Below are 57671 nucleotides of genomic sequence, written 5' to 3'. Positions count from 1 at the left end.
TTGTGGACGTAGGCCTGGTGGCCGGTGTCGAAGAGGACCTTGTCCTTGGGCGAGTCGAAGACCCGGTGCAGGGCGATCGTCAGTTCGACCACCCCGAGGTTGGGGCCGAGGTGCCCGCCGGTCTTGGAGACGGCGTCGACGAGGAAGGACCTGATCTCGGCGGCGAGCTGGTTGAGCTCCTCCTGGCTGAGCAGGTCCAGATCGCGCGGTCCCTTGATGCGGGTCAGCAGCACCCGTGCCTCCTTGCAGTTGCTTGCTGGTCTGACGAGTCTAATGTTCCGCTCGCCGGTGCGGTCATCGGGCCGCCCCCGGTGAGTCACACCTTTGTCATACATGAACACACCTTCGCGTGGTCACACATCACAAACAGGCGTATACCCGCACATGCGTACGCACATATGTACGCACGGATGCCCGGCGCCACACGAAGTGGCACCGGGCATTGTGACGGGGCTTACCGCTTAGGCACGTCCGGCCGTCTTCTGGGTCTTGCGCGTGACCGAGTCGATCACCACGGTGGCCAGCAGTACGGCACCCGTGATCATGTACTGGATCGGAGTCGCGATTCCCTCCAGGGCCAGACCGTACTGGATCGAGATGATGACCATGACGCCGAGGAGGGCGTTCCAGGTCCGGCCCCGGCCGCCGAAGAGGCTGGTGCCGCCGATGACGGCCGCCGCGATCACGTTCATCAGCAGGTCGCCGGCGCCGGCGCTCTGGTTGGCCGCCGCGATCTTGGAGGCCCAGAACAGACCGCCGATGGCGGCGAAGGTGCTGGAGATCGCGAAGACCGTGATCCGGATCCGGGTGACGTTGATGCCCGCGCGGCGGGAGGCCTCGACGCTGCCACCCAGTGCGAAGACGTTTCGCCCGAAGGTCGTGCGGCGCAGCACGAAGTCCGTGACGATCAGGGCCAGGAGGAAGAGCACCACCGCGAGCGGCAGGCCCTTGTACTGGTTGAACACCACGGCGGGGCCGAAGGTGAACAGCGCGAGCAGGCCGGTGCGCAGCAGGATCTCGGCGAGCGGCCGGGAGGGCATCCCGGCCGCGCCACGGCGCTTCGCGTCGAAGAAGGACGCGATGAAGTAGCCGGCCACCGCGAGCGCGGCCAGGCCGTAGGCGACGGCCACGTCCGAGAAGAAGTACGTTGTCAGCTGGCCGACCACACCGTCGGAGTCGATGTTGATCGTGCCGTTGCTGCCGAGGATCTGCAGCATCGCGCCGAGCCAGAAGAGCAGGCCCGACAGGGTGACGGCGAAGGCCGGGGCGCCGATCTTGGCGAAGAAGAAGCCGTGGATGCAGCCGATCAGGGCACCGCCGGCGACGGCTGCCAGGATCGCCAGCCATTCGTTCACACCGTGGGTGACGGCGAGGACGGCGACGACCGCGCCCGAGACACCGCTGACCGAGCCGACCGAGAGGTCGATCTCACCGAGCAGCAGCACGAAGATGATGCCGATGGCGATCATGCCGGTGCCGGTCATCGTGATCGCGATGTTGGTGAGGTTCTCCGGGGAGAGGAAGTTCGAGTTCAGCCCCTGGAAGATGGACCAGATGACGATCAGGCCGATGACGACCGGGAGGGAACCCAGGTCGCCCGCCTTCATCTTGCGCTTGAACTCGCCCACGTATCCGGCGAGGCCCTCCTCGCGGACGAGCAGGCGGGGGTCCACGGCCGGGATCGCGTCGTGCGCGGCCGCGGGGTTGACCGGGTCGACGTGCTCCTGCTGGTCGACGGGGCCGTTGCCCAGTGGACCGGTGGCAGGGTTCTGGGTGCTCACTTGCCGGCCTCCGAGGTGCGGGCCGCCCGGCGGGTCACGGCGTTGTCCGTGGCACCGGTGATGGCGGAGATGATCTCTTCCTGCGAGGTGTCGGCGACGTTGAAGACACCGTTGTTGCGGCCCAGCCGCAGGACCGCCACCTTGTCGGCGACGGCCTTGACATCGGCCATGTTGTGGCTGATGAGGATGACGGCGTGGCCGCGCTCCCGCAGCCGCTCCACGAGGTCGAGAACCTGTGCGGTCTGCTCGACGCCGAGGGCGGCGGTGGGCTCGTCGAGGATGACGAGCTGGGGTTCGCCCAGCATGGAACGGGCGATCGCCACGGTCTGGCGCTGACCGCCGGAGAGCGAGGCGATGGGGATCCGGACACTGGGGATCCGGATGGACAGGGTGGTCAGGAGCTCGCGGGCGCGCCGCTCCATCTCCACCTCGTCGAGGACGCCGTAGCGCTTGAGTTCGCGGCCGAGGAAGAGGTTGCCGACGACATCGATGTTGTCGCACAGCGCCAGGTCCTGGTAGACCGTCGCGATACCCAGGTTCTGGGCGTCGTGGGGCTTGCCGATGGAGACCGGACGGCCTTCCCACTCGATGACTCCGTCATCGATGGGGTGCACGCCGGCGATCGTCTTGACCAGCGTGGACTTTCCGGCGCCGTTGTCGCCGACCAGGGCGACCACCTCACCGGAGTGGATCTCGAGTTCTACGTCGGTCAGGGCCTGAACGGCGCCGAACCGCTTCGAGACCCCTCGCAACGCCAGCACGGGCGCAGCGGACACATGAACCATCTCCTTCGCCGCCTGACCGGCGGGGATGTCGTGCAAAAGAGCAGGAGCGGGGCGAATGGGGGAACGTTTCTGCCCGGCGCCCCGCCAGTGGCGGGGAATGGGGGCGGGACGCCGGTCAGGCACGGGGGGCCGCCTCGCGAGGAGGCGACGGGGGCCGCTACTTCAGGCCGAGGGAGGCGCAGGCCGCCGCGTACTTGTCGGTGCAGATCTCGTCGACCGTGTAGACGCCGTCCTTGACGACGGTGTCCTTGATGTTGCCCTTGGTGAGCGAGACGACCGGGATCAGCACGGAGGCGACGCCCTTGGCGGTCGGGCTGTCGACCGTGGAGGTCTTGACGCTGTCGAGCTTCTCGCCCTTGGCGAGGGCGACGGCCATCTTCGCGGCGGCCTCGGCCTCGGGGGCGTACGGCTTGTAGACGCTCATGAACTGCTCGCCCGCGACGATCCGCTGCACACCGGCGAGTTCGGCGTCCTGGCCGGTGACCGGCGGCAGGGGGGAGACGCCGGCACCCTTGAGGGCCGTGATGATGCCGCCCGCCATGCCGTCGTTGGCGGAGTAGACGCCGATGACCTTGTCCTTGCCGAGCGCGGAGAGCGCGGCCGCCATGTTGGTGTTGGCGTTCTCCGGCTTCCACTCGACGGTGTCGTACTCCTTGCCGACGTTCACCTTGCCGTCGAGGACGGAGTGCGCACCGGACTTGAAGAGCTTGGCGTTCGGGTCGGTGACCGAGCCGTTCATCATGACGATCTGGCCGTCCTTGGCCTTGTCGCCCAGCGCCTCCAGCAGCGCCTTGCCCTGGACCTTGCCGACCTCTTCGTTGTCGAAGGAGGTGTAGGCGTCGATCGGGCCCTCGGCGAGACGGTCGTAGGCGACGACCGGGATGCCGGCGTCCTTCGCCTTCTTGACCGAGCCGGCAATGGCCTTGGAGTCCACCGCGTCGACGATCAGGACGTCCACCTTGTTGGTGATCATCGTGTCGACCTGCGAGTTCTGCGTGGTGGCGTCCTGCTTGGCGTTGGCGTAGACGACCTCGCCCTTGCCGCCGGTGAGCTCGGCGACCTTCTTCTCGATGAGCGGCTTGTCGAACTTCTCGTAGCGCGCAGTCTGGTTCTCCGGCAGGAGCAGGCCGACCTTGATCGCGTCGCCCTTGGCGGCGCCGGACTCCTTGGTCCCGCCGCCGGCCTCCTTGGCGCTGCCACAGGCGGCGAGGGAAACGGCCATGGCGCCGGCGGCAACGGCTACTGCGGTTCTGCGCATACGCGTGTTCATTACTTGAACCTCCCTGACGAGGCCGCAGCACTGCGGCCGAGGTGGATGTGAGTCAACCTCGGCCGCAAGTTTGCCGTCAAGGAGTGAATCCTTAACGAGATGACAACGGTGCCATCCGTTATCTAACTGAAGACATGGCGGCTGAAGCACGCACTCCACTTCCATGATCTGACAAAAGTGTCGAATCGCCCATTTCACTGAGCACGAGGGCTAGTGCGCCGAGCACCTCGGCCCGCCCGCCCAGGGACCCGGTCAGCACCGACAACTGGCGCGCCGCGCTCGGGATCGCGTACCTTCCGACCGATTCACGGATGGGCGCCAGGACGAGTTCACCCGCCTCCGCGAGCGAGCCGCCCAGGACCACCCGGCTCGGGTTCAGGAGGTTGCACAGGCTGGCCACCCCGCTGCCGACGTGGCGGCCCACGTCCGTGATGACGCGGCGGCAGCCCGGGTCTCCCTCGCGGGCCAGTTCGACCACCCGCTCCATCGTCAACTCCGGTCCGTGGCTGCCCTGGAGCAGCGGAAGCACGTACCGGGCCGCGGCGAAGGTCTCCAGGCAGCCGCGGTTCCCGCAGCGGCACACCGGACCCGATTCGTCCAGGGTGATGTGCCCGATCTCGCCCGCCGTGCCGCCGGGGCCGCGGTAGATCTGACCGTTGATCACCAGTCCCGCGCCGACGCCGCTGGCGACCTTGATGTAGGCGAGGTCTTTTACTCCCCGCCCACTCCCCCAGACGAGTTCACCGAGGGCCCCGAGGTTCGCGTCGTTGTCCACGTACACGGGTACGCCGAGGCGCTGCGAGAGTTCCTGGCGGGGGTTGATGCCGGCCCAGCCCGGGAGGATCGCGGTCGAGCCCAGGGTCCCGGACTCCACGTCGATCGGGCCGGGGACGCCGAGGCCGACGCCGATGGCCTTGTCCAGGCTCACCCCGATGCCCGCGATCAAGCGTCCGACCAGTGCTTCCGCCCGGTCGAAGCCCTCCACCCAGGAAGCGTCCACGTCGAGCGGCTCGGCCTCCTCCGCCAGCACCTGGTGGGCCAGGTTCCCGACCGCCACCCGCAGGTGGGTATGGCCGAAGTCCACACCGATCACGATGCCGGCGTCGCCGCTGAGCGACACGCTGCGGGCCCGCCGGCCGCCCGCCGAGGTGTCGGTGACCTCGACGGTCCCGCCGTCCTTGAGCTCGCGGACGATGTTGGAGACCGTGGCCGCCGACAGTCCGGTGGCGCGGGCGATCTCCGCCTGGGTCAGCGAACCCGCGAGCCGCACCGCCCGCACGACCCGTTCGAGATTCGCGCGATGCAGCGAAGACTGCGATCCGGGCGTCTGCACGACTCATCCACTCCTGCCCATAAGCGACGGCCAGCCGTCGCCCCCCGGCCGGGGAACGTCGCAGATGCTCTCGCTCCGAGACCCCGGCGTCTCTCCAACTTGTGAACCTTAAGTCGAGCCTTTGTCCCTCGACACGTCAAGAGGCTGACACGGCACGAACCGGCAACTACTGGCCATAAGGGGGAGAGAACGGTCGCCCGGATCGTGTTACGGTCGCCGAGGCGCCGGTCCTCTGCGGCCTTTCCGGCCGGACCGCGCCTGCAATGACAGCGCTATGCGAGGAGGTGTTCGGGATGAGTCCCGATCGAAGTCCTCGCCGCGCTCTCGCTCTCGCCGGCTGACCCGCTGACCGGTCGGCCTTTCCCTGAGTACGCACGGCTGCGGTCACCCGCTGCATCCGTGCCGTTCCGCGTTTCCCTTTCCTTGCGCATGTCCTGACCCTTCTGTCAGGCATACGTCATCCATGCCCCCGGCGCATCCCGTGGCCCGTCCGCGGCACCCTGCGCCGATCAGTGATCACTCCACGTGACCGCTCGGCTTCGCGCTGCCCGGACACCGTGGAGGGAGGTATTCGTCATGACCATGCTCACCCCGCGTACCCCGGCGAAGCTCGCACCGCCGGGCCGGTCCCGCCGCGAGCGCGCCGCCGCCGAGCTGGAGGCCCGTACCCGGACCGTCGGCGAGCGCCTCGCCGAGGTCAGCTCCCAGCCCGTTGTCCGGGTCCTGCAGTCCGTCGACGCCTCGCCGAACGGCCTCACCCACGCCGAGGCGGCGCTGCGCCTGGAGCGGCACGGCAGCAACGTCATCGCCCAGGAGCGCGCCCCGCGCTGGTTCGTCCAGCTGGGCAAGGCGTTCTGGAACCCCTTCATCGGCGTCCTCGTCTTCCTCGCCGCGATCATGTACTGGCAGGACCCCGAGGACCCGGGCGTCGTCATCCTCTCCGTGATGGTGGGGATCAGCGGGCTGCTGCGGTTCTGGCAGGAGCACCGCTCGGGCCGCGCCGCCGACGCGCTGAAGAAGCTCGTGACCACCACCTGCGCGGTGCAGCGCCGGGCCGGCAGCGGCGCCGCGCCCACCACCTTCGAGGTGCCCATGGACCAGGTGGTCCCCGGCGACGTGGTCAAGCTGGCCGCCGGCGACCTGATCCCGGCCGACCTGCGGCTGATCACCTCCAAGGACCTGATGATCAGCCAGGCCGCACTGTCGGGCGAGTCCCTGCCGGTCGCCAAGGCCGACCTCTCCTCTCGCACCACTGGGGGCACCCCCGGCGCCGGTCTGGGCGGTCGGGGGACGGCCGACCCGGTCGACGCCGACAACCTGTGCCTGATGGGGACCTCGGTCACCTCCGGCACCGCCACCGGAGTCGTGGTCACCACCGGCGCCGACACCTACTTCGGCTCGATGGCGGGCTCGCTCGTCGGTGAGCGCCCGCAGACCAACTTCGACAACGGCGTGCGCAAGGTCAGCTTCCTGCTGATCCGCTTCATGCTGGTCATGGTCCCGGTCGTCTTCATGATCAACGGGCTCACCAAGGGGGACTGGAACGAGGCCTTCCTCTTCGGTGTCGCCGTCGCCGTCGGCCTGACCCCCGAGATGCTGCCGATGGTGGTCTCCGCCAACCTGGCTCGCGGCGCGATGGCCATGTCCAGGCGCAAGGTGGTCGTCAAGCGGCTGGGCGCGATCCAGAACCTTGGCGCGATGGACGTGCTCTGCACCGACAAGACCGGCACCCTCACCGAGGACCGGATCGTCCTGGACCGCTACCTGGACGTGCACGGCGACGAGGACAACGAGGTCCTGGAGTACGGCTACCTCAACGCGCACTTCCAGACGGGCCTGAAGAACCTGATGGACCAGGCGGTCGTCGACCGCGTGGGCGAGGCCGAGGAGGCTGTCGTCGACGCGCGGTTCTCGATGGTCGACGAGATCCCCTTCGACTTCGCCCGGCGCCGGATGTCCGTGGTCCTGAACCGCAACTCCCTCGTGGGCGGCCTCGGCCGGTCCGAGCACATCATGATCACCAAGGGGGCGGTCGAGGAGGTCCTGGACCTCTGCACGCACATGACGGACCGCGGCGAGAAGGTCGAGCTGACCGAGCAGCTGCGGTGGCACGTCACCCGGATCGCCGAGGACAACAACCGGCAGGGCCTGCGGGTCCTGGCCGTGGCCACCCGCACGATCGGCACGCCGCGCGACACCTACACGGTCGCCGACGAGGACCGGCTGACCCTGATCGGCTTCCTCGCCTTCCTCGACCCGGCGAAGGCCGACGCCGCCCGGGCCCTGACGGGCCTGGCCGACAAGGGCATCGCGGTGAAGGTGGTCACCGGCGACAACGACCTCGTGGCCGCCCGGGTCTGCGCCGACGTCGGCATCGACGTCGGGCACGTGGTGCTCGGCGCCGACATCGACGCCCAGGGCGACACGGCGCTGCGCTCGCTGGCCGCCCGTACGACCGTCTTCGCCAAGGTCAACCCGGTCCAGAAGGCCCGGATCGTACGGGCCCTGCAGGCCGAAGGCCACACCGTCGGGTTCCTCGGGGACGGCATCAACGACGCGGCCGCGCTGCGCGACGCCGATGTCGGCATCTCGGTCGACACGGCCGTCGACATCGCCAAGGAGTCGGCGGACATCATCCTGCTGGAGAAGGACCTCACCGTCCTGGAGCAGGGCGTGGTCCAGGGCCGGACCACCTTCGGCAACACGATCAAATACATCAAGATGACGGCGTCGTCGAACTTCGGCAATGTCTTCTCGGTGCTGGTGGCGAGCGCCTTCATACCCTTCCAGCCGATGCTGGCGATCATGCTGCTCGTGCAGAACCTGGTCTACGACATCTCCCAGCTGGCCACGCCGTGGGACCGGATGGACGAGGAGTACCTGCGCAAGCCGCGCAACTGGGACGCCAAGGGCATCTTCCGCTTCATGGTGACGATCGGCCCCGTCAGCTCCGTCTTCGACATCTCGATGTTCCTGATCATGTGGCACGTCTTCGCCGCCGACAGCGAGGCGAGCCAGTCCCTCTTCCAGTCCGGCTGGTTCATCGAGGGCCTGCTCTCGCAGACCTTGATCGTCCACATGATCCGTACCCGGAAGATCCCCTTCATCCAGTCCCGCGCCTCCTGGCCGGTGATGGTGATGACGCTCCTCGCGGTGCTGACCGGGCTGTACCTGCCGTTCTCCCCACTGGCCGCCTCGCTGGGCTTCGTGGCCCTGCCGGCGAGCTACTTCCCGTGGCTGATCGGCGTGCTCCTCGCGTACTGCACGCTCACGCAGGTCGTGAAGGCCTGGTACATCCGCACGTTCAACACCTGGCTGTAGGAGCCACGCACGACGGGAGGGGACGGGCTCCGGCTGATCAGCCGGAGTGGCAGATGGCCGGGCATCCGGCCGCCGCCCTCGGCTTCGGGGCGGGCGGCCGGCCTGAACACCGAAGCCGTTCTCCGGTGCTCCGCAGCGGTGGGCTGCCCCGCCGGAACCGGGCTGTTCATCCTGGCGGCCTTCGGCAGGGCGGGCGTCGTCGGAGCCACCCCCTCCCGCCCCCCCTGGGCCGCCAGACGATCGCGCCCGCCGCACCCTCGGAGCGTCCCGATCAACTCGGTTGGGCCCCCCGTCTCTTCGGGGCGGGAGGAGCCGCGATCTTGGTGATCAGATTGACCAGATACTCGGGGGACTCCGTGATCCACGCGTCCAACTCCCTGGCCCGGTGCTCCCGGCGGTCACTCAAATAAGTGGCGAAGAAGATCGCCGGACCCTCGTACCCGGATTCGCGGAACTGGACCAGGCCGATGAATCCTGCCTCCGGATCGTTGTCCCTCGTAAGGTCCGAGATCAGGACATCCGGCTGCCGGACGACCAGTTCCCGCAGCGCGTCGGCCGTCGTCGGCACCAGGGTTACCGCCGCCCCGAACCCCCTCAGGCTTTCAGCCAGCGACGTTACCTCGCTGCCCTCAGCGATGTGATCGTCCACCCAGAGGAGGTTCAGGCCGTGGAAGTCGGGCTGCACCGGCCTAGGGACTGACCGGGAGGTGGCGGTCCCAGCCGCGCTGGGCGCCATTCGGACGGAGCAGTCCGACTGCATCCCGGCCCCCTTCTTCGGCGCGGAGGAAGGGGGCCGGGCTGACGTCGTCCGGTGCGGCGTCGGCGCGGCCCTACTTGAGGGTGGCGGAGGTCAGGCCCGCCTGGATCTGGCGCTGGAAGGAGAGGTAGACCGCCAGCATGGGGATGATCGCGATGGTGGCGCCGGCGAACAGCACCGGCAGGTCCGTCTCGTAGCCCATCTGGTACTGGAGCTGGATGAGCCCCTGCGTGAGCATGTAGCGCTCGGGCTCGCCGCTCGTCTGCGGCTGCATCAGCACGGCGGGCAGGATGTACTGGTTCCACTGGCCCAGGACGTTGAAGATCCCGACGCTGATCAGGCCGGGCTTGGCCATGGGCAGCATCACCTGGAAGAAGATCCGGGTGTCGGAGGCCCCGTCGATGACCGCCGCCTCGTGTATCGCCGTGGGCAGCGTCCGGAAGAAGGAATGCATGAAGAAGACGGTGAACGGCATCGAGTAGGCGACGTACACCAGGATCAGGCCCTGGTAGGTGTTCAGCATGTCGAAGCGCTTGACCATGAAGAACAGCGGTACGAGCGCCAGGAACACCGGGAACATCGCCCCGCTGACGAAGAAGTAGTAGATGACCCGGTTGCCCGTGAAGGGGTAGCGGGCGAGTACGTACGCGGCCATCGAGCCGAGCAGCATCGTCAGCGGGACCGAGAACACCAGCACGATGAGGGTGTTGGCGAAGTAGCCGCCGATGCCCTTCTCCCAGGCGCGGCCGAAGGCGTCGAAGTGCCAGTTCGAGGGCCAGCTCAGGGCCGAGCCGCCGATCTGCGCGTCCGTTTTGAAGGAACCGAGCGCGAGCCAGATCAGGGGCAGCACGATCATTATCGCCCAGAGGACGAGGAAGCCGTGCGAGAAGACGTTGAGGACCATGCCCTCGGAGCGTCCCTCGCCCCGCTCCCCCGTCCGGCCTGTTTTGCCCGACCGCTCCGCGGCAGCTTCGCCCGGAGCCTTGATCACTGTGGACTGTGCAGCCATCGTCGAACTCCGCTCAGAACTCGATGCGCTCGCGGCGGGTGGCGCGCAGCGTGATGATGGAGAGGATCATGGTCAGGGCGAGCATGACCACGCCCATGGCGCAGGCGTAGCCGCTCTTGCCGAAGTACAGGAAGTTGCGCATCAGCACCGTCGACATGACCTCGCTGTGGTGGTCGGGTCCGCCGCCGAACTGGCCCGAGGTCATGGTCGACACCAGGACGAACATGTCCATCGCGGCGATGCCCAGATAGACCGCGGACGTCTGCACAGAATCCCACAGCAGCGGCAGGGTGACCCTGAAGAACGTCTGGGCGCGCCCGGCGCCGTCGAGCAGCGCGGCCTCGTAGATGTCCTTGGGGACGGACTGCATGGCCGCCGAGAACAGCACGAGGTAGAAGCCGACTCCGTGCCAGACGACCACGAACAGCAGGGCCCAGAGGACGAAGTCGGGCTCGTTGAGCCATTCGACGGGGTGCTGCGCGTCGATCAGGCCGATCTGGGTGAGGAAGCCGTTGAGCAGGCCGCCCTCGTCGCTCCGGTAGATCGCGCCGAAGAGCACGGAGAGGATGGCGAGGGAGAGGACCTGCGGGAAGAAGTAGACGATCTTGTAGACGCGCGATCCGCCGACGCCCCGTACTCCGCCGGCTCCGCTGCGCCCTCCCGCGTTGACCATGAAGGCGAAGAAGAGGGCGAGCAGGATGGTGACGACCGGGACGAACACCAGGAGCAGCAGGTTGTGCCAGAGGGCGCCGCGGAAGACCTCGTCCTTCAGCAACGTCGCGTAGTTGTCCGTGCCGACGAAGTCGAACGTCGGGGACTGGCCGCTCCAGTTGGTGAAGGAGTAGCCGAACGTCTGTACGTACGGCCAGATGACGAAGGTCAGGTACAGCGCGAGGGGCGCGATGAGGAAGCCGGCGATGAAACCGGCCCGCCCCTTGCTCTGGGCTACATGGCTCATGATGTCCGTCCCCGCGGTGTCAGGCGCGCTTGTTGTTCTTGGCGTTCGGGTCCTTGGCCGCCTTGTCTACCGCAGCCTGGGCCCGCTTGATCCACTCCTTTGGCTGGATCCGCTGGGCCATCAGCTCATTGGACGCGTTCTGGATCTCGGTGTCCATCTCGCTGTACCAGTCGGGGTAGCGGTAGCTGAACGTGTTGCTGCCCGCGGCCTTGAGCGCCTCCACGGCCGACTGGGTGCCCGGCCGCAGCTTGACGCCCGGGTCCACGCCGTTCTTGACGACGGTGAGCGAGTTGGCCTGCTGGGCGAAGATCGTCGACCATTCGCGGGACAGCATCGAGCGCAGGAACTCGAAGCCGGCGGCCTTGTTGGCGGCCTTCTCCGGGACGATGAAGGGCTCGTCGACACCGGCCCGGATGGCCTCGAAGGGCAGCTTGCTGTCGGCGAGCAGCGGCATCGGCAGGAACTTCATGTCGAAGTCCTCCGGGGTCTGCTTCAGCTGCTCGTTCTCCAGCCAGGAGCCGGAGGGGATGAAGGCGGCCTTGTACTGGTTCCAGGCGGTCTGGGACTCCGTGTGGGTGAGGCCGTTGGTGCCCGGCATCAGCAGGCCCTTCTCGACCACCTCGTAGACCGCCTCGACCGCGGCGAGGGCGGCCGGGTTGCCCTCGAAGGCGTTCGGCTCCAGGTTGTCGATCGCCTTCATGGCCTCCAGACCGCCCTTCTTGGCGATCAGGTCCATGATGACGACATTGATGTAGTACGGGAACTTGCCCTGGTGGGCGAGGCCGCCGATGCCGGCTTCCTTGGCCTTGGTGCAGACGGCCAGGAACTCGTCCCAGGTCTTCGGCGGCGCCCAGCCCTTCTCCTTGAAGAGCTTGCCGGAGTACCAGAAGCCGAACACGGCGTAGACGTACTTCAGCACGACGTACTTGCCGCCCTGCAGGCCCTGTTCGTAGGCACCTTCGACCAGGGTGTCGCGCACCTTCTTGGTCGGGTCGTCGAGCGAGGGCGCGTCGAGCACGGCGGTGAGGTCGGCGAGCTGGTCACCCTTGGCGAGCACGTCCAGCTTGATCTGCTGGGCGCCGGAGTCGTCGACGACGTCCGGCGGGTTGCCGGCGTTGAAGCGCGGCTGGAGCTTGGCGGTGATCTCCTGGGTACCCAGGTGGGAGCTGGTGGTGCCCCACTTCTTGTCGAAGGCGGCCTCCCAGGCCTTCGCGTAGTCGTCGCCGAACCCGCCCTTGAAGACGACGACGTCCAGCTTGCCGCCCTTCGCTACGCCGAAGGGGTTCTCCTTGGTCACGGCGCCCTTGTCGGGGCCCTTCGTGGAGTTCTCTTCACCTCCTGAGGCGCAGGCGGACAGGAAGCTCATCGTCGGCACCGTGATCAGTCCGAGTGCTGCGGAGCGCTTGATCAGATCACGGCGCCCGAGGCCCTCACCAGTGGATCCCATGCTCATGTCCTCGCCTTCGTCAGAAGTGTGAAGGAAGCCGGAGAATCGCGGCGTTGCCGTGCATGCGGACATTCCCGCAGATCCCCGCCCGCCCCCGCTCCGGAGCCGATCGTCTCGCGGTGATCCGGACGGGCACAGGTATAGTCCACTTCCGCTCGTGTGAGCAAGATCATGCACACGTATGGCCGTCGGCTTTTCCGAGTTGAGACCTGTCCGTCACCTGGGACAGCCGCCGGAAAAGCGGAAGGGCCGTACCCCCTTGGCGGGGATACGGCCCTTTGGCGCCGATGGCGTGCTCAGCCGCGGATCAGGTTGCGGAGCACGTACTGCATGATGCCGCCGTTGCGGTAGTAGTCCGCCTCACCCGGCGTGTCGATGCGGACGACCGCGTCGAACTCCACACCGGTGTCGGTGGACACCTTGACGGTGCGCGGGGTGGTGCCGTTGTTCAGCACCTCCACACCGGTGAAGGCGAAGGTCTCCTCGCCGGTGAGGCCCAGGGAGGCCGCCGTGGCACCCTCGGGGAACTGCAGGGGCAGGACGCCCATGCCGATCAGGTTGGAGCGGTGGATGCGCTCGTAGGACTCGGCGATGACGGCCTTGACGCCGAGCAGCGCGGTGCCCTTGGCGGCCCAGTCGCGGGACGAGCCCGAGCCGTACTCCTTGCCCGCCAGGATGACCAGCGGGATGCCGGCGGCCTGGTAGTTCTGGGAGGCGTCGTAGATGAAGGAGACCGGCGCGCCCTCGACGGTGAAGTCGCGGGTGAAGCCGCCCTCGGTGCCCGGCGCGATCTGGTTGCGCAGGCGGATGTTGGCGAACGTACCGCGGATCATGACCTCGTGGTTGCCGCGGCGGGAACCGTACGAGTTGAAGTCGCGGCGCTCGACGCCGTGCTCGGTGAGGTACTTGCCGGCCGGGGTGTCGGCCTTGATCGCACCGGCCGGGGAGATGTGGTCGGTGGTGACCGAGTCGCCCAGCTTCGCCAGCACGCGGGCGCCGGCGATGTCGGAGACCGGGGTGGTCTCCATGGTCATGCCCTCGAAGTAAGGGGGCTTGCGCACGTAGGTGGACTGCGGGTCCCACTCGAACGTGTTGCCGGTCGGGATCGACAGCGCCTGCCACTGGGCGTCGCCCGCGAAGACGTCCTGGTAGGACTTGTTGAACATGTCCTCGCCGATGGCGTTCGCCACGACGTCGTTGACCTCGGCCTCGGACGGCCAGATGTCCGCGAGGAAGACCGGCTTGCCCTCGGTGTCGATGCCGATGGCGTCCTTGGTGATGTCCACCTTCATGGAGCCCGCGATGGCGTACGCGACGACCAGCGGCGGGGAGGCCAGGTAGTTCATCTTGACGTCGGGGTTGATGCGGCCCTCGAAGTTGCGGTTGCCCGAGAGGACCGAGGTGACCGCGAGGTCGTGCTCGTTGATCGCCTTCGAGATCTCCTCGTCCAGCGGACCGGAGTTGCCGATGCAGGTGGTGCAGCCGTACCCGACGAGGTTGAAGCCCATCTTGTCGAGGTACGGGGTCAGGCCGGCCTTGTCGAAGTAGTCGGTGACGACCTTCGAGCCCGGGGCCAGGGTGGTCTTGACCCACGGCTTGCGCGACAGGCCCTTCTCGACCGCCTTCTTCGCCACGAGGGCCGCGGCCACCATGACGTAGGGGTTCGAGGTGTTGGTGCAGGACGTGATCGCGGCGACGGTGACGGCGCCGTGGTCGATCTCGAAGGAGGAGCCGTCGGCCAGGGTGACCAGGGTCGGGCGGGTCGGCACGCCGTTGACGGCGGCCGGGGCGTCGGAGGCCGGGAAGGACTCCTTGCCCGCCTCGTCGTCGTCCTCGACGTAGTTGCGCACGTCCTGCGCGAACTGCTCGGCGGCGTTGGCCAGGACGATGCGGTCCTGCGGGCGCTTCGGGCCGGCGATGGAGGGGACGACCGTGGAGAGGTCGAGCTCCAGCTTCTCGGAGAAGTCAGGCTCGGCGGCCGGGTCCAGCCACAGGCCCTGCTCCTTGGCGTACGCCTCGACGAGCGCGACCTGCTGGGCGTCGCGGCCGGTCAGGCGCAGGTACTTCAGGGTCTCGTCGTCGATCGGGAAGATCGCGGCGGTGGAGCCGAACTCCGGCGACATGTTGCCGATGGTGGCGCGGTTCGCCAGCGAGGTGGCGGCGACGCCCTCACCGTAGAACTCGACGAACTTGCCGACGACGCCGTGCTTGCGCAGCATCTCGGTGATGGTCAGCACCAGGTCGGTGGCGGTGGTGCCGGTCGGCAGCTCGCCGGTCAGCTTGAAGCCCACGACGCGCGGAATCAGCATGGAGACCGGCTGGCCGAGCATCGCGGCCTCGGCCTCGATGCCGCCGACGCCCCAGCCCAGCACGCCGAGGCCGTTGACCATGGTGGTGTGCGAGTCGGTGCCGACGAGGGTGTCGGGGTAGGCCACACCGTTACGGACCATGACCGTGCGGGCCAGGTGCTCGATGTTGACCTGGTGGACGATGCCGGTGCCCGGGGGGACGACCTTGAACTCGTCGAAGGCGGTCTGGCCCCAGCGCAGGAACTGGTAGCGCTCCTTGTTGCGGCCGTACTCCAGCTCCACGTTCTGGGCGAACGCGTCGTTGGTGCCGAACTTGTCGGCGATGACCGAGTGGTCGATGACCAGCTCGGCCGGGGCCAGCGGGTTGATCTTGGACGGGTCGCCGCCGAGGGCCTTGACGGCCTCACGCATGGTGGCGAGGTCCACGACACACGGGACACCGGTGAAGTCCTGCATGATCACGCGGGCCGGCGTGAACTGGATCTCCTCGCTGGGCTGGGCCTGCGAGTCCCAGTTGCCGAGCGACCGGATGTGGTCGGCGGTGATGTTCGCGCCGTCCTCGGTACGGAGCAGGTTCTCCAGCAGCACCTTCAGGCTGTAGGGAAGGCGGGCCGAGCCCTCAACCTTGTCCAGCCGGAAGATCTCGTACGACTCGTCGCCCACCTGCAGCGTGCTGCGGGCGTCGAAGCTGTTCGCCGACACGACAGTCTCCTTCATGCATGAATTTCGCGCGTATTACCGCATCCTGCCGCCACGCCCCTTGGCCAATCCGCTAAGGTAAGACTAAGTTAGGTAACCCTTACCAGCGGGGGCAGCTGCGGTACGCCTTCGGCAGATATCTCGATGTCGAGATAACTCTAGTACATGTCCGGGGGCAGGGACGAGGCACGTACCTGTAGGCCCGCCGGGACAGTGCGCTGTCCCGGGGATTCCGCATACCCGGATTCGATCAGTGTGACCAGCGCGGAGATCGCCGACTCGGCAATCCGTTCGGGGTTGAGGGTGACGGTGGTCACGGGCGGTTCGAACGCCCCGTACGCCGGGTCCTCGCTCGCGCAGACCAGCAAGAGGCCTCCGGGCGTACGGATTCCATGGCGCGCGGCGGCCGCCAGCACCTGGCGGCCGCCCGGATCGTAGAGGGAGTAGACGGCGTCGGGGCGGCCGGGCGCGGCGAAGGCCCGGTCGAAGGCCCGGCCCTGGTCGTCCTCGGGGTGGAAGGGGATCACCAGCGGGGGCAGACCGCGCTCCGCGCACCAGTGTTCGTAGACGGAGGTGACGGCCCTGGTGTAGAACTCCCGGCCGAAGCCGGAATGCAGGGCTGTGCGCCGGGCGCCGGAGGCGGCGAGGTGGTCGAGCACCTCGCGGGTGGTGGCCTCGTGGTCGTTGTCCACCCACACGTCGTCGGGCCGGGGGTCGGCGGGCCGCCCGTCGAAGACCACGGGCAGACCGCGCGCCCGCATGGCCCGGAGCACCGGATCGCCTTCCGGACTGTCGAGCAGCAGCATCCCGTCGACCGCCAGGGTGTGCCACAGGGGCTCGGCGCCGCGGTCCGCGGGCAGGCTGATCAGGGCGTAGCCGTGGGAGTGGGCAGCGGACGTGGCGGCGGTGAGCAGCCGGGAGAAGTACGCGACGCCCGCGAAGTCCCAGGTCCAGTCGGCGTAGGTGGTGACGGCGAAGCCGAGGGTGCCGGTGCGGGGGCCCCGGTGGGCTCCGTAGCCGAGGGCGGCGGCCACCTCCCGGACCCGGCGGCGGGTGCCGTCGCCGAGGCGGCCGGTGCCGTTGAGGGCGTGCGAGACCGTCGCCGTGGAGACCTCCGCGGCGCGCGCGACATCGGCGATCGTCGGTCCGGGCACGCGGGCCATCGTACGGATTCCGTCGTCCGGGGTGGGTTCCGGTTACGGGGTTAACCAAAGAGTGTCCTGGCCACATCGACGATCGGAGTGGTCATGACGTCTTCTTCCCTGTCCCGGCGGGGCCTGCTCGCGGCGGCCGGAGCCGCCGGTGCGGCGGGTCTGCTCGGCGCGGCGGCCGGCAGCGCCTCGGCGACCCCTTCGGGGCGCGGCCCGGCGGCCCTGGTCATTCACGACGCGCGGGTGTTCAGCGGGTCCGGGACGGGCCGGCCGGCCGAGGCGGTGGCCGTCGGCCGGGACGGGAGGATCCTGGCCACCGGGGAGAACGCGGCGCTGCGCCGGTTCGTCGGCCGGGACACCGAGACGGTCGACGCGGGCGGCAATACCGTGATGAGCGGCATCCACGACGGGCACGTGCACCCGCTGGGCGCCGCGGACCGCTCGCTTAGGCCCTCGCTGGGCGGGGCGGAGACCACCGTGGAGGAGCTGCGGGAGATCCTCGGCGGGTTCCTGGCCGACTCCGGGGGCGCGGCGGCGGAGCCGGACCGCTGGTCTGGTGGTGCTGGACCGGGATGTGACCCGTTGTCCGGTGGCCGACATCAGCGGTACCGGGGTGCGGATGACCCTGGTCGGCGGCCGGGTGGTGCACGACGCGCAGTCCGCGGCGGGCCGGGCGGCTTCGGCGCGGGCCGCGCGGGCGGGATCCGGGCCGCGCCCGGTCTCGTACGCGGCGGTGCACGGCGGACGCCACCGGGCGTGCGGGTGCGGCGGCAGGGCCTGAGCCGGGCCCGGGCTGGGGCGGGGGCGGGACCGGGCTCGGGCTCGGGGGCCGGGCGGGGTCGGGCCCGGGGCCGGGCCGTCAGCGGAGGAGGTCGTGCCGCAGGGCCCAGGAGCTGACGGCGGCGGCGATCTCCTCGGGCCGGTCCTCCGGGGCGAGGTGGGCGGCCGGGCCGCAGTACTCGGTCTCCAGCGCGGAGATGTGCTCCGCGCACCACGCCGCCTGCTCGGCCTTGATCATCAGGGCGGGCGAGCCGTCGAAGGTGAGGAGCAGCTTGGGCACCTCCGGGCTGGCGGCCAGCCAGGCGTCGTACGCCTCGACGACGGCGAGCACGTCGGCCGGCCGCCCGTCGATCGGCAGCGAGCGGGCCCACCGGAGCATGGGCAGCCGGCTCTCGCGGGTCGGGTAGGGCGCGGCGTAGACGGCGCGGTCCGCCTCGCTCATCGGGTTCAGCACCGTCTGCCGGATGCTGTCCTCGATGAAGATGTTCCGGTCCAGGACCATCTCCTCCCCCACCCCCGGGGTACGTATCGCCTCGAACCGGGCGCGGCCGGCGGGCGGGTACTCCGCCCAGCCGAGCGGCCGCACGATGGTCTCCATGAAGGCGAGGCCGCGGACCCGGCCGGGATGCCGGGCCGCCCAATCGAAGGCGAGCGCCCCGCCCCAGTCCTGGCCGACCAGCACCACCTCGTCGAGCCCGAGAGCCTCGAACCAGGCGTCCAGGTAACGGGCGTGGTCCGCGAACCGGTACTCCCCGCCCGGCTTGCCGGAGCGGCCCATGCCGATGAGGTCGGGGGCCAGGACCCGCACCCCTCCCTCGATCCGCGGCAGCACGCCCCGCCACAGGTGGGAGGAGGTGGGGTTTCCGTGGAGGAAGACGAACGGAACGCCTTCGCCACGGTCCTCGTAGTACATCGTCGAGTCGAGCACGCCGGTCACGGGCACGGGAGACCCCCTTCGAGGATCGTTTGGATGACTAACGTTGGTGACACGAACGAAGTTATACCGTTAGTGCCACTAACGCAATGGATAACATCGACCCATGACCACGGAAGAGAACGAGACCGTGCCCGCGCGGCTGCGCAAGCTGCCCAGCCGACTGCTGGGGCAGGCCTCGACGCACGCGCAGCGACTGGTGACCGAGAGCCTGAGCGGGGCAGATGCGCATAAATGGCATTACGCGGCATTGGTCGCCCTGGAGGAGTCCGGGCCGGTGAGCCAGGCCGCGCTGAGCACCCGTACCGGCATCCACCGCAGCGACCTCGTCGCCGTCATCAACGAGCTCACCGCGCGCGAACTGGTGGAGCGGGCCCCCGATCCCGAGGACCGGCGGCGCAATGTCATCACCCTCACACCGCTCGGCCGGCGCCGGCTGCGCAAACTGGAACAACTGCTCGAAGCGGCCCAGGAGGAACTCCTGTCCCCCCTGTCGACCCAGGAGCGCGACCAGCTGGTCCGGCTCCTCGGCCGGCTCGTCGAGCACCACGCCACCACCGGCCCCACCATGGGACCTGACGGTCGATAACACCCAAATAGCCCACCCCGCGCGATCAACATCTCATATCTGAGATACGGTGCAGCCATGGCAGACGACTACCTCGTACGCATCGGCAAGCTCATCCGTGACGCCCGGCAACACCGGGGCTGGACACAGAGTCAGCTCGCGGACGCACTCGGCACCAGCCAGAGCGCCGTGAACCGGATCGAGCGCGGCAACCAGAACATCAGCCTTGAGATGATCGCCCGCATCGGGGAAGCCCTCGACAGCGAGATCGTGTCTCTCGGCTACGCCGGCCCGATGCATCTGCGCGTCGTCGGCGGCCGTCGGCTGTCCGGTGCCATCGATGTCAAGACGAGCAAGAACGCCTGTGTCGCCCTGCTGTGCGCCTCTCTGCTCAACAAGGGCCGTACGGTGCTGAGGCGGGTGGCCCGCATCGAGGAGGTCTACCGCCTCCTGGAGGTCCTGAACTCCATCGGTGTCCGCACGCGCTGGATCAACGACGGCGTGGACCTGGAGCTGATCCCGCCGGCCCGCCTCGACATGGAGGCCATGGACGCGGACGCGGCCCGCCGGACCCGGAGCATCATCATGTTCCTGGGCCCCCTGCTGCACCGCATGGACAACTTCCGCCTCCCGTACGCGGGTGGCTGCGACCTCGGTACCCGGACCATCGAGCCGCACATGATCGCCCTGCGCCGCTTCGGCCTGGACATCACCGCGACCGAGGGCATCTACCACGCGCAGGTCGCGGCCGGGGTCTGCCCGGACCGCCCGATCGTGCTGACCGAGCGCGGGGACACGGTCACCGAGAACGCCCTCCTGGCCGCCGCCCGGCACGACGGCGTCACGGTCATCCGCAACGCCTCCTCCAACTACATGGTCCAGGACCTGTGCTTCTTCCTGGAGGCGCTGGGCGTGAAGGTGGAGGGCGTCGGCACCACCACCCTCACCGTCCACGGCATCCCGAACATCGACGTGGACGTGGACTACTCCCCCTCCGAGGACCCGGTCGAGGCGATGAGCCTGCTCGCCGCCGCGGTCGTCACGGAGTCGGAGCTGACGATCCGCCGGGTCCCGATCGAGTTCATGGAGATCGAGCTCGCGGTCCTGGAGGAGATGGGCCTCGACCACGACCGCTCGGCGGAGTACAACGCCGACAACGGCCGCACCCGCCTGGTCGACCTGACGGTCCGCCCCTCCAAGCTCGAAGCCCCGATCGACAAGATCCACCCGATGCCGTTCCCCGGGCTGAACATCGACAACGTCCCGTTCTTCGCGGCCATCGCCGCCGTCGCCCAGGGCCAGACCCTGATCCACGACTGGGTCTACGACAACCGGGCCATCTACCTGACCGACCTGAACCGCCTCGGCGGCCGCCTCCAGCTCCTGGACCCCCACCGCGTCCTGGTCGAGGGCCCCACCCGCTGGCGCGCGGCGGAGATGATGTGCCCGCCGGCCCTGCGCCCGGCGGTAGTGGTCCTCCTCGCGATGATGGCGGCCGAGGGCACCTCGGTGCTCCGCAACGTCTACGTCATCAACCGCGGCTACGAGGAACTGGCCGAGCGCCTCAACTCGGTGGGCGCCCAGATCGAGATCTTCCGGGACATCTAGCGGGAACAGCGGTCCCGAGCTCCCGTCACTCATCCCGGCGAGTGGCGGGGGCTCGGCGGGTCAGCCCCTTGCGGCGTTCTCGCGCACGGTGGTTCAGGCCACGAGAAGGCGGAGGCCGAGCTCTGCCGCGTCGAGGGCGACGAGGTCGCGGTTTCGTTCGGCCCACCGGCCTGAGGAGAGGTCGTCGCGGAGTCTGCCCACCGCTCGCCGCTCGGCCTGCGGGCCGACTCTGGTCCATACCGATACCGCGCGGCGCACATGTTCGTCCAGGTACGCCTCGGGCCGGCGCCAGTGCGCCTCGAAGAACCCGTCGGCGCAGTCCCACGGGATGAGCACCGGCTCCGCGCGGCCCCCGATCGCGCGGGTCAGGTCGGCCAGTGAGGGCCAGCCGACGAGGAGGTCGGCGAATTCAGGCAGGTAGTCGCGGGTGAGCCAGAACCGCTCACGCCGGCCGGTGTCACAGGCGTCGTACGTGAACACCACCACGCGGCGGGCCACGCGCCGCATCTCGCGCAACCCGGCGACCGGGTCCGGCCAGTGATGAACCGTGCTGACCGCCATCGCGGCGTCGAAGGACTGGTCCTCGAACGGGAGGCTCTCCGCACTGGCGGCCACGCACGGCGCCGCGCCCGCGGGGCGCTGTGCCCGCATGACCGCCGATGGTTCGACCGCCGTGACGTCGCGGTCGGCGGGCTCGTACGACCCGGTGCCGGCCCCGACGTTCAGTACCGTCCGGGCGTCCCCGAGCGCATCCCAGATCCTTGCCGCGATCCGCGGCTCGGTGCGCCGCGTCGCCGGGTATGCGGACCCGATCGTTTCGTACAACTGCGTGCCGAGCAGCTTCAGTTGTTCCTCCGGCGTCGTCCTGATCCCCATGGCCCGTGCCTCCAGTTCCCTGTCTATGGCCGTCACCGTGGCAGCAGCACGGTCGCGCTGTTCCAGCAGCAGGCCGCGCAGCAGGTGCAGGTGCGCGACCGCGTCGGTGGCCGGGTCGTCGACCAGATCCGCGATCTCGCGCAAGCCGAAGCCCAGCCGCCGGTAGGCGAGCACCTCCCGGAGTCGCTCGACGTCACCCGCCGAGTAGGCCCGGTACCCGGCCGCGGTCCGCGCGGACGGCCGCACGAGGCCGATCTCGTCATAGTGATGCAGCGTGCGGACGCTCACGCCGGCCAGTGCGGCCACACGTCCGACAGTCAGGTGCGCTTCCACGCCACCGACAATGCGGCATGACGCCACGTGAGGGTCAAGCGCTCCGCTCCTGCGTACCGCGCGTGGCCGACCATGACCGGGCGACGCACCCGCCACGACGCCCGCCCCGCCGGGCCGGCATCGGTTTTCGGCCTGAGGGACTGGGGTCCCTCGCCAGGAAGGGGCGGGGAGCGACAGAATCGGGCCGTCGGTACGAAACTGAGGGGCGGCCATGGCGGTTGGAACGAGCGCGGGTGCCGGTGCGGAGGTTCCCGCGCTGGCGGGGGTGCCGCTGCTGGGATCGCTCTTCGACCTGAAGTCCGACTCCCTCGGCACCTATCTGCGCGCCCAGCACCGGCACGGGGACGTCGTACGGATCACGGCCGGACCGCCCGGACTGCGGGCCGAGCTGTACTGCGTCTTCTCCGCCGAGGGGGCCCAGCAGGTGCTCGCCTCGGAATCGGCCAACTTCCGCAAGGACAACCCCTTCTACCAGGAGGTCCGCGACTCCTTCGGCAACGGTCTGCTGACCAGCCAGGACGAGGACTACCTGCGCCAGCGCCGGCTGGTACAGCCGCTGTTCACGCGGCGCCGGGTCGACGGCTACGCGGGGGCCGTCGCCGCCGAGACCGAGGCGGTCCTCGCCGCCTGGCACGAGGCCCCCGACGGCATCGTCGACGTCTCCGACCAGATGATGCACCTGGCCCTGCGCGCGGTCGCCCGGATCCTCTTCGGCACCGACGTGGAGGCCACCGTCGACGTCGTCGCCCGGTGTTTCCCGGTCATCACCGACTACGTCCTGCGCCGCGGCTACTCCCCCGCCAACATCCCGCGCAGCTGGCCGACACCGGCCAACAAGCGGGCGGCCGCCGCGATGGACGAGCTCTACGCGGTCTGCGACAAGATCATCGGCGAGCGGCGCGCCGACCCCGCGGACGGCCCGGGCGAGGACCTGCTCACGCTGCTCGCCGCCGCCAAGAGTTGCGACGACGCGGAGTTCGACGCCTCCGAACTCCGCGACCAGGTGCTGATCTTCCTGCTCGCCGGGCACGAGACGACCGCCACCTCCCTCTCCTTCGCCCTGCACCTGCTGGCCCGCCACCCCGAGGAGCAGCAGCGGGCGTGCGAGGAGATCAGCCGGGTGCTGGGCGACCGTACGCCCCAGGCCGCCGACCTCGACCGGCTCCCGTACCTCACCCAGGTCCTCAAGGAGGCGATGCGGCTCTACCCGGCCGCCCCGGTCATCGGCCGCAAGGCCGTCGCCGCCACCGAGGTCGGCGGGCACACCGTTCCCGCGGGCGCGGACGTGATACTGGCGCCGTGGGTGACGCACCGCCATCCGCTCTACTGGCCGGATCCCGACCGCTTCGACCCCGAACGCTTCACCCCGGAGGCGGAGGCGGGCCGGCCGCGCTACGCCTGGTTCCCCTTCGGTGGCGGCCCGCGCGCCTGCATCGGGCAGCACTTCTCGATGCTGGAGTCGGTGATCGCGCTGGCGATGATCCTGCGCGCGTACGAGTTCGAGGCCGTGGACACCGACGTTCCGGTCAGCGCCGGAATCACTCTGCGGACGGACGGCCCGGCGCGCTGCCGGGTCCGTCGCCGGGGCGGCCAGGGCCCGTCGGCCTAGGATCCGCGGACCGGCCGCTCTCCTCCTTCTCGGCCTCCTCCCCGCCCTCCGTCTTCGCCGGCACGTGGTTTCCCTGGAGCCGAGCGAGGTCCGAGGGCCGGACCTGGATGACGATCAGTGCGATCAGCGCACCGACCAGGGTGAACGCGGTCGCCACGACGAAGGCCGTGCTGATGCCCGAGGTCAGCACCTGGTCGCTCCACGGCTTGGGGAACTGTCCGGTCCGCTGGAAGAAGGCCTTCTGTACGGGGCTGGCCGTGCGCAGGAAGTCCGGCACCTGGTCCTTGGCCTCGTTGCGGCTGGCCGTGCCGAAGACGGTCACCAGGATCGACAGGCCGAGCGAACCGCCCACCTGCTGCATCGTGTTGAGCAGACCGGACGCCGCACCCGACTCCCGGTCGGCGACGTTGGACAGGGCCATCAGGGTGAGCGAGACGAACTGCAGGCCCATGCCCATGCCGAAGATCAGGAGGGGGCCGAAGATGCTGCCCAGGTACGTCGAGCCGATGTCGGTCTGCGTCAGCCAGGCGAGGCCCGTCGCCGTACACAGCGCGCCGGTGACCATGAAGGGTTTCGGCCCGAACTTCGGCAGCAGCTGCGAGGTGATGCCGGCACCCACGGCGACCACCACGCTCACCGGCAGGAAGGCGAGGCCGGCCATCAGCGGGCTGAAGCCCAGCACGATCTGCACGAAGAGGGTCAGGAAGAAGAACATGCCGAAGATCGCGCAGGCGAGCATGAGCATGATCCCGTAGGTCCCGGCCCGGTTGCGGTCGGCGAACATGTGCAGCGGGGTGATCGGCTGCGGCGAGCGGCGCTCGTTGAGGATGAACAGGGTCAGCAGGACCACGGCGGCGCCGAAGGCGGCGAGCGTGAACGTGTCGGTCCAGCCTTCCTGGGCGGCGCGGATGAACCCGTAGACGAGCGAGACCATGCCCAGGGTGGACAGCAGCGCGCCCGCGAGGTCGAAGTGTCCGGGGTGGCGCATGGACTCGCGGATGACCTTCGTGGCCATGACGGCTATCAGCGCGGCGATCGGGACGTTGACGAAGAACACCCAGCGCCAGTTGAGCCATTCGACGAGGACGCCCCCGGCGAGCAGCCCGATCGCGCCGCCGCCGGCCGAGACCCCGGCGAACACGCCGAACGCCCGGTTACGCGCCGGGCCTTCGCGGAAGGTCGTGGTGATCAGTGCGAGGGCGGTCGGGGAGGCGATGGCGCCGCCGACACCCTGGAGGGCTCGGGATGCCATCAGCTGACCCTCGTTCTGGGCGAGTCCGCCGAGGAGGGAGGCAAGCCCGAAGAGCAGGACGCCGAAGATGAAGACGCGCTTGCGGCCGAGGATGTCGCCCGTGCGGCCACCGAGGAGCAGCAGGCCGCCGAAGGCGAGCGTGTATGCGTTGACGACCCAGGAAAGGCTCTCGGTGGAGAAGCCGAGGGCCGTCTGGATGTGTGGCAGCGCGATGTTCACGATGGTGATGTCGAGGACCACCATGAGCTGGCAGGAGGCGATCACGAACAGGGCGAGCCCGTTCCCGCTCCCTCGGACCTTGCCGTCGGTCCCGGTGCTGGTCGGCGTTGCATTCGGGTCCACCCTGTCGACGCTATGCCCGCCACCCTGGGGTCACCACTCGAACGGCCTAGTGTCTGTGACATTGCACATGTCACACTACGATCATGGATGACTTCCTCAGGCTCTCCGCGAGCACGGCCCGGTTCACCTACGGCGCCCCGCGCGCCTTCGCCTTCGGGGACGAAGGGCGCCTCCTCTGGTTCCTCCGCTCGACCGGTCCCACCGACGCATTCGACAGCCTCTGGGTCCTCGACACGGCCACCGGCGCCGAGACCCGGCTTGCCGATCCCCGCGAGCTGTGCCCCGAGCCGGGCGAGCTCCCGGCCGTCGAGCGCCGGCTGCGCGAGCGGATCCGCCTCGTCGCCGCGGGCATCGGCTCGTACGCGCTCTCCGGCGACGGCGGGCGCGCCGTCTTCCCGCTCTACGGGCGGCTCTACGGGGTCAGCGCGGACGGGACCGGACGGCCTCAGGAGATACCCGCCGCCGGACCCGCCCTGGACCCCCGCCCCAACTCCGACGGCTCCCGCACCGCGTACGTCAGCGACGACGCCCTGTACGTCGCTCCCGGCGGCCGGGTCAGCCCGGCCGACGGGGCCCGCTGGGGCGTCGCCGAGTTCGCCGCCGCCGAGGAGCTCGGCCGCTCCCGGGGCCACTGGTGGTCACCCGACGGGGTCACCCTGCTCGCCGCCCGCGTCGCCGAGTCCGCCCTCCAGCGCCGGTACTTCGCCGACCCCGGCCGCCCCGAGCTCCCGGCCGAGGACTTCGCGTACCCCGAGGCGGGCGGGCCCAACGCCGACGTCCAGCTCTGGGTGCTCGGCCCGGACGGGGACCGGACACGGCTCGACTGGGACGCGCAGGCCTACCCGTACGTCTCCGACGCGGGATGGGAATCGGCCGGTGAGATCCTGCTGACCGTCCAGGACCGGCTCCAGCAATGCGTGCTGCTGCTCTCCGCCGACCCGGCCACCGGCCGTACCCGGGAGCTGTCCCGCACCTCGCACCCGCAGTGGGTGGACCCGCTGGTCCCGGGCACCCCGGCGCGCCTGCCCGACGGCCGGATGCTGACCGCCGCCGATACCGCCGGCGGGGCCGCCCGCGCACTCGCGGTGGACGGCGAGCTGCTCACCGGCGACGGGGTCCAGGTCCGCGGCGTGGCCGGGCTCCACGAGGGCCGGCTGCTGATCGAGGCCGGCCTGCGCGACCCCGCCGAGCAGCAGGTGCTGCTGCTGGACCCGGCGACCGGGGAGCTGACCCCGGTCGCCGACGGGCCCGGGGTGCACAGCGTGTCCGCCTCGGCCGGGACCCTGCTGCTGACCTCCGCCGACGCCGACGGGATCCGCCGCACCGTACGCACCCCGGACGGGCGGGAGTTCTCCCCCGCCGACCTGTCCCAGCGGCTGCCGTACCGGGTGGTCCCGGCCTTGGAGCGGGTCACCGAGCACGGCGTCCCGACCGCCCTCGTCCTCCCCCGCGACCACGTCCCCGGCCGACGGCTGCCCGTCCTGGTCGACGCGTACGGCGGACCCGGCTATCAGGACATCAGCGCCGAGCCCCGCCGCTGGCAGGCCAAGCAGTGGTGGGCCGACCAGGGCTTCGCGGTGGTCACCGTCGACAACCGCGGTACCCCGTACGTCTCGCCCGCCTTCACGCACGCCATGTACCGCGGCTTCTCCGAGGTCACCCTGGAGGACCAGGTCGCGGCGCTCCAGGCGCTCGGCGCCCGCCACGGCGACCTCGACCTCGGCCGGGTCGGCGTGCGCGGCTGGTCCTACGGCGGCTACCTGTCGGCGCTCGCGGTGCTGCGCCGCCCGGACGTCTTCCACGCGGCGTCCGCCGGGGCCGCGCCGACCGACTTCCGGCACTACGACACGGCGTACACCGAGCGGTACCTGGGCCTCCCGCAGGAGCAGGCCCGGCCTGACGACGTGTACGAGCGTGACTCCCTGATCCCCGACGCCCCGAAGCTGACCCGGCCGCTGCTGCTGACCACCGGCCTGGCCGACGACAACGTCCACCCCTCCCACACCCTGCGCCTGTCCCAGGCCCTGACGGACGCGGGCCGCCCGCACCAGCTGCTCGCCCTCCCCGGTGTCACGCACATGACCCCGGGCGGCACGAAGGAGAAGATCATGGCCCTGGAGCTGGAGTTCTTCCGCAGGGAACTGGGCTGATCCCACGCGAGCAGGGCCCCGCGGACGCCATTGGCCGCGGGGCCCTGCCTGCTTCCCCGGATCCCCGTCAGTCACCCGGGGGCCTGTGCCTACACCAGATGACACGCCACCTCTCGCGAGGCGACCGACCGCAACAGCGGCCGCTCGGTGCGGCAGATCTCCTGCGCCACGGGGCAGCGCGGGTGGAAGGTGCAGCCGGGGGGCGGGGCGGCCGGGCTCGGCGGGTCGCCGAGCAGCACGATCCGCTCCCGCCGCCGCTCCGCCGCCGGGTCGGGCAGCGGTACGGCGGACAACAGCGCCCGGGTGTAGGGGTGCTGCGGGTTCTCGTAGAGGGACTTCTTGTCCCCGATCTCGACGATCCGGCCGAGGTACATGACGGCGACCCGGTCGCTGACCCGTTTGACCACCGACAGGTCGTGCGCGATGAACACGTAGGCGAGGCCCAGCTCTGCGCGCAGCTTCTCCATCAGGTTGACGATCTGGGCCTGTACGGAGACGTCGAGGGCGGAGACAGGTTCGTCGGCGACGATCAGCCGGGGGCTGGTGGACAGGGACCGGGCGATGCCGATGCGCTGGGCCTGGCCGCCGGAGAACTCGTGCGGGTAGCGGTCGATGTGCTCGGGGATCAGGCCGACCAGTTCCATCAGCTCGGCGGCGCGCCGGCGGGCGTCGGCGGCGCTCCAGCCCTGTACCAACAGCGGGTCGGAGATGATCCGGGCCACGGTCTGGCGGGGGTTGAGGGAGGAGTGCGGGTCCTGGAAGACCATCTGGATGTTCTTGCGCAGCGGCCGCATAGCGCGCTGGGACAGCAGGCTGATGTCCTTGCCCTCGAAGGCGACCGTGCCCGAGGTGGGTTCCAGCAGCCTGACCAGCATTCGGCCGGTGGTGGACTTCCCACAGCCCGACTCCCCTACCAGGCCCAGGGTCTGACCGGCCGCCAGGTCGAAGGAGACCCCGTCCACGGCGCGCACGGGCGCCCCCCGGCGCCCGGTCGCGGTCCGCTTCCCGGGGAAGGCCATGGTGAGGTCCCGTACGGACAGCAGGGGTTCGGCAGTCGTCTTCATCGCGTCGCCTCCTCGGCGGCGGGTGTCCCGGCGAAGTGGCAGGCCACCGTCCGCCCCGGAGCGTCGGTGTACGTCTGCAGTTCCGGGCGTACGTCGGTGCAGCGCGCGGCGGCGCGCCCACAGCGCGGGGCGAAGGCGCAGCCCGGGGCCGGTACGAGCAGGGACGGCGGGGAGCCGGGGATGAAGGGCAGCGGTTCGTCGTCGTCGGTGTCCAGGCGCGGCAGCGAGTCGAGCAGGCCCCGGGTGTACGGGTGGGCGGGGTCGGCGAACAGGTCGTCGACCGGGGCCTGTTCGGCTGCCCGGCCGCCGTACATGACCAGCACCTCGTGGGCGACGCGGGCGACGACCCCCAGGTCATGGGTGATCATGACGACGCCGAGTCCGCGTTCCTGCTGGATCCGCGCGATCAGCTCCAGGATCTGCGCCTGCACGGTGACGTCCAGGGCGGTGGTGGGCTCGTCGGCGATCAGCAGATCGGGCTCGCAGGCCAGGGCCATGGCGATCATGGCGCGCTGGCGCATGCCACCGGAGAACTGGTGCGGGTACTCGCCCGCGCGGCGGGCCGGTTCCGGGATGCCGACCTCGCCGAGCATGTCGACGGCCCGCTTGCGCGCGGCGGCCCGCCCGGCCTTGAAGTGCACCCTGAAGTGCTCGGCGATCTGCTCGCCGACCGTGTAGTAGGGGTGGAGGCTGGAGAGCGGGTCCTGGAAGATCATGGCCATCCTGCGGCCGCGGACCTTGGCCAGCTCCCGCTCGGACAGGCCGGTCAGCTCCCGTCCGGCGAGGGCCACGGAGCCGCTGACCTCGGCCGCGCCCCGGTGCAGGCCCATGACGGCGAGCGAGGTGACCGACTTGCCGGAGCCGGACTCGCCGACGATGCCCAGGGTGCGGCCGGCCTCGACGGTGAAGCCGAGGGAGTCGACGGCCCGTACGGTGCCGTGCGGGGTGGTGAAGGTGACGCGCAGATCGCGTACCTCAAGAAGTGCGGCCATCAGTACCTCACCCTCGGGTCGATGACGGCGTACAGGAGGTCGACGACGAGGTTGGCGACGACGATGAAGAAGGCGGCGAGCAGGGTGACGCCGAGGACCACCGGCTGGTCCGAGCTGACCAGCGCCCCGTAGAACAGCCGCCCGATACCGGGGAGTCCGAAGATGGACTCGGTGATCACGGCTCCGGCGAGGAGCCCGCCGAGGTCCATGCCGAAAATGGTGAGGATGGGGGTCATCCCGGAGCGCAGGCCGTGTTTGACGACGACCGTGCGCTCGGGCATCCCCTTGGCGCGGGCTGTACGGATGTACGGCTCGGCCATCGCCTCGATCATCGAACCGCGGCTCTGGCGGGCGTACATGGCGGCGTACAGCAGGGCGAGCGCGGTCCACGGCAGCAGCAGGTTCGATGCCCAGGCGAGCGGGTCGTCACCGAAGGCCTGGTAGGTGGGGTAGGGCAGGAGGCCGGCGACGCGGATGACCCCGTAGATCAGCATCACCGAGGTGAAGTAGACGGGCAGGGAGGCGGCGGCGACGGCCCCGACCATGAGGGCCTTGTCGGTGGCGGTGTCCTTGCGCAGGGCCGCGGTGACCCCGGCGCCGAGCCCGAGGACCAGCCACAGCACGGCGGCGCCGACGGCGAGCGAGGCCGAGACCGGCAACCGGTCCATGAGCAGGTCCCACACCGGGAGGGAGTTCTCGTAGCTGTAGCCCAGGCAGGGGAAGTCGCACTGGACGGCGTACTGGCCGGTGCCGAGCGTGCGGCCGGTGAAGATGCCGGTGAGGAAGTCGGTGAACTGGCGCCACAGGGGCTGGTCGAGCCCCAGGTACGCCCGTACGTCGGCCAGCCGCTCGGCGCTGCAGGTCTTGCCGCAGGCGGCCGCGGCCGGGTCGGAGGGCAGGACGTAGAAGATGAGGAAGGTGACGGCGGCTATGGCGAGGAGCACGCCTGCGAGGGCGAGCAGCCGGCGGGCGAGGTAGAGGATCAACTGCGGCCGCCCCTCGGGTCGAGGATGTCGCGCAGGGCGTCGCCGAGCAGGGTGAAGGCGAGCACGGCGAGGAAGAGGAAGACGCTGGGGATGACGAAGTACATGGGGTCGGTCTCGTAGAAGGCGACGGACTCGGCGATCATCTGGCCCCAGGACGGGGTGGGCGGGCGGACGCCCACGCCGAGGTAACTCAGCGCCGCCTCGGTGCTGATCATGCCGGGGATGAGCAGGGTGGTGTAGGCGATGACCGGGCCCGAGACGCCGGGGAGGATGTCGCGGGTCAGGATCCGCCAGGAACTCGCGCCGCCCACGCGGGCGGCGTCCACGTACTCGCGGTGTTTGAGCGAGAGGGTCTGGCCTCGGACTACGCGGGCGACGCCGGGCCAGCCGAAGACCCCGATGACGGCGGTCATGAGGACGATCCGGTTGACGTCCTTGGCCACGGACAGCATCGCGATCATGAAGATCAGCGAGGGGAAGGACATGGTCAGGTCCATGAGCCGGGACAGGGCCGCGTCGGTGCGGCCGCCGAAGTAGCCGGCGGCGATTCCGGCGGCGGTGCCTGCGACCACGACGATGGCGGTGGCGGCGAAGGCGATGAGGAGGGAGACCTGGGCGCCGTGGACCACGCGGGCGAACAGGTCGCGGCCGGTGACGGGTTCGACGCCGAGCCAGTGCTCGGGGCTGATCCCGCCGAGGGAGCCGAGCGGCTGGCCGCCGAGGTAGGGGTCGATGGCGGTCTTGTCGAACTCCTCGGGGGACCAGCCGCCGAGCGCGCCCAGCCAGGGGGCGGTGGCGGCCATGAGGACGAAGAGGAGGACGACGCAGAGGCTGACGCGGACGGCGGGGCGGCGGCGGAGCTGCCGCCGGGCGAGCTGCCAGGGGCTGCTGCCGGGCGGGACGTCCTTGGCCGGGGCGCCGGCCGGGGCCGCCTGGGGGGCGGCGCCGGGTGCGGTGGTGGTCATGGTGTCTTGGGGCTCCGGCTTCCTCAGCCCTGGCTCTTCGACGGGTCCTTGAGGCCGACGGTCCCGTAGTCGATGGTGCCGGTCCACACGGGGTGGCCGTAGGCGCCCGCGATGTTCGGGCCGACGAGGAGGGGCTTGCGCTCCAGGAGGACCGGGATGGACGGGGACTTCTTCATGATCTCGGCGTCGAGGTCGATCCAGGCCTGGTTGGCCTGCTTGGCGTCGGCCATGGCGTTGATCTCGTCGATCCGCTTCATGGTGGCCTCGTCGCGGAACTGGGCGTAGTTGCCCTGGTTCCCCTTGTCCTTGATGGTGCGTCCGTCGAAGACGAAGGGCATCCAGGTGGAGCCGGAGGGGTAGTCGGGGCACCAGCCGGTGTACGTCATGTCGGGGGTCGTGGAGAGGTCGCCGATGACGTCGTAGTACGCGCCGGGGTCGACGGTGTCGATGACGACCTCGATGCCGGCCCGGGACAGGCCCTGCTGGATGGCCTCCGCCTTGCCCTTGTCGCCGGTGGAGACCGCGAGGGAGACCTTCAGGTTCTCCTTGCCGGCGGCCTTGAGGAGCTCCTTGGCCTTGGCCGGGTCACCGGCCGGGGCGATCTTCAGGGTGTCGGCCTGCTTGCCGCCGGAGAGGGCCGGGGGCAGGTAGGCGGTGGCGACGTCGTTGAGGGCGGGCCCGCCGCCCGCGGTGATGACGGCCTCCTTGTCGACGGCGTACTGCACGGCCTCGCGGACCTTGGGGTCGTTGAAGGGGGCGCGGGAGTTGTTGAGGTGGAGCATGACCGTACAGCCCTGGGACTCGGCGAGCAGGCGCGCCTTGACCTCGGGCTTGGGCAGCACCTTGGGTGCGCTCTCGGGGCGCATGTTGGAGTACTCGATGGCGGAGGCGTCGGCGCCCTCGCCGGCGATGATCCGGTCGTCGATCTGTCCGCCCTTGAGGCCCATGACGACGACGAACTTGTCCGGGTAGGCCTTTCGGACGGTGTCGGTCTTCGGGTCCCAGTGCTCGTTTCGGACGAGTACCAGCTTCTTGTCGCGGTCGTACGTCTCGATCTTGTACGGGCCGGACGAGAACGGGCGGGCGTCGTACTGGGTGCCCTTCTCCTGGGACTGCGGGACGGGCGCGAAGGTGGGAAGGGTGGCGGTCGCGGAGAACTCGGCGACGGGCCGCCTGAGTTCGAAGACGATCGTGCGGTCGTCGGGGGTCTTGACGGAGTCGAGGTGCTGCCCCTGGAGCGGGCCCTTGTAGCCCTCGGCGCCGGCCAGGTACTGGGCCGCGTAGTCGGGGCCGCCGGTGAGGTCGGGGGCGAAGGAGCGCTCGACGTTGTACTTGACGTCCTGGGCCTTGATCGGCGAGCCGTCCTCGTACTTCAGGCCCTCCTTGAGGGTGAAGGTCCAGGTGCGGCCGCCGTTGGAGGGGGTTCCGAGGTCGGTGGCGAGGTCGGGGACCAGTTCGCTGCCGCCCTTGCCCGGCTCGGCCTTGAAGGTCACCAGGGTGCGGTAGAGCAGCCGGGTGCCGAAGTCCATGGTCGGCATCGTCCAGTTGCGGGCGGGGTCGAGGTGGGAGAAGTCCTGGTTGGACAGGACGGTGAGGGTGCCGCCCTTGACCGGGGTGCCGCCGAGCGTCTTGCCGTCGTTCGCGGCGGCGGGGTTCTCGGCGGAGGCGCCGCCCTTGCCCTTCTTCACGGTGTCGGAGCAGCCCGAGGCGCCGAGTGCGAGAGCGGCCACCAGAGCGGTGGCGAGGGCGAGTTGGGTGCGCTTGGTCATGGGTCACTCCAGTGAAGGGCCGCGCTCTATGATGTGACCGGTAACATAGTAATGTGAAATTGCACTGACAAGGGGTTGAGCTCCCCGTTATCCAGCCGTATCCAAATCCGGGCACTCGAAGTCGAGTTGATGCTGTCGGCCGCGGCCCAGATGCGGCGACTGCCCGACGACGTGCGGCGCCAGCCGGCCGGGAGGGTCGTCATCCCGTCACCACCTGGCGCCGCGCTTCACGACGACGGCCGGAGCGGCACCCGCTCCCGCCGGGGATCAGCTCAGTGCGGCGAGCCGGCCGGCTCCTTTTCCTTGTGCTTGCTCGGGATCGGACGGAAGTTGTTGTTCGTCACACAGCCGAGGTTCCGGTAGACCCTGTCGTTCGTCTGCGGGTCCCGGCCGACGAAGTGGTACTGGCAGGCCCCCTCGATGAACCTGCCTTCGATGCCGCCGGGGAAGTCGATCTCCTTGTTCCACAGGAAGGGCGACACGAGGCCGGTCTGCCGCGCGGTGGCGTTGACGTCGATCCCGCCGGGGGCCTGGATCGCGTAGACCCAGCCGTCGATGCCGCCTCCCGTGGCGAATTCCTGCGCCACCCACCGCTCACAACTGGTGCTCACGTGCGCGGCGTTCTGCTGCCCGGCGCCCCCGATGATCCACTGCGACAGCGGGGTGAGGTCCCTGCCCCGCGGCTCGAAGCCGCTGGCGAAGATCGCTTGGGGGGCCCGCGAGTCGCCCCGCCACAGCGTGTTCCCGTCGTGCCGCCAATACCAGGCCTCTCTCACCGCGGCGACGTCCACCAACGGCTGGATACTGGGGTCCGTCGTGGTCTGCAGCCACTCCGACGCACGGTAGCCGCCGGTCGGGCCGCAGGGGCCGGTATCACGGATCTGCTGCGGGGTGCCCGGGGCCGGATCCGCCGCGGCGCCGGCGGGTGAGCCGAACCCCAACGAGACGGTGACCAGAACGGTGGCGGAAGCGATCCGAAGTGCAGTCTTCAACACAGTCGGTACAACCCATCACTCGGTGTACAGGACTCTGTGTTGGTAGACGGATTCCGGGCGGGATCAACCTCCGTCCGCAGCGGTCACCCTCAGGCGTCACGAGGTCCACCCGCCCGGCGCAGGCCCCAACCACCGGGCCGCCGTCACGGCGGCCCGGCGCGCCCTCCCGCTACGAGCTAGAGGCCGGAGCCGAGGCCTCCCGGGGTGCGGCCGACCGGCTCGTCGCGGCCCTGGGCCCAGAGGGAGCGGACGTGGCCGAGGTGGCGGACCATGCAGGCCTCGGCCGCCTCGGCGTCCCCCCTGATCATCAGGTCGAGCAGCTCGATGTGCTCCTCCGCCGAGGACACCAGCTTTCCGGCTTCGTCCAGGCCGGTCAGCCCGTACAGCCGGGACCGCTTGCGCAGGTCGCCGACCGTCTCGACGAGGCGGTCGTTGCCGGCGAGCCCGAGCAGCGAGAGGTGGAAGCGGCGGTCCGCCTCCAGATAACCGATGAGATTGTGCTCCCGGGCGCTCGTGACGATCTCCTGCGCGACCGGCCGCAGGGCTTCCAGCTGCTCGGTCGTGGCGATCTTCGTGATCCGGCCGATGGTCGGCACCTCGATCATCGTGCGCAGCTCGGTGTACTGGTCCAGGTCGCGCTCGCTGACCTCGGTGATCCGGAAACCCTTGTTGCGGACCGGTTCCACGAGGCCTTCGCGGGCCAGGTCGAGCATGGCCTCGCGCACGGGCGTGGCCGAGACACCGAGTTCGGCTGCGAGGCCGGGGGCCGAATAGACGCTCCCCGGGCGCAGTTCACCCGCTATCAGGGCTGCTCGGAGGGCGTGGCCGACCTGGTCGCGGAGCCGTTCCTGGGCCTTGATGAGACTGTGCTGCTTCAGGTCACCCATTGCATTTCCTCCGAGCCATCGCAGAGGAACAGCGTACAATGTCACGTTTCGCTGCTCACACCCTGGCGGCCTCGAACAACGCGACCGCCACGGCCAGATCTTCCCAGGCCATGCCCACGCTCTTGAAGAGCTGTGGACAACTCTGCGGCCCGCCCGCCGGCATCCGGCCGGCGACGAGGTCGGCGAGCGTGCCGGTGATGTGGCCGGGCCCGATCGCCCCCTCGGCCTCCGGGACCAGCAGGTCCCCCGCCTCCCGCAGGGCCGCCGCGCGCGACTCCACGTACACGGCGGCCCGCCGCACGAGGGCGGTGTCGGTCTCCCGGGCCGTCGGCTCGTGCGAGCCGACGGCGACGACGGTGGCGCCCGGGCCCACGAGACGCCCGTCGAAGAGCGGTTCCCGGGCCGTGGTGCAGCAGATGACCAGATCGGCGTCGGCCACGTCCTCACGTGTGCCGGTCCGGGCGCTCGGGCCCAGGGTGCGGGCGTGCGCGGCGAGCCGCTCGGCGCCCTCCCGGTTGCGGCCGACCACCACGACCTGGTCCAGCTCCCTTACGGACAGGGCCGCTTCCAGGTGCCCGTACGCCTGCGGGCCGGAGCCGAACAGCACCAGCCGCAGCGGGCGCCCGGCCGGAGCCAGGTGGCGCAGCGCGAGGGCGGAGACCGCCGGGGTGCGCAGGGCGGTCAGGGCCGCGCCGTCGAGCAGGGCCAGCGGGCGCAGGGTGGACCCCTCCAGCAGGAGATAGGAGCCGGTGATCCGGGGCAGCCCTCGCGCCGGGTTCCCGGGCGCGACCCCGGCGATCTTCACCCCGGCGTACGCCCCGGAGGCGGCGGGCATCAGCAGCAGCTCCCCGTCGGGGACGGGGATGTTGGTGCGCTGCGGGCAGCTCTCCGGGTCGAGGCCGCCGAGCAGGGCGGCGGCCAGGGCGTCGGTGGCCGCGGCCGGGGTCAGGAGCCCGGCCGTGTCGTCTGCGCTCAGCCGCATCACAGCAGGAAGCCCGTACCGAGCGCGTCGTGCGGGTCGGCCGTGAAGGCGTGCTCACCGGTGCGGTACGCGGTGCCCGTGATCTCGGTGACGCCCCCCTGGAGGATCCGGCCGGTGAACACCGTGCCGGTGACCGACTCGTTGACCAGGTCCTCCCCCGCCGCGAGCCGCCCGTCCTCCGCGAGCAGCGCGAGCCGCGTCGAGGTCCCGGAGCCGCAGGGCGAGCGGTCGATCTGGCCGTCGGCGAAGACGGTGACGTTGCGCTGGTGGGGCCCGAAGGGAGTATCGGGGAGTTCCTCGTACAGGATCACCCCGTAGACGCCGGAGAGCAGCGGCCCGCCGGGATGCCAGGTGGCCGGGTGGGTGGCCAGCGCGGCGCGGATCTCCCGGCCGGCCCGCACCAGGTCGGGCAGCGAGGCCCGGGACACGTCCAGGCCGAGGTCGCGGGCGGCGACGGAGGCGTAACAGGCCCCGGCGTGCGCGATGTCCACCTCGGCGAGCCCCAGCGTGGTGGCGACCGGCACCTTGCGGGCGCTCACCCGGGCGGGGACGTTGCGGAAGGTGACCCCGGTGGTGCGGCCGCCGTCCCGGTGCACGGTGGCGGTGACCCGCCCGGACGGCACGTCGATGCGCACGGCCGCGTCCCCGTCGTCCGGGGCCGCGACCCGGCCGGTGTCCACGGCCCAGACCCCGAGCGCCATGGTGCCGTGGCCGCAGGCGGTGGAGTAGCCGTCCTTGTGCCAGAACAGCACGCCGAAGTGCGCGCCGTCGTCGTCGGCCGGGACGACGAACCCCCCGTACATTCCGGCGTGCCCGCGCGGCTCCTGCACCAGCAGGCGGCGTACGTCGTCCAGTGCGCCCCGGCGCGGGGCCGTCCCGGAGCCCCCCGGGCCGATGGCGGTGGCGCAGCGCTCGGCGACGGTGTCCCCGGGGACGGGCGGGAAGCCCCCGTGGGCGGCGGCGGCCGTGTCGACGACGCGGAAGGGCTCTCCGGCGGTGTGGTAGTCCACCGTTCGGACGGTGATCACAGCAGGAAGCCTCCGGGGAAGGGGTCGGTCGGGTCGAGGAAGTACTGGGCGGTCCCGGTGATCCAGGCCCGGCCGGTGACGGTGGGGATGACGGCGGGGTGTCCGCCGACGGTGGTCTCCCCGACCAGCCGGCCGGTGAACTCGGTGCCGATGAACGACTCGTTGACGAAGTCCGCGCCGAGCTCCAGGAGTCCGCGGGCGTGCAGCTGGGCCATGCGCGCGCTGGTGCCCGTACCGCAGGGCGAGCGGTCGAACCAGCCGGGGTGGATGGCCATGGCGTGCCGGGACCGGCGGGCGTCGGAGCCGGGGGCCGCTAGGTAGACGTGCTTGACCCCGGCGATGGAGGGGTTCTCGGGGTGGACGGGCCGGTCGCCGGAACCGTTGATCGCGTCCATGATCGCGAGCCCGGCGGCGATCAGGTCGTCCTTGCGGGCGCGGTCGAAGGGCAGGCCGAGGGAGGCGAGTTCGACGAAGGCGTAGAAGTTGCCGCCGTAGGCGAGGTCGTAGCTGACCGTGCCGAGGCCGGGGACGTCCGCCTTCAGGTCGAGCCCGACGCAGAAGGAGGCGACGTTGGTCAGGGTGACCGCGGTGGCCGCCCCGTCCTCGACCCGGACGTCCACGCTGACCAGCCCGGCCGGGGTGTCCAGCCGCACGGTGGTGACCGGCTCCACGACGGGCACCATCCCGGTCTCGACCAGGACGGTGGCGACTCCGATGGTGCCGTGCCCGCACATGGGCAGCAGGCCCGACACCTCGATGTAGAGGACGCCGAAGTCGGCGTCGGGGCGGGTGGGGGGCTGCAGGATGGCGCCGCTCATCGCGGCGTGGCCGCGCGGCTCGTACATGAGCAGGGTCCGGACGTGGTCCAGGTGCTCGATGAAGTGGAGCCGCTTGTCGGCCATGGTGGCGCCGGGGATCACCCCGACTCCCCCGGTGATCACCCGGGTCGGCATGCCCTCGGTGTGCGAGTCCACGGCGTGGTAGATGTTGCGCGTGCGCATCAGGCGCCCCCTCTGGCGGGTCGGTCGGGCCCGGCTGGTTAGTTGAGGCCCTCGGCGAGGGCCTTCTCGGTGGCGGCGCGGACCGCGGCCTCGGTCTCGCCGGTGAGCGGGAAGCGCGGCGGGCGGGTGGCGCCGCCGGGGCGGCCGGCCAGGTCCATGGAGAGCTTGATGGCCTGGACGAACTCGGTCTTGGAGTCCCAGCGCAGCAGCGAGTGCAGTGACTTGTACAGCGGCAGGGCGGTGGCGAGGTCACCCTCGACGGCGGCCCGGTACAGGGTGGCGCAGGACCGCGGGAGCGCGTTGGGGTAGCCGGCGATCCAGCCGACGGCGCCGGCGAGGGCGAGTTCGAGGAGGACGTCGTCGGCGCCGATGAGCAGGTCGAGGCCCGGGGCGAGTTCGGCGATCTCGTACGCGCGGCGCACGTCACCGCTGAACTCCTTCACGGCGACGACGGAGCCGTCGGCGTGCAGCCGGGCGAGCAGGGCCGGGGTCAGGTCCACCTTGGTGTCGATGGGGTTGTTGTACGCGACGACGGGCAGCCCGGCGCGGGCGACCTCGGCGTAGTGGGCGCGTACGGCCTCCTCGTCGGCCCGGAAGGCGTTGGGGGGCAGCAGGAGCACGGAGCCGGCGCCCGCCTCTGCCGCCTGGTCGGCCCAGCGGCGGGCTTCGGCGCTGCCGTAGGCGGCGACACCGGGCATGACGCGGGCGCCGTCGCCGGCCGCCTCGACGGCGGTACGGACGACGCGGGCCCGCTCGTCGTCGGTCAGGGTCTGGTACTCCCCGAGGGAGCCGTTGGGGACCACGCCGTCGCAGCCGCCCTCGATCAGCCAGGCCACGTGCTCGGCGTAGGCGTCGTAGTCGACGGTGAGGTCCTCGCGCAGGGGCAGCGCGGTGGCGACCATGATTCCGTGCCAGGGGCGGGTGCGGGTGTCCGTGCGGGGCGCGGGGGTGGGCGCGTGGTTCATGAGGTGACTCCCTAGTGTGGTGTGTGACATTTTACTAGTGGGTGCGAGGCGGCCACAAGGGGCCGGGCCGACCTGATCAGCCGTCCGCGCCGGGAAGTTCGGCGGGGTGCTCGGCGGGAAGGCCGGCGAGATGACGCAGCGGGACCGGGCAGGACAGCGGCCGCCGGTCGGGCGCCGCGTCCGCGGACGGAGCGGACCCGCGGGCGAGGGCGGCGACGGCCGGGCCGCACATCCGGCCCTGGCACCAGCCCATGCCCGCCCGGGTGAGGAGTTTGACGGTACGGGCGTCCCGCGCGCCGAGGTCCTCGGCGGCCTCGCGGATCCGGCCGGCCGGCACCTCCTCGCAGCGGCACACGACAGCGTCGTCCCGCAGCCAGCCGGTCCAGCCGGGGCCCGGACGGTGGGCGGCGGCCATCGCGTCGGCGAAGGCCCGCAGCCGCGAGCGGCGGCGGGACAGGGCGGTGGGCACCGGCCTGCCGGCGATCGCGTGGGCCGCGATCTCCCCTTCGGTGATCGCGAGCCCGGCACCGCCGACGCCGCCGGTCTCGCCCGCGGACCAGACGCCGGGGACGGAGGTGCGGCCGTCGGCGGCGAGGTCCAGGGCGACGGTGCCGTCGGGGCCGAGGCGGGTGGCGCAGCCGAGGCCGGTGGCGAGTTCCAGCTGGGGTACGAGGCCGTGGCCGACGGCGAGGGCGTCGCAGGGGATCCGGCGGTCGGTGCCGGGCAACGGGCGCCAGTCGCGGCCGAGCCGGACCACGGTGACGGCCTCGACCCGGTCGGTGCCGTGCGCCTGAGTCACGGCGTGCCGGGTCAGGAGGCGGATGCGGTGCCTGAGCAACGCGCTACCGTACGTCGCGCCTTCGGCGAGCTTGGCGGGGTTGCGGAGCAGGGCCGCCGCCTTCCCCGCGTACGCGGTGTACGCCGACGCCTCCACCACGGCGGGGACGGTGGCTCCGGCGGCGGCCACGGAGCCGGCCACGGCGAGGAGCAGCGGGCCGCTGCCGGCGACGACGATCCGCCTGCCGGGCAGGACGAGGCCCGCCTTGAGCATGGCCTGGGCGCCGCCGGCCCCGACCACGCCGGGCAGTGTCCAGCCGGGGAAGGGGAGTTGGCGTTCGTACGCGCCGGTGGCGAGGAGGACGGCCCGGGCCGTGACGGTGGCGGCGGCGCCCTCGTCTGCGGCCACGGCGTGCAGGGTCCACGCCGCCTGCCGGGCCACCACCGTCCACACGTGGTGGCCCGGGAGGTAGGTGATGCGGCCCGCCGACACGTGGGCGCGCAGCGCGGCTTCGCGGGTGGCGAAGTCCGGCCAGGCGTGGTGGAGGGCCTCGGGGCGGGCCGCGCCCAGGCCCGGGGCCGGGTGGCGGTAGAACTGGCCGCCGGGGCGGTCGCCCGCGTCCAGGACGGTGACGCGCAGGCCGAGGCCGGCGGCGGTGACGGCGGCGGCGAGGCCGGCCGGGCCCGCGCCGACGACGGCCAGGTCGGCCGGGCCGGCCGGTTCCGCCGGATCGGCCACCGGTCGGTCAGACGGCGAGCTCGGCATGGCCGGTTCCCTCCTGGGTGGTCACGGTGTCGCCCTCCTGAGCGGGGACGAGGCAGGCGCGCTGGTTGGGGCGGCCGTTGACGGTGACGAGGCAGTCGTAGCAGCTGCCGATCCCGCAGAAGGCGCCGCGCGGGGCGCCGCCGTCGCGGGTGGTGCGCCAGGCGAGGATCCCGGCGGACCAGAGGACGGCGGCGATGGACTGGCCCTCCTGCGCGGGCAGTGCCCGGCCGTCGAAGTCGACCGTGAACCGCGAGGCGGGGCTGCCGCCGACCAGTGAGCGGGGGCTACGCATCCGTGGATCCTCCTCGGGGCTGGTGCGGGCCGGCGTCGGGGCCGGCGTCGGGTGACTCGCCGAAGCGTTCCGGGCGGAAGGGGCCCGGCGGGAGCGGGGGTTCGGCTCCGGTCAGGGCCGCGGCGATCAGCGCGCCCGTCGCCGGGGCCAGGCCGATGCCCGCGCCCTCGTGGCCGCAGGCGTGCAGCAGCCCGGGGCGGCGGGGGTCGGGGCCGATCGCCGGAAGGTGGTCCGGGAGGTACGGGCGGAAGCCGTGGTAGGTGCGCAGGACCCGGACGTCGGCCAGGACGGGGAAGAGGGCCGCCGCCTGGGCGGCGAGGCGGCGCAGGGCCTCGGTGGAGAGGGTCCGGTCGAACCCGACCCGTTCGCGGGTGGCTCCGATGAGGACCGGGCCCGACGGGGTGCCCTCGACCACCGCCGAGGACTGCAGGGCCGCGGAGCCGCTGGCGACGTCGGCGATGTAGTCGGCCGCGTAGACCTTGTGGCGGACCACGCGGGGCAGCGGTTCGGTGACCAGGACGAAGCCGCGGCGCGGAAGGACCGGCAGGCTCACGCCCGCGAGGTCCGCGACGCGGCCGCCCCAGGTCCCCGCCGCGTTCACCACGGCCGGAGCCAGGAGTTCGCGCCGGGTGGTGCGGACGCCGCGGACCGTTTCGCCGGAGCGCAGGATCCCGGTCACCTCCTCGCCGAGGTGGACCTCGGCGCCCGACGCGGCCAGCAGGCGTGCCGCCGCCTGGGCCGGCTGCACCTGGGCGTCCTGCGGGTACAGGAATCCTCCCGCGGGGCCCCGGGCCAGATGGGGCTCCAGGGTGCGCAGGTCGTCGGCCCCCGCCTCGACGGCGTCGACACCGGCCTTGCGCTGGCCTTCCGCGAAGTTCCGCAAGGCCTCCATCGCAGCCTGGTTCGGGGCGACGACGAGGCCGCCCTTGGCCTCGTACTCGATCTCCTCGGGGAGGACGCCGGCCAGTTCGGTCCAGAGGCCGGTGGACAGCAGGGCCAGGTCGAGCTCCGGTCCCGCCTCCTTGTCGGAGACGAGCAGGTTGCCTTCGCCGGCGCCCGTCGTGCCGCCCGCGACGGGGCCGCGGTCGACCACGGCCACGGAGAGTCCGGCGCGGGCCGCGTAGTACGCGCACGCCGCTCCGACGACGCCGGCGCCGATGATCACGGCGTCCAGTGGGTGTCTCTTGAGCACGGCAGTAATATGTCACATTCCTTAGTGGCTGCCCAGACCGGTCCCGCGGGATGCGGGACCGGTCCGGGACGGGTCAGCTGCGGAGCGGGCCCTCACAGCTGTAACTCGACGAGCCCGCCACCTTGTTGCTCCAGATCTCCAGCGGACCGAAGGAGCAGTTCATGTCGGCGAGGTTGTTGGAGGCCGCTCCGGCGCGGTCGAGGATGAAGTAGTCGACCGTCTCGGACAGGTCCTTGAAGTTCTGGTCGTCGCTGCGCCAGTTCTTCAGGTTCGCGGTGATCCGGCCCGTACAGGTGAAGCGGCGCTTGCCGGGGTCGCCGTTCTCCACGCAGTCCGGGGTGTTGTACGTGGCCGTGGCGAAGGCCGACTTCACCGACGCCAGCGCCGAGTCGCGCAGCTGGTCGTTCGGGGTGAAGGAGGTGTTCGGCACGAAGAGCTGGTCCACCTTGGCGATCTGCGCGTCCAGGAAGCGGTCGTAGTCGCGCTGGAGGTAGGTGTCGGCGCCCATCCGGTGGCGCCAGGCGTCGTACCCGGCCACGTCGTTGCCCCGCAGGTGGGTGTACATCTCGCGCAGCAGGGTGGGCTTCTCGGTCCACAGGAACTCGAAGAAGGTGCCCGCGTAGCTGTAGAAGCGGAAGCCGTCGCCGTCGTAGGTGGCGTTCAGCAGCTGCTCGATGCTCATGCGCGGGCCGCCGCCGGACGTGTCGTTGATGATGCTCTTGACCAGGGACTTGCGGACGGCGATGCCGTTGTCGCGGGTGGCGCCGTCGAAGAACTCGGCCGTGCCCTCGTCCATGGCGGTCGTACGGTCGCCCTCGTACCAGGGGCCTTCGCCGAAGAAGCCGGGGACGGCGAAGCGGCCGTTGAGGTAGTGCGTGTACTCGTGGCGGAAGAGCTCTTCGAGGGTGAGGGAAGAGTCCTGGGGGACGCGGCGCTGGTACGTGTAGAAGGTGGCGCCGTTCTCGATGTAGATGCCGCCGTTGTTGGTTCCGTAGCCGGTCAGGATCGGGTGGTAGTTCTCGTAGTCCGCGCGGGAGGCGTAGAGCACGATGTTCAGCGTGGTGTTGGGGTCGCCGGCGAGCGGCTGGTCGGTGCCGAGGACCCGGTGGTACTGGGTCTTGACCTGCTTGCTCGCGTAGTAGAGCTGGTCGACGGTGGCCCGGTCGAGGGCGGTGCGGACCTTGATGCCGCCGTTGTCGTAGGTGTAGGTGTACGGGAAGATCTGCTTCTCGATGTCCTCCTTGCAGACCCCGTACTGCTTGCACGCCTGGTAGTAGTTGAGCCAGCCCACGAGCTTGGCCCACGGCTCGCTGCCGAAGGTGGACTTCACCGGCCCCAGCAGGGCGCCGAGGTCGGCGACGATCTGGTCCTTGAGGGCCGGGATCTGGCCGAAGCGGCCGTACTCGCCGAGCGCGTCGCGCACCACCCAGGCGTTGCCGGTGCCCTTGAGGTGGGTGTAGCCCGAGAAGGCCTTGAAGACCGCCCGGTAGGCGGGGTCGGCCGCCACCGCCGCCTGGAAGGCGGTGTCGTGGTTGCCGTCGTAGACGCCGAGGTAGTTGACGGAGAGGGCGGAGAGCGCCGCGCCCGCCCAGCCGGCGTCCAGGTGGGTGGCCGGGTGGGCCGGGTCCATGGTGGCCAGGACCTTCTTGATGAGGCCCAGCTGGTGCTGGCGCAGGCCCGGCGCGCTGCCGGCGTAGAGGGCCTCGCGCAGGGTCCGGGCGTTGGAGCCCGTGACGTCGAAGGTGTGGGCGGCGGCGCCGAAGTCGGCGATGGCCCGGCGCATGGCGTCCACGGTCGGCGCGTCGGTGACGTCGATCTCGGAGCGCGAGTAGTCGTGGTACACGACCGCGTGCAGGTAGGTGAACATCTCCTCCAGGTGCGAGGAGTTGCGGCCGTCGTGGGCGGCGGCCAGGCCGGATATCCGGCGCGATACGGCCTGGACGTGCGCGTCGGACATCACGGGGGCCAGGCGGGCGTCCCACGTCCAGATGAGACCGCGCAGGCAGCCGTCGGCGAGGACGGCCTGGTCGCCGAGGAAGTCGGCGAACTGCTCCGGGGAGAGGTTCGTGATCCCGTCGAGGGTGCAGGGCACGCCCGCGGCGACGCTCCGCGCGGTGGGGGCGGCCTGGGCGGCCGCCTTGCCGCTCTTCTCGACCCGCTCGGCCGTGGCGGTGGCGGCCGTCGCGGCGCCGGGGATCTGCCCGGCGACGGCCTGCCCGCCCGGGGCCGGGGCGGGCGCGGGGTCGGTCTTGGGCGCGTTGGCGAGGTGGTCGACCTCGTCGAACGGGTTCGCTGCGGGGCCGGGGGCCGGGGTGGCGGACCGGGCGCCGGTGAACGCGGCCGGGGCTGCGGACTCCGCGGCCTGCGTGGCGGCCTGGCCCGCGGTGGCGAGAAGGGTGACCGCGACGGCGGAGGCGAGGAGGGACGAACGCACAGCTCTGTGCTTGAACACCGAGAACTCCTGATTGGAGAGGGTGACGTGGGGGGTGGTGCGTGTGAACTGCCCTGAGCGACTTCAACTGCTCTGCGTCACGCGGCGTTTGACGGGGATTAACGTGCCGCGATGTGAGCTGTAACATAGTAATGTGAAATTGCACTGACAAGACCTGTGCACCCATCAGTTCGCATCTTCTTGAGGGAGACCCCGTGACCGACACCCCCTCCCGCCTCAACACGGGTAGCCACGACCTGCCGGTATCGGATGAGTTGTCCCGGTACATGGCGGGCAATTGGGCCGCTTCCCCCCTGCCCGAGTCCGCCCGCGTCCCCGGCCACGCCGTCACCCCCGCCCGCCGGGCGCGGCTCTCGGCCCGCTTCCCCGGCGAGCGGCTGATCATCCCGGCGGGCGGGCTGAAGGTCCGCTCCAACGACTGCGACTACCGCTTCCGCCCGCACAGCGCGTACGCCTGGCTGACCGCACTGACGGGCGAGGACCAGGCGGGCCACGTGCTGGTCATGGAACCCTCGGGCCCGCACGCGCACGAGGCGGTGCTGTACCTGCGGCCGCGGTCGGCCCGGGGGGACGGCAGCGGGGAGTTCTACCGCGACCGCCGGTACGGGGAGTTCTGGGTGGGCCGCCGGCCCGACCTGGCCGAGGCGGAACGCCTCACCGGCATCCGCTGCGCCCACCTGGACCAGCTCGGGTCACCGGCGGGCCGGGACGCGAGCACGGACGCGGAACTGGCCGCCGCCCTCTCGGAGTTGCGCCTGGTGAAGGACGCGTGGGAGGTGGAGCAGCTCCAGCTGGCCGTCGACCACACGACGGCGGGCTTCGAGGACGTCGTACGGGCACTGCCGCGCGCGCTGGCGCATCCGCGCGGGGAGCGGTGGATCGAGGGGGTCTTCGGCCTGCGCGCGCGGGCAGAGGGCAACGGCACCGGGTACGAGACGATCGCGGCGGCGGGCGCGCACGCGTGCGCGCTGCACTGGATCCGCAACGACGGCCGGCTGAACGGGGACGAACTGCTGCTCCTGGACGCGGGCGTGGAGACGGACACCCTGTACACGGCGGACATCACGCGCACCCTCCCGCTGTCGGGCCGCTTCTCCCCCGTCCAGCGGCAGGTGTACGAACTGGTCCTGGCCGCCCAGGAGGCGGGCATCGCGACCCTGCGGCCGGGGGCGAGCTTCGGGGACTTCCACCGGGCCGGGATGCGGGTGATCGCGGAGGGTCTGGCGGAGTGGGGCGTCCTGAAGAACGCGGAGGGCGACCTGCACCGGCGGTACACGCTGTGCAGCAGCGGTCACATGCTGGGCCTGGACGTCCACGACTGCGCGAAGGCGCGGGCGGAGACCTACCTGGAGGGCGTCCTGGAGGAGGGCCAGGTCCTGACGGTGGAGCCGGGCCTGTACCTCCAGCCGGACGACGAGACCCTGCCGCCGGAGCTGCGCGGCATCGGGGTCCGCATCGAGGACGACCTGGTCGTCACGGCGGACGGCGCACGCCTGATGTCGGGCGCCCTGCCCCGCACGGTGGCGGGCATCGAGGAGTGGATGGGCCGCCTGCTGGAGGGCTGACCCGGACAAGACGCCTGGACGGCCTGGGGCCTGCGTTGTCGGTGGCCCGTGACACAGTGCACCGCATGAACGAGGACATGCACGGCGCCGCGCTGATCGACCGGGTGATCGGACGGGTCCGGGAGCAGGGCTGGCCCACCTGCGACGCCCCGGACCTCGACGAACCGGTGCCGCTCGCGCCCGAGGTGCTCGACGGGCTGAGGCTGCCCGGCGGCCGGCCGCTGCCGCCCAGCCTGCGCCGCTGGCTGGCCTTCGACGGCTCCTGGCTCGCCGACGTCGGCTGGTACGAGGACCCGGCCGAGCCCGTCCTCGGCGACCGGGGGCTGGGGGCAACGGCGGAGTGGATGTACGGCTCCTGCGGCGGCATGGCCGCGATGTTCGGCGACTTCGAGGAACTGCTGCCCGCCGTGTGCTTGCCGCTCGTCGGTGGCAGCGACTCGCGCCGCCTGCTCTATCTGGGCTCGCCGGACTCCACGGGCGAGTACCCGGTGCTGGTGACCGATATCGACGACCTGCCGTACGTGGCCGTGATGTACCCCGGTCTCGACGTGTACCTCGCGGACCTCGCCGACGTCCTGGACCTGGACTTCGACACCTACACCTCGCTCGCCGCGCATCCCGAGTACGCCGCGCGGATGGCCGAGCACGCGGAGCTCACCGGACTCGGCCCGGACGGACTGGAGTTCCACGAACTCGACCTCTTCGACTAGACCGTTTCCTTCGGATCACCGTTCAAATGTCACCAACCTGTCCGGACAACACACCTAGCCGCTCACGGGGGCGGTGAGGCGGCTGGTGAGCTCCTCCACGAAGGCGTCCACGTGGGGCGGGCGCGGGCCGGGGCGGGTGGCGCAGAACCACGTGCGGGTCAGTGGCCGCGCGCCGATGCGGACCAGCGCCAGGCCGTGGGAGGAGGCGTACGGGGCGGCCACCCAGTTCGGCAGCACCGTCACGCCCTGGCCGCCCGCCACCATCTCGACCACCAGGTCGGTCACCACCGGCATGGTGGTGATCCTGGCCGGGCGGGCTCCGGTGGGGATCGGCAGCGGCATCGACGGGATGCGCTTTTGGTCGTAGAAGTCGTAGAGGACGAGGTCGGCGCCGTCGAAGTCACGGGCGGTCAGGTGCGCGCGGGAGGCCCACGGGTGTCCGGCGGGCACCACGGCCACCATCTCGTCCTCGAACAGCCTGGTCAGGGACACCCGGTCCATCTGCAGGTCCGGTTTGGTGACCAGCGCGACATCGACCAGGTCGGCGAGCAGCGCCGGGATCGGCGCGTCGTCGGCGACGGTCTCGATGCGCACGTCGATGTCCGGTTCGCGCTCGCGGAAGGCGCGCAGGACGGGCGGCAGCCACGGGAAGGTGGTGCTGCACTGCGCCGTGAAGCGGACCCGCCGGTCTCGGCCGTCGCGCAGCTCGCGCAGGTCCCGGGAGGCCGACTCCAGTTCGCCGAGGACGTGGCGGGCGGCCACCAGCAGCCGACGGCCCGCGGCGTTGGGAATCAGGCGGCGGCCCTTGCGGTCGAAGAGCGGCATGCCGAGGCGGGCCTCCAGCCGGGTGAGCCGCTGGCTGAGGGCCGGCTGGCTGACGTAGAGCCGCTCGGCGGCGGCGGTCAGCGAGCCGGCCTCGGCGGTGGCGGCGAGGAGCTCCAGGTCACGCAGATCCACATCCATAACCTGGGATTATCACATGCTCCAATCTACGTCGTGGTGTTATGGGTTGAAGGTTCGTACGTTTCTGGTGTCACCGGACGAACCCACCGCCGCGAAAGGCACATGAACCATGGACACCAGCACCGCATTGATCACCGGCTCCTCCAGCGGCATCGGCCTCGACATCGCGCGCGCCTTCCTGGCGAGCGGCGCCAACGTCGTCCTGAACGGCCGGGACCCCGAACGCCTCGCGAAGGCGGCGGCCGGCCTCGGCCGTCCGGAGCGGACCGCCTGGGTCGCGGGCGCCATCGCCGATCCCCGGACCGGCGAGTCACTCGTCCGCACCGCGATCGACCGCTTCGGCCGGATCGACGTCCTGGTCAACAACGCCGGCACCTTCGCCCCCAAGCCCTTCACCGAGGTCACCGAGGAAGAGCTGGACGGCTTCCTGACCGGCAACCTCAAGGGCACCTACCTCACCACCCAGGCCGTGGTGCGGGCGCTGCGCGCACAGGGCGAGGGCGGCAGCATCGTCAACATCGGCACCGTCCTCGTGGACCACGGGCTGGCCGGCTTCCCGGCCTCCGCGCCGGTGGTCAGCAAGGCCGGTGTGCACGGGCTGACCACGAGCCTGTCCGCCGAGCTCGCGGCCGACGGCATCCGCGTCAACCTCGTCGCGGCCGGCATCGTCCGCACGCCGCTGCACGCGGGCTCCGACGTGGACTCCTTCGGCGGTCTCGCCCTGCTGGACCGGGTCGGCGAGGTCTCCGAGATCTCCGAGGCGGTGCTCTACCTCGCGGGCGCCACGTTCGTCACCGGCCACGCCCTGCGCGTGGACGGCGGCCACGTGACCGGCCGCGCCTGATCCCCGCTCTCCCCCACCGACCAGGAAGGACCTGCCACCGTGCCGTACGTCAACGTCAAGATCACCCGTGAGGGTGCCACCTCGGCCCAGAAGGCCGAGATCATCGCCGGGGTCACCGACCTGCTGGTCCGGGTCCTCGACAAGGACCCGGCCACCACGTTCGTCCTCATCGACGAAGTCGCCCTGGAGGACTGGGGCGTGGGCGGCGTCCGCACGGACGAGTACCGCCGCCGCACGCGCGGATAGCGCCATGCGCGGCTACGGCAGGACCGCGACACCGTCGAGTTCGACCATCGCCTGTTCGTCCCAGAGGCGGACCACACCGATGACGGCCATCGCCGGATAGTCGCGGCCCGCCAGCCGCCGCCAGATCCGCCCGAGTTCGGCGGCGCAGTCCCGGTACGCCGGCACGTCCACCGCGTAGACGGTCACGCGCGCCAGGTCGGCCGGCGCGCCGCCGGAATCCGCGAGGGCGGACAGCAGGTTGGCCAGGGCCCGCTCGAACTGCTCGGGCAGGGTCTCGCCCACCACCTTGCCCGCGGAGTCCAGCGCCGTCTGGCCCGCCAGGAACACCAGCCGGGAGCCGGTCGCCGCCACCGCGTGCGAGAAGCCCGTCGGCGGCGACAGCTCGGCCGGGTTGATCCGCTCCAGGCTCATCGCGGCGCCACCGCCCGGTACATCTCCTTCGCGATGATGGTGCGCTGGACCTCGCTCGCGCCCTCGTAGATCCTCGGGGCCCGCACCTCCCGGTAGAGGTGTTCGAGCAGGTGGCCGCGTCGCAGGGCGACGGCTCCGTGGAGCTGGACCGCGTGGTCCACGACGTACTGGGCCGTCTCCGTGGCGAGGAGCTTCGCCATGGCCGCGCGGCGCGGGACGTCCGGCGAGCCGCTGTCGTACGCTCCCGCAGCCGCGTAGACGAGGAGCCGGGCGGCCTCGGTGCGCGTGGCCATCTCCGCCACCCGGTGGGCCACCGCCTGCAGGTCGCCGAGCACCCCGCCGAAAGCGGTCCGGCCCGCCGTGTACGCGAGCGTCGCGTCGAGCGCGGCCCGGGCCATGCCGACCGCGAACGCCCCGACGCTCGGCCGGAAGAGGTTCAGCGTGTCCATCGCGACCCGGAATCCGCGCCCGGGCTCGCCGAGCAGGTCCTCGGGGCCGACGGGGACGCCGTCGAAGGCCAGGGAGCCGATGGGGTGCGGGGACAGCATGTCGAGCGGCTCGCCGGTGAGCCCGGGCCGGTCCGCCGGGACCAGGAAGGCCGACACCCCCTTGGCGCCCGGCCCTTCGCCCGTCCGGGCGAACACCGTGTAGAAATCCGCCTCCGGGGCGTTGGAGATCCAGCACTTCTCCCCGCTGAGCCGCCAGCCGCCCCGGCCCCGGCCCCGACCCCGGCCTCCGGCCGCGCCCCTGGAATCGGGGGCCGCCTCCAGCGCCAGCGCCGCCGCGTCCGAGCCCGCCCCCGGCTCGCTCAGCGCGAAGGCCGCCACCGTCCGCCCGGCGCGCACCCCGGGCAGCCAGCGCGCACGCTGCACCTCACTCCCCGCCCGCAGGACCGGGTACGCCCCCAGCCCTTGGAGCGCGAGCGCCGTCTCGGCCTCCGTGCAGCCGTACGCGAGGGATTCCCGAAGCAGGCACAGTTCCAGCGCGCCGGAGGCGAACACCCGCTCCAGCAGTCCCAGTTCACCAAGTTCCGCCAGCAGTGGCCGATTGATCCGCCCCGGCTCGCCCTTATCGGCCAGCGGCCTGAGCCGGTCGGCCGACAGCGCGCGCAAGTGCGCGCACCATTCCTCCTGGTCCACCCCGAGCGCGAATCCGGTCATCCGAACATCCCCGCTTCTATCGCGTCCTGTTGACTGCCGTCACCATCACGATACGCTCGTGTGGTACCGCACGGCCGGCTCCACCCAAAATCCGGACGTCGCAAGGGGGCGCACCCGCCTTGGAGCTCAAGCCTTCCGCTCACGCCGACACCTTCGCCCGCGACCATCTGCCGCCCGCCGACACGTGGCCGGAACTCCTCTTCGAGCTGCCCGAACTGGCTTACCCGGACCGCCTGAACTGCGCGGCCGAGCTGCTCGACGCCACCATCGCCCGGTTCGGGCCGGGCGGCGCCGACCGCCCCGCCCTCCGCAGCGGCGCGGGCGAGGTGTGGACGTACGGCGGCCTGCGCGAGCGCGTGGACCGCCTCGCCCACGTGCTCACTGTCGATCTCGGCGTCGTCCCCGGCAACCGGGTCCTCCTGCGCGGGCCCACCGGCCCCTGGCTCGCCGCCTGCTGGCTCGCGGTGGTCAAGGCGGGCGCGGTGGCGGTGACCGTACTGCCCCAGCAGCGCGCCCAGGAACTGGCCACGGTCTGCGCGATGGCGCGGGTGGGCCACGCCCTGTGCCACGCGGACGTGCTGGACGACCTGGTCAAGGCGGAGGTGCCGGGGCTGCGGATCACCGCGTACGGCGGCGGGGCCCCGGACGATCTGCTGCGCCTCGCCGAGCGGCACGCGGGCCGGCCGTTCCCCGCCGCCCCGACCTCCTGCGACGACGTCGCCCTGATCGCCTTCACCTCCGGGACCACCGGACGGCCGAAGGGCTGCATGCACTTCCACCGCGACCTGCTCGCCGTCGCGGACACCTTCTCCCGCCACGTTCTGCGCCCCCGCCCCGACGACGTCTTCGCGGGCAGCCCGCCGCTCGGGTTCACCTTCGGCCTCGGCGGGCTGGTCGTCTTCCCGCTGCGGGCCGGGGCGTCCGCGCTGCTGCTGGAGGAGGCCGGGCCTCGCCACCTGCTGCCCGCGCTCGCCGAGCACCGGGTGACGGTGCTGTTCACGGCGCCCACCGCGTACCGGGCGATGCTGGACGCGCTCGGCCCGTACGACCTGGGCACCTGCGATCTCTCCGCGCTGCGCCGCTGCGTCTCCGCCGGGGAGAACCTGCCCGCCGCCACATGGCAGGCCTGGTACGAGCGCACCGGCCTGCGCGTCATCAACGGCATCGGGGCGACCGAGCTGCTGCACATCTTCATCTCCGCCGCCGACGCGGACATCCGGCCCGGTACGACCGGCCGGGTGGTCCCGGGCTGGCAGGCACGCGTGGTGGACCCCTACGGCCGGCCGGTCGCGGACAACGAGCCGGGGCTGCTGGCCGTGCGGGGCCCGGTGGGCTGCCGCTACCTGGCCGATCCCCGGCAGGGTGAGTACGTACGAGGCGGCTGGAACCTGACGGGCGACACCTACGTCCGCGACCCGGAGGGGTACTTCCGCTACGTCGCCCGCGCCGACGACATGATCATCTCGGCGGGCTACAACATCGCGGGCCCGGAGGTGGAAGAGGCCCTGCTGCGTCACCCCGACGTGCTGGAGGCGGCGGTGGTGGGCCGCCCGGACGAGCGACGCGGGCAGATCGTGGTGGCGTACACCGTCACGCGTGAGGGTGTGGTGCTCACGGAGGAGGACCTGCGCACCTTCATGCGGTCCGAGCTGGCCCCGCACAAGTGCCCGCGCTCCTTCGTCTTCCTCCCCGCCCTCCCCCGCACGGCGACGGGCAAACTGCAACGCTTCCGCCTGCGGGATCCTGGACAGGTCCTAGAGTGAACCCGTGGCCGAGCAGCACACTCCGCGATCTCTGATCGTCACGTTCTACGGCGCCTACGGGCGGGCCTTCGAGGGACCGGTCCCGGTGTCCGAGCTGATCCGCCTGCTGGGCGCGGTCGGCGTGGACGCCCCATCGGTCCGCTCGTCGGTGTCCCGGCTGAAGCGGCGAGGCTTCCTGCTGCCCGCGCGCGCCGCGGACGGCTCGGCGGGCTACGAGCTCTCCGAGGAGGCCCGCCAGCTGCTGGACGACGGCGACCGGCGGATCTACGGCAGCCCGGAGCTGTCGGACGAGTGGCTGGTGGCGGTGTTCTCCGTCCCGGAGCAGGAGCGGCACAAGCGGCACCTGCTGCGCTCCCGGCTGGCCCGGCTCGGCTTCGGCGCGGTGGCGCCGGGCGTGTGGATCGCCCCGGCCGGGCTGGCCGAGGAGACCGGGCACACCCTGGAACGGCTGCACCTGACGCCGTACGTGGAGCTGTTCCGCGGCGCCCACCTCGGCTTCGCGCCGACGGCCGAGGCCGTGGCCCGCTGGTGGGACCTGACGGCCCTGGCCAAACAGCACGAGGAATTCCTCGATCAGCACGAACCCGCCCTGCGCGCCCTCCAGCCGGGCCCGGAACCGACCCCGGAGGAGGCCTACCGCGGCTACCTCCTCGCCCTGGACAGCTGGCGGCGCCTGCCGTACGCCGACCCGGGGCTGCCGCGCGGCCTGCTGCCGTCGGACTGGCCGGGCGACCGCGCGGCAGCCGTGTTTTCCGAGCTCCACGCGCGGCTGCGGGACGCGGGGGCGCGCTTCGCGCAGCCCTGACCGGCGGTGCGGCGTCCGCGGTGGCCGGGGCGTTGCGCGTCAGCCTCCACCCCGCCTTCCCGCGCCGCGACCGGCTGCCGTGAGCCGTCCCGCGGCGACCTGGACGCGGCGGACCACGAGGGGGAGGAGGCCCGGCCGGGGCGGGTGGGGAGCGGGCGGGGTCAGGGTCCGGAGGATGAGGATGTTCATGCCGGCGTGATCCTCACCGGGAGGCTCTCGAGCCCGTTGACGACGATCGACCGCAGGGGGACGGCAGGGCCGGTCTGTTCGATGGAGCGGGTGGAGTCGAGGAGTTCCGAGAACAGGATCCGCATCTCGGTACGGGTCATCATCGCGCCCAGGCAGAAGTGCTCGCCGGCGCCCAGCGCGAGGTGACGGTTGGGGCGACGGGCGAGGTTGAAGGTGTCAGGGTCCTCGAAGTGGCGCTCGTCCCGGTTGGCGGACGGCGTCCACAGGACGACCCTGTCACCCGGCTCCAGCGGGCGGTCGCGCAGCATCACCGGTTCGGTGACCGTGCGCATGATGTGGGTGGCGGTCGAGGTCCAGCGCAGGACCTCCTCGATCGCCGTGGGCATCAGGCCCCGGTCGCCGCGCAGGCGCTCCCAGTCGGCAGGGCGTTCCAGGAAGGTCCGCATGCCGCCCGCCACCGCGAGGCGCACGTTCTCGGTGCCGCCGACCAGGAGGTTGTCGCAGTTGAGGAGGATGTCCTCCTCGGTGAGGAGTTCGCCGTCGACCTCGCCGTTGACGAGGGCGCTCACCAGGTCGTCCGCCGGCTCGTCCATCCGCCGGTACATCAGCTCGACGAAGTAGGCCATGATCTCCTGGTGGGCGATGCTGCGCGCCTCCGGCTCGCCCGCCCCGAACGCCTGGGTGGTGAGGGCGAAGAGCATCTCCTGCTCGTGGGCGGGCACGCCCATGAGGCGGCAGATGACGTACAGCGGGAGCCGTCCCGCGACGTCGGTGACGAAATCGCATTCGCCCAGGTCGACGGCGCGGGCGACGACCTGGCGCACCGCGTCGCGCATGGCGTCCTCCAGGGCCCGGACGGACCGGGTGGTGAACCAGTCGGCGACGAGCGAGCGCAGCGCCTTGTGGCGCGGCGGATCGGTCAGCGCGAGGGTGCGGCCGCCGCCCGGGTCCTGGCCGTGGCCCGGCGGACGCAGCAGGATGCCCTGGGCCGAGCTGTAGACGCGTGCGTCGCCGTAGACGGCGCGGATGTCGTCGTACCGGGTCACGGACCAGAAGGCGGGGTACTCGGTCGCGTCGTGCAGGCGCACCGGGTCGTGGTCGCGCATCCAGCGGAAGACGGGGTAGGGGTCGCCGGTCGCGTACAGCTCCGGGTCGACGAGGTTGACCTTCTCGGGGGCCAGTACGGTCATCGGGACTCTCCTTCGGGCTGCGGCAGGGTATGGACGAGGTCGGCGAGTCGCTTGAGGATCTCGCGGGCGAGGGTGTGCGGCACGGCGGCCGTCCGGTGGCTGACCGCGAGCCGCAGCCGCCCGTCGGGCTCCGGCCAGAACTCGGTGTGCACGTCCAGCGGCAGGTCCAGGTAGGGCGGGCGCAGGAGGGTGCTGGTCAGGCCGTCCAGGCGCAGTTCGGCCGGGGCGTTGTCCTGGAGCACCAGCAGGGTCTGGAAGAGCGGGGGCCTGCCGGTGCGCGGCGGGTTGAGGTGGCGCACCAGGTCGTGGAAGGGCACGTCCTGTGCCGCGAAGGCCCGGTGGAGGATGCGGCCGGCCTCGGCGACGGCGGCGGGCCCGCCGCCGAGGACCGGGCCGCGCAGGCGCAGGCAGGCCATCTCGATGTGACAGCCGACGGCGTCCTCCAGTGCCGAGTCGGCGCGCTGGGCCACGGGGACTCCGACGGCGAAGTCCCGCACGCCGGTGAGGTCGGCGAGGAGCCGGCCGTAGAGGGACAGGAGGACGGCGTACCGGGTGACGCCGGACCGGGCGGCGGCCGTGTCCAGGCGGACGCCCGCGTCCTCGTCGAGGAGCAGCTCGACGCGGGCCGTTGCGGCCTCGGGCGCGGTGGCCTGGAGCCCGTCCGCGCCGGGCCAGCGCAGTTCGGCAACTCCCCGCAACTCGGCCGCGAGCGCGTCGCGTTGGCGATCCGGGTCGGTCTGGGCGAGCCGGGCCGCGCGCAGCCGGGCGGCCGTCGTCGCCGTCACCCGCAAGTACTCCGACCCGCGGGACATGGTCGAGCTGGGCCACGTCCTGCCGGCGCCGCTGGACCCGGCGGCGCGGGAGGCGGTCGAAGCGCACGTGACGCGCGTCCTCGACGCCCTCGGCGTCGAGTTCGGGCCGACGCACACCGAGATCGTCCTGACCGACGACGGTCCGCGCATCATCGAGACCCATCTGCGGGTGGGCGGTGACGAGATCTTCAACCTGGCCAAGGACGCGACGGGCGTCGACATGATCGACTTCCAGGCGCGGCAGGCGGCCGGCCTCAAGGTCCTGCCCGACATCCGCGCCGTCCTGGAGTCCGACCGGGAGCCGCGCTGCGAGGCCATCTGGTACACCGCTCCGGAGGTGACGGGCACCTTCATGGGGCTCGCGGAGACGGACCCGGGACGCACGGATCCGGCCGTCACGGTCCTGCTGCCCGAAGGCTCGGAACTGAACGGCCTCGCGGGCTCCTTCACGCGCATCGCCCGCGCCCGTGGCACGGCGCCGACGGCGGAGGAAGCGCTGGATGCGGCCCGTTCCACCGTGGGCGTGCTGTCGTTCGTGTTCCACGTCTCCCCGCCGTCCCGCGATCTGGTCTGAGGCGGGCACGGGCGGGCCCCGTTGAAAGTCGGATGCGCGGCGGTCCGCGGCCACGCGAGGATGGGCCATGACTTGGACCTTCACTTCGGACCTGGCGGCCTATCTGGCCGCGGCGGGCCCGGCCGTGGCCGCGGACCCCGTTGCCAATACCGTCCTGCTGACCGTGACCGACGGGCTGGAGCGGCGCGGGACCGCCGCCTACGGCTCCGACGAGCCCTTCTTCGGCTGGTGGACCGACGCCGACGGAGCCGTTGCCGGTGGCCTTTTGTGCACCCCGCCGTTCCCGCTGCTGCTCAGCACGGTGCCCGAGGAGGCGGTCCGGGCGCTCGGGGCCGCTCTCACCACCGAGCCGCTGCTCGCCGGGCTCCACGGGATCAACGCTCGGCGCCCGGACGCGCAGGCGCTGGCCGAGGCCTGGGGGCGGTCCACCCGGGTCGCCGAGGAGATCCGCCTGTACCGGCTGGACGGCCTGGTCGCCCCGGACCCCGTGCCGGCCGGGCACGCCCGCCTCGCCGCCGAGGCGGATCTGCCGCTGCTGATGGCGTGGATCGAGAGCTTCAACGCCGAGGCCGGGGTTCCGGGCTCCGCCTCCGAGGCGGTCCTGCGCGACCGGATCTCGTACGGCGGCATCCTGCTCTGGGAGCACGGGGGCGTCCCGGTCTCGCTGGCTTCCTTCAACCGCCCGATCGGCTCCGCCGCCCGGGTCGGCCCGGTCTACACCCCGCCCGAGGCCCGCCGCCGCGGCTACGCCGCCGGGGTCACGCACGCGGTCAGCGAGGCGGCCTACGCGGCCGGTGCCGCCGAGGTGCTGCTCTTCACCGACCTGGCCAACCCGACCAGCAACGGCGTCTACCTGCGCCTGGGCTACACCCCGGTCGAGGACCGCGCCGAGATCACCCTCGCCTGACCCGCCGGCCGTCGCCCGGGCCTCAGCCGCGGCCGGTCGGCGGTTTGCGGCTGCCCGCCCGGTAGGGCAGGGGCCAGGGGGCGGCCGGTCCCTCGTAGGACTGGTCGGCGGCCGCGTGCAGGGTCCAGTGGGGGTCGTACAGGTGGGGGCGGCCGATGGCGCAGAGGTCCGCGCGCCCGGCCAGCAGCAGCGAGTTCACGTCGTCCCAGGAGGAGATGGCGCCGACGGCGATGACGGGGACGCCGAGCGCGTTGCGGATCCGGTCGGCGTACGGGGTCTGGTACGAGCGCCCGTACTCCGGCGCCTCGTCCGCGACGACCTGCCCGGTCGAGACGTCGACGGCGTCCGCTCCGTGCGCGGCGAAGGCGGCCGCGATGTCCACCGCCTCCTGCGGGGAGGTGCCGCCCGGCGCCCAGTCGGTGGCCGAGAGGCGGACCGTCATGGGGCGGTCCTCGGGCCACACGGCGCGGACCGCGTCGAAGACCTCCAGCGGGAAGCGCAGCCGGTTCTCCAGGGAGCCGCCGTAGGCGTCCGTGCGCCGGTTGGTCAGCGGCGAGAGGAACCCGGAGAGCAGGTAGCCGTGGGCACAGTGCAGTTCGAGCAGGTCGAAGCCGCAGTCGGCGGCGCGGACCGCGGCGGCCGCGAAGTCCGAGCGGACGGCTGCCAGGTCGCGCTCCGTGAGGGCGCGGGGGACGGCCGAGACACCCGGCCGGTAGGCCAGCGCCGAGGCGGCCGCCAGCGGCCAGCCGCCCTCCGGGAGGGGGTCGTCCATGCCCTCCCACATCACGCGCGTGGCCCCCTTGCGCCCGGAGTGCCCGAGCTGGACGCCGAGCGCGGTACCGGGCGCGGCGGTGTGCACGAAGTCGGTGATCCGCTGCCAGGCGGTCGCCTGCTCCTGCGTGTACAGGCCGGTGCAGCCGGGGGTGATCCGGCCCTCGGCGCTGACGCAGACCATCTCCGTCATGACCAGGCCGGCCCCGCCGAGCGCCCGCGCACCCAGGTGCACGAGGTGGAAGTCGCCGGGGACGCCCTCCTCGGCCGAGTACATGTCCATCGGTGAGACCACGACCCGGTTGCGCAGGGTCAGCCCGCGCAGGGTGAACGGGGTGAACATGGGCGGAGTCCGCTCGTCCGGACAGCCGAAGTC

Annotated in this window: 49 protein-coding genes (2 of these 49 cut by a window edge); 14 read left to right on the top strand and 35 right to left on the bottom strand. The window is 71.3% G+C overall.

All coding sequences use genetic code 11. The features are described 5' to 3' along the window. The 5 genes from dxs to ACFYOB_RS10550 all read right to left on the bottom strand — a co-directional run. A protein-coding gene (gene dxs, locus ACFYOB_RS10570; RefSeq protein WP_388557479.1) for a 1-deoxy-D-xylulose-5-phosphate synthase crosses the window boundary here: on the bottom strand, positions 1-233 show its 5' end (the start). 1684 nt of this gene lie to the left of the window's left edge; 233 of the gene's 1917 nt are visible here — the first part of the coding sequence; the start codon lies at positions 231-233; its stop codon lies off the left edge, out of view. Positions 234-461: 228 nt separating this feature from the next. Next, positions 462-1751 carry a sugar ABC transporter permease gene (locus ACFYOB_RS10565; RefSeq protein ID WP_388557691.1) on the bottom strand — a complete coding sequence of 430 codons (1290 nt, stop codon included), beginning with the start codon at positions 1749-1751 and terminating at the stop codon, positions 462-464. A 26-nt stretch (positions 1752-1777) separates the two neighbouring features. Continuing rightward, positions 1778-2566 carry an ATP-binding cassette domain-containing protein gene (locus tag ACFYOB_RS10560; protein ID WP_362390652.1) on the bottom strand — a complete coding sequence of 263 codons (789 nt, stop codon included), beginning with the start codon at positions 2564-2566 and terminating at the stop codon, positions 1778-1780. Positions 2567-2723: 157 nt separating this feature from the next. Beyond that, positions 2724-3836, bottom strand: coding sequence for a sugar ABC transporter substrate-binding protein (locus ACFYOB_RS10555; RefSeq protein WP_388557476.1), 1113 nt, complete (start codon positions 3834-3836; stop codon positions 2724-2726). 118 nt (positions 3837-3954) lie between these two features. After that, positions 3955-5169: an ROK family protein gene (locus ACFYOB_RS10550; protein WP_388557473.1), complete on the bottom strand. Its 1215-nt coding sequence runs from the start codon at positions 5167-5169 to the stop codon at positions 3955-3957. A 576-nt stretch (positions 5170-5745) separates the two neighbouring features. Here ACFYOB_RS10550 and mgtA point away from each other — a divergent pair. Continuing rightward, the gene (mgtA, locus tag ACFYOB_RS10545) at positions 5746-8490 is read left to right on the top strand and encodes a magnesium-translocating P-type ATPase (protein ID WP_388557470.1); all 2745 of its coding nucleotides are present in this window, start codon (positions 5746-5748) and stop codon (positions 8488-8490) included. A 271-nt stretch (positions 8491-8761) separates the two neighbouring features. On the opposite strand, the gene ACFYOB_RS10540 is transcribed toward mgtA, so the two are convergent. From ACFYOB_RS10540 to ACFYOB_RS10515, 6 genes are all read right to left on the bottom strand, one after another. Then, positions 8762-9139, bottom strand: a complete 378-nt coding sequence (locus ACFYOB_RS10540) for a hypothetical protein (RefSeq protein ID WP_388557467.1) — start codon at positions 9137-9139, stop codon at positions 8762-8764. Between the two features lie 181 nt (positions 9140-9320). Then, complete coding sequence (locus tag ACFYOB_RS10535) at positions 9321-10256, bottom strand: carbohydrate ABC transporter permease (RefSeq protein WP_388557464.1); 936 nt, start codon at positions 10254-10256, stop codon at positions 9321-9323. 13 nt (positions 10257-10269) lie between these two features. Further along, on the bottom strand, positions 10270-11214 hold the full coding sequence (locus tag ACFYOB_RS10530; RefSeq protein WP_388557461.1) for a carbohydrate ABC transporter permease: 945 nt from the start codon (positions 11212-11214) through the stop codon (positions 10270-10272). Positions 11215-11233: 19 nt separating this feature from the next. Then, entirely contained in the window at positions 11234-12661 is a 1428-nt protein-coding gene (gene ngcE, locus ACFYOB_RS10525; protein WP_388557689.1) for an N-acetylglucosamine/diacetylchitobiose ABC transporter substrate-binding protein, read from the bottom strand. Positions 12662-12957: 296 nt separating this feature from the next. Continuing rightward, a complete protein-coding gene (gene acnA / locus ACFYOB_RS10520) occupies positions 12958-15687 on the bottom strand; it encodes an aconitate hydratase AcnA (RefSeq protein WP_388557458.1) in 2730 nt (909 codons plus the stop codon). Positions 15688-15827: 140 nt separating this feature from the next. After that, positions 15828-16832 (bottom strand): LacI family DNA-binding transcriptional regulator, encoded by a 1005-nt coding sequence (locus ACFYOB_RS10515; RefSeq protein ID WP_388557455.1) that lies wholly within the window; start codon positions 16830-16832, stop codon positions 15828-15830. A gap of 84 nt (positions 16833-16916) precedes the next feature. Between ACFYOB_RS10515 and ACFYOB_RS10510 the strand changes: the two genes are divergently transcribed. Then, a complete protein-coding gene (locus tag ACFYOB_RS10510) occupies positions 16917-17717 on the top strand; it encodes a hypothetical protein (RefSeq protein ID WP_388557452.1) in 801 nt (266 codons plus the stop codon). On the opposite strand, the gene ACFYOB_RS10505 is transcribed toward ACFYOB_RS10510, so the two are convergent. Continuing rightward, positions 17680-18543 carry a haloalkane dehalogenase gene (locus ACFYOB_RS10505; protein ID WP_388557449.1) on the bottom strand — a complete coding sequence of 288 codons (864 nt, stop codon included), beginning with the start codon at positions 18541-18543 and terminating at the stop codon, positions 17680-17682. The genes ACFYOB_RS10510 and ACFYOB_RS10505 overlap by 38 nt on opposite strands. Before the next feature lie 97 nt (positions 18544-18640). Between ACFYOB_RS10505 and ACFYOB_RS10500 the strand changes: the two genes are divergently transcribed. Beyond that, the gene (locus tag ACFYOB_RS10500) at positions 18641-19123 is read left to right on the top strand and encodes a MarR family winged helix-turn-helix transcriptional regulator (RefSeq protein WP_388557446.1); all 483 of its coding nucleotides are present in this window, start codon (positions 18641-18643) and stop codon (positions 19121-19123) included. A gap of 57 nt (positions 19124-19180) precedes the next feature. After that, complete coding sequence (locus ACFYOB_RS10495; RefSeq protein ID WP_388557443.1) at positions 19181-20710, top strand: helix-turn-helix domain-containing protein; 1530 nt, start codon at positions 19181-19183, stop codon at positions 20708-20710. Between the two features lie 93 nt (positions 20711-20803). Here the strand turns inward: ACFYOB_RS10495 and ACFYOB_RS10490 are convergent, their stop codons facing one another. Then, positions 20804-21892, bottom strand: coding sequence for a methyltransferase domain-containing protein (locus tag ACFYOB_RS10490; RefSeq protein ID WP_388557441.1), 1089 nt, complete (start codon positions 21890-21892; stop codon positions 20804-20806). A 238-nt stretch (positions 21893-22130) separates the two neighbouring features. Between ACFYOB_RS10490 and ACFYOB_RS10485 the strand changes: the two genes are divergently transcribed. Further along, positions 22131-23528 (top strand): cytochrome P450, encoded by a 1398-nt coding sequence (locus ACFYOB_RS10485; RefSeq protein WP_388557438.1) that lies wholly within the window; start codon positions 22131-22133, stop codon positions 23526-23528. Here the strand turns inward: ACFYOB_RS10485 and ACFYOB_RS10480 are convergent. Next, on the bottom strand, positions 23458-25122 hold the full coding sequence (locus tag ACFYOB_RS10480; RefSeq protein ID WP_388557436.1) for an MFS transporter: 1665 nt from the start codon (positions 25120-25122) through the stop codon (positions 23458-23460). The genes ACFYOB_RS10485 and ACFYOB_RS10480 overlap by 71 nt on opposite strands. An 83-nt stretch (positions 25123-25205) precedes the next feature. Here ACFYOB_RS10480 and ACFYOB_RS10475 point away from each other — a divergent pair, with 83 nt between their 5' ends. Further along, positions 25206-27272, top strand: coding sequence for a prolyl oligopeptidase family serine peptidase (locus tag ACFYOB_RS10475; protein WP_388557434.1), 2067 nt, complete (start codon positions 25206-25208; stop codon positions 27270-27272). A gap of 89 nt (positions 27273-27361) precedes the next feature. On the opposite strand, the gene ACFYOB_RS10470 is transcribed toward ACFYOB_RS10475, so the two are convergent. From ACFYOB_RS10470 to ACFYOB_RS10400, 15 genes are all read right to left on the bottom strand, one after another. Beyond that, entirely contained in the window at positions 27362-28336 is a 975-nt protein-coding gene (locus tag ACFYOB_RS10470; RefSeq protein WP_388557432.1) for an ABC transporter ATP-binding protein, read from the bottom strand. Further along, the gene (locus tag ACFYOB_RS10465) at positions 28333-29328 is read right to left on the bottom strand and encodes an ABC transporter ATP-binding protein (protein WP_388557430.1); all 996 of its coding nucleotides are present in this window, start codon (positions 29326-29328) and stop codon (positions 28333-28335) included. Before ACFYOB_RS10465 ends, ACFYOB_RS10470 begins: the two co-directional genes overlap by 4 nt. Continuing rightward, positions 29328-30314, bottom strand: a complete 987-nt coding sequence (locus ACFYOB_RS10460; RefSeq protein WP_388557428.1) for an ABC transporter permease — start codon at positions 30312-30314, stop codon at positions 29328-29330. The genes ACFYOB_RS10465 and ACFYOB_RS10460 overlap by 1 nt, the downstream gene beginning before the upstream one ends. Then, positions 30311-31279 carry an ABC transporter permease gene (locus tag ACFYOB_RS10455; protein WP_388557426.1) on the bottom strand — a complete coding sequence of 323 codons (969 nt, stop codon included), beginning with the start codon at positions 31277-31279 and terminating at the stop codon, positions 30311-30313. Before ACFYOB_RS10455 ends, ACFYOB_RS10460 begins: the two co-directional genes overlap by 4 nt. Before the next feature lie 23 nt (positions 31280-31302). After that, positions 31303-33048: an ABC transporter substrate-binding protein gene (locus tag ACFYOB_RS10450; RefSeq protein ID WP_388557422.1), complete on the bottom strand. Its 1746-nt coding sequence runs from the start codon at positions 33046-33048 to the stop codon at positions 31303-31305. 272 nt (positions 33049-33320) lie between these two features. After that, on the bottom strand, positions 33321-34043 hold the full coding sequence (locus tag ACFYOB_RS10445; protein WP_388557419.1) for a hypothetical protein: 723 nt from the start codon (positions 34041-34043) through the stop codon (positions 33321-33323). Between the two features lie 176 nt (positions 34044-34219). Beyond that, positions 34220-34930, bottom strand: a complete 711-nt coding sequence (locus tag ACFYOB_RS10440; protein ID WP_388557417.1) for a GntR family transcriptional regulator — start codon at positions 34928-34930, stop codon at positions 34220-34222. Between the two features lie 55 nt (positions 34931-34985). Continuing rightward, the gene (locus ACFYOB_RS10435; protein ID WP_388557414.1) at positions 34986-35912 is read right to left on the bottom strand and encodes an ornithine cyclodeaminase family protein; all 927 of its coding nucleotides are present in this window, start codon (positions 35910-35912) and stop codon (positions 34986-34988) included. Beyond that, positions 35912-36940 carry a proline racemase family protein gene (locus ACFYOB_RS10430; protein ID WP_388557411.1) on the bottom strand — a complete coding sequence of 343 codons (1029 nt, stop codon included), beginning with the start codon at positions 36938-36940 and terminating at the stop codon, positions 35912-35914. The genes ACFYOB_RS10435 and ACFYOB_RS10430 overlap by 1 nt, the downstream gene beginning before the upstream one ends. Then, positions 36937-37941, bottom strand: coding sequence for a proline racemase family protein (locus tag ACFYOB_RS10425; protein WP_388557408.1), 1005 nt, complete (start codon positions 37939-37941; stop codon positions 36937-36939). Before ACFYOB_RS10425 ends, ACFYOB_RS10430 begins: the two co-directional genes overlap by 4 nt. Positions 37942-37979: 38 nt before the next feature. After that, positions 37980-38906, bottom strand: coding sequence for a dihydrodipicolinate synthase family protein (locus ACFYOB_RS10420; RefSeq protein ID WP_388557406.1), 927 nt, complete (start codon positions 38904-38906; stop codon positions 37980-37982). Positions 38907-38982: 76 nt separating this feature from the next. Continuing rightward, positions 38983-40449, bottom strand: coding sequence for an NAD(P)/FAD-dependent oxidoreductase (locus ACFYOB_RS10415; protein WP_388557404.1), 1467 nt, complete (start codon positions 40447-40449; stop codon positions 38983-38985). Continuing rightward, positions 40430-40741: a (2Fe-2S)-binding protein gene (locus ACFYOB_RS10410; RefSeq protein ID WP_388557401.1), complete on the bottom strand. Its 312-nt coding sequence runs from the start codon at positions 40739-40741 to the stop codon at positions 40430-40432. The genes ACFYOB_RS10415 and ACFYOB_RS10410 overlap by 20 nt, the downstream gene beginning before the upstream one ends. Further along, positions 40734-41933: an NAD(P)/FAD-dependent oxidoreductase gene (locus ACFYOB_RS10405; RefSeq protein ID WP_388557398.1), complete on the bottom strand. Its 1200-nt coding sequence runs from the start codon at positions 41931-41933 to the stop codon at positions 40734-40736. The genes ACFYOB_RS10410 and ACFYOB_RS10405 overlap by 8 nt, the downstream gene beginning before the upstream one ends. 73 nt (positions 41934-42006) lie before the next feature. Continuing rightward, complete coding sequence (locus tag ACFYOB_RS10400; protein ID WP_388557395.1) at positions 42007-44385, bottom strand: collagenase; 2379 nt, start codon at positions 44383-44385, stop codon at positions 42007-42009. A gap of 194 nt (positions 44386-44579) precedes the next feature. Between ACFYOB_RS10400 and ACFYOB_RS10395 the strand changes: the two genes are divergently transcribed. Together ACFYOB_RS10395 and ACFYOB_RS10390 are read left to right on the top strand one after the other, a co-directional pair. Next, positions 44580-45950: an aminopeptidase P family protein gene (locus ACFYOB_RS10395; protein ID WP_388557392.1), complete on the top strand. Its 1371-nt coding sequence runs from the start codon at positions 44580-44582 to the stop codon at positions 45948-45950. Positions 45951-46015: 65 nt separating this feature from the next. Then, positions 46016-46660, top strand: a complete 645-nt coding sequence (locus ACFYOB_RS10390; RefSeq protein WP_388557389.1) for a hypothetical protein — start codon at positions 46016-46018, stop codon at positions 46658-46660. 54 nt (positions 46661-46714) lie between these two features. Here the strand turns inward: ACFYOB_RS10390 and ACFYOB_RS10385 are convergent, their stop codons facing one another. Further along, positions 46715-47623, bottom strand: coding sequence for a LysR family transcriptional regulator (locus ACFYOB_RS10385; protein WP_388557386.1), 909 nt, complete (start codon positions 47621-47623; stop codon positions 46715-46717). Positions 47624-47732: 109 nt separating this feature from the next. On the opposite strand from ACFYOB_RS10385, the gene ACFYOB_RS10380 reads away from it, so the two are divergent. Next, positions 47733-48467, top strand: a complete 735-nt coding sequence (locus tag ACFYOB_RS10380; RefSeq protein ID WP_388557383.1) for an SDR family NAD(P)-dependent oxidoreductase — start codon at positions 47733-47735, stop codon at positions 48465-48467. 39 nt (positions 48468-48506) lie between these two features. Further along, on the top strand, positions 48507-48713 hold the full coding sequence (locus ACFYOB_RS10375) for a 4-oxalocrotonate tautomerase family protein (RefSeq protein ID WP_388557380.1): 207 nt from the start codon (positions 48507-48509) through the stop codon (positions 48711-48713). 12 nt (positions 48714-48725) lie between these two features. Here ACFYOB_RS10375 and ACFYOB_RS10370 read toward each other — a convergent pair whose 3' ends face one another. After that, a complete protein-coding gene (locus ACFYOB_RS10370; protein ID WP_388557377.1) occupies positions 48726-49124 on the bottom strand; it encodes a RidA family protein in 399 nt (132 codons plus the stop codon). Next, complete coding sequence (locus ACFYOB_RS10365; RefSeq protein ID WP_388557374.1) at positions 49121-50284, bottom strand: acyl-CoA dehydrogenase family protein; 1164 nt, start codon at positions 50282-50284, stop codon at positions 49121-49123. Before ACFYOB_RS10365 ends, ACFYOB_RS10370 begins: the two co-directional genes overlap by 4 nt. Before the next feature lie 119 nt (positions 50285-50403). On the opposite strand from ACFYOB_RS10365, the gene ACFYOB_RS10360 reads away from it, so the two are divergent. Then, a complete protein-coding gene (locus tag ACFYOB_RS10360; protein WP_388557371.1) occupies positions 50404-52047 on the top strand; it encodes an AMP-binding protein in 1644 nt (547 codons plus the stop codon). Between the two features lie 4 nt (positions 52048-52051). Beyond that, positions 52052-52852, top strand: coding sequence for a PaaX family transcriptional regulator C-terminal domain-containing protein (locus ACFYOB_RS10355; protein ID WP_388557368.1), 801 nt, complete (start codon positions 52052-52054; stop codon positions 52850-52852). A gap of 185 nt (positions 52853-53037) precedes the next feature. Here the strand turns inward: ACFYOB_RS10355 and ACFYOB_RS10350 are convergent, their stop codons facing one another. Together ACFYOB_RS10350 and ACFYOB_RS10345 are read right to left on the bottom strand one after the other, a co-directional pair. Then, positions 53038-54231: a cytochrome P450 gene (locus tag ACFYOB_RS10350; protein ID WP_388557364.1), complete on the bottom strand. Its 1194-nt coding sequence runs from the start codon at positions 54229-54231 to the stop codon at positions 53038-53040. Then, complete coding sequence (locus ACFYOB_RS10345) at positions 54228-55016, bottom strand: condensation domain-containing protein (protein WP_388557362.1); 789 nt, start codon at positions 55014-55016, stop codon at positions 54228-54230. Before ACFYOB_RS10345 ends, ACFYOB_RS10350 begins: the two co-directional genes overlap by 4 nt. Before the next feature lie 25 nt (positions 55017-55041). On the opposite strand from ACFYOB_RS10345, the gene ACFYOB_RS10340 reads away from it, so the two are divergent. Further along, positions 55042-55617 carry an acetyl-CoA carboxylase biotin carboxylase subunit family protein gene (locus ACFYOB_RS10340; protein WP_388557359.1) on the top strand — a complete coding sequence of 192 codons (576 nt, stop codon included), beginning with the start codon at positions 55042-55044 and terminating at the stop codon, positions 55615-55617. A gap of 67 nt (positions 55618-55684) precedes the next feature. Further along, positions 55685-56524 carry a GNAT family N-acetyltransferase gene (locus tag ACFYOB_RS10335; RefSeq protein ID WP_388557356.1) on the top strand — a complete coding sequence of 280 codons (840 nt, stop codon included), beginning with the start codon at positions 55685-55687 and terminating at the stop codon, positions 56522-56524. A 22-nt stretch (positions 56525-56546) separates the two neighbouring features. On the opposite strand, the gene ACFYOB_RS10330 is transcribed toward ACFYOB_RS10335, so the two are convergent. Continuing rightward, positions 56547-57671, bottom strand: the final stretch of a protein-coding gene (locus tag ACFYOB_RS10330) for a bifunctional salicylyl-CoA 5-hydroxylase/oxidoreductase (RefSeq protein ID WP_388557352.1). The gene runs 1125 nt beyond the window's last position; 1125 of the gene's 2250 nt are visible here — the last part of the coding sequence; its start codon lies beyond the right edge, outside the window; it ends in the stop codon at positions 56547-56549.

The sequence above is a fragment of the Streptomyces sp. NPDC006463 genome (assembly GCF_042870715.1).
GTDB lineage: Bacteria > Actinomycetota > Actinomycetes > Streptomycetales > Streptomycetaceae > Streptomyces.
This window is presented reverse-complemented; position numbering and strand designations above follow the sequence as displayed.

Excerpts from the sequence above, each read along its gene's own strand:
- ACFYOB_RS10515 (WP_388557455.1), bottom strand. The coding sequence starts at position 16,832 with ATGGCCCGCGTGCCCGGACCGACGATCGCCGATGTCGCGCGCGCCGCG.
- ACFYOB_RS10485 (WP_388557438.1), top strand. The coding sequence starts at position 22,131 with ATGGCGGTTGGAACGAGCGCGGGTGCCGGTGCGGAGGTTCCCGCGCTG.
- ACFYOB_RS10420 (WP_388557406.1), bottom strand. The coding sequence starts at position 38,906 with ATGAACCACGCGCCCACCCCCGCGCCCCGCACGGACACCCGCACCCGC.
- ACFYOB_RS10415 (WP_388557404.1), bottom strand. The coding sequence starts at position 40,449 with ATGCCGAGCTCGCCGTCTGACCGACCGGTGGCCGATCCGGCGGAACCG.
- ACFYOB_RS10555 (WP_388557476.1), bottom strand. The coding sequence starts at position 3,836 with ATGAACACGCGTATGCGCAGAACCGCAGTAGCCGTTGCCGCCGGCGCC.
- ACFYOB_RS10465 (WP_388557430.1), bottom strand. The coding sequence starts at position 29,328 with ATGGCCGCACTTCTTGAGGTACGCGATCTGCGCGTCACCTTCACCACC.
- ACFYOB_RS10470 (WP_388557432.1), bottom strand. The coding sequence starts at position 28,336 with ATGAAGACGACTGCCGAACCCCTGCTGTCCGTACGGGACCTCACCATG.
- ACFYOB_RS10450 (WP_388557422.1), bottom strand. The coding sequence starts at position 33,048 with ATGACCAAGCGCACCCAACTCGCCCTCGCCACCGCTCTGGTGGCCGCT.
- ACFYOB_RS10455 (WP_388557426.1), bottom strand. The coding sequence starts at position 31,279 with ATGACCACCACCGCACCCGGCGCCGCCCCCCAGGCGGCCCCGGCCGGC.
- ACFYOB_RS10530 (WP_388557461.1), bottom strand. The coding sequence starts at position 11,214 with ATGAGCCATGTAGCCCAGAGCAAGGGGCGGGCCGGTTTCATCGCCGGC.
- ACFYOB_RS10435 (WP_388557414.1), bottom strand. The coding sequence starts at position 35,912 with ATGCGGCTGAGCGCAGACGACACGGCCGGGCTCCTGACCCCGGCCGCG.
- acnA (WP_388557458.1), bottom strand. The coding sequence starts at position 15,687 with ATGAAGGAGACTGTCGTGTCGGCGAACAGCTTCGACGCCCGCAGCACG.
- ACFYOB_RS10380 (WP_388557383.1), top strand. The coding sequence starts at position 47,733 with ATGGACACCAGCACCGCATTGATCACCGGCTCCTCCAGCGGCATCGGC.
- ACFYOB_RS10335 (WP_388557356.1), top strand. The coding sequence starts at position 55,685 with ATGACTTGGACCTTCACTTCGGACCTGGCGGCCTATCTGGCCGCGGCG.
- ACFYOB_RS10365 (WP_388557374.1), bottom strand. The coding sequence starts at position 50,284 with ATGACCGGATTCGCGCTCGGGGTGGACCAGGAGGAATGGTGCGCGCAC.
- ACFYOB_RS10500 (WP_388557446.1), top strand. The coding sequence starts at position 18,641 with ATGACCACGGAAGAGAACGAGACCGTGCCCGCGCGGCTGCGCAAGCTG.
- ACFYOB_RS10440 (WP_388557417.1), bottom strand. The coding sequence starts at position 34,930 with ATGGGTGACCTGAAGCAGCACAGTCTCATCAAGGCCCAGGAACGGCTC.
- ACFYOB_RS10350 (WP_388557364.1), bottom strand. The coding sequence starts at position 54,231 with ATGACCGTACTGGCCCCCGAGAAGGTCAACCTCGTCGACCCGGAGCTG.
- ngcE (WP_388557689.1), bottom strand. The coding sequence starts at position 12,661 with ATGGGATCCACTGGTGAGGGCCTCGGGCGCCGTGATCTGATCAAGCGC.
- mgtA (WP_388557470.1), top strand. The coding sequence starts at position 5,746 with ATGACCATGCTCACCCCGCGTACCCCGGCGAAGCTCGCACCGCCGGGC.
- ACFYOB_RS10475 (WP_388557434.1), top strand. The coding sequence starts at position 25,206 with ATGGATGACTTCCTCAGGCTCTCCGCGAGCACGGCCCGGTTCACCTAC.
- ACFYOB_RS10425 (WP_388557408.1), bottom strand. The coding sequence starts at position 37,941 with ATGCGCACGCGCAACATCTACCACGCCGTGGACTCGCACACCGAGGGC.
- ACFYOB_RS10535 (WP_388557464.1), bottom strand. The coding sequence starts at position 10,256 with ATGGCTGCACAGTCCACAGTGATCAAGGCTCCGGGCGAAGCTGCCGCG.
- ACFYOB_RS10410 (WP_388557401.1), bottom strand. The coding sequence starts at position 40,741 with ATGCGTAGCCCCCGCTCACTGGTCGGCGGCAGCCCCGCCTCGCGGTTC.
- ACFYOB_RS10560 (WP_362390652.1), bottom strand. The coding sequence starts at position 2,566 with ATGGTTCATGTGTCCGCTGCGCCCGTGCTGGCGTTGCGAGGGGTCTCG.
- ACFYOB_RS10390 (WP_388557389.1), top strand. The coding sequence starts at position 46,016 with ATGAACGAGGACATGCACGGCGCCGCGCTGATCGACCGGGTGATCGGA.
- ACFYOB_RS10495 (WP_388557443.1), top strand. The coding sequence starts at position 19,181 with ATGGCAGACGACTACCTCGTACGCATCGGCAAGCTCATCCGTGACGCC.
- ACFYOB_RS10370 (WP_388557377.1), bottom strand. The coding sequence starts at position 49,124 with ATGAGCCTGGAGCGGATCAACCCGGCCGAGCTGTCGCCGCCGACGGGC.
- ACFYOB_RS10510 (WP_388557452.1), top strand. The coding sequence starts at position 16,917 with ATGACGTCTTCTTCCCTGTCCCGGCGGGGCCTGCTCGCGGCGGCCGGA.
- ACFYOB_RS10385 (WP_388557386.1), bottom strand. The coding sequence starts at position 47,623 with ATGGATGTGGATCTGCGTGACCTGGAGCTCCTCGCCGCCACCGCCGAG.
- ACFYOB_RS10340 (WP_388557359.1), top strand. The coding sequence starts at position 55,042 with ATGGTCGAGCTGGGCCACGTCCTGCCGGCGCCGCTGGACCCGGCGGCG.